Annotated in this window: 59 protein-coding genes and 1 pseudogene (2 of these 60 cut by a window edge); 29 read left to right on the plus strand and 31 right to left on the minus strand. The window is 65.5% G+C overall.

Annotation, left to right across the window (positions count from 1 at the left end; genetic code table 11):
* Positions 1-141, plus strand: the end of a protein-coding gene (locus tag HNO51_RS03155; RefSeq protein ID WP_209538445.1) for a TIGR01458 family HAD-type hydrolase. The gene continues 615 nt to the left of window position 1, outside the view; only the last 141 of its 756 coding nucleotides appear in the window; the start codon falls outside the window, past its left edge; the stop codon is at positions 139-141.
* 85 nt (positions 142-226) lie between these two features.
* Here the strand turns inward: HNO51_RS03155 and HNO51_RS03160 are convergent, their stop codons facing one another.
* The 5 genes from HNO51_RS03160 to HNO51_RS03180 all read right to left on the minus strand — a co-directional run bounded on the left by HNO51_RS03160 (position 227) and on the right by HNO51_RS03180 (position 3,327).
* On the minus strand, positions 227-1,489 hold the full coding sequence (locus tag HNO51_RS03160; RefSeq protein WP_209538446.1) for a type II toxin-antitoxin system HipA family toxin: 1,263 nt from the start codon (positions 1,487-1,489) through the stop codon (positions 227-229).
* The gene (locus HNO51_RS03165) at positions 1,479-1,748 is read right to left on the minus strand and encodes a helix-turn-helix transcriptional regulator (RefSeq protein WP_209538447.1); all 270 of its coding nucleotides are present in this window, start codon (positions 1,746-1,748) and stop codon (positions 1,479-1,481) included. The genes HNO51_RS03160 and HNO51_RS03165 overlap by 11 nt, the downstream gene beginning before the upstream one ends.
* A gap of 169 nt (positions 1,749-1,917) precedes the next feature.
* Positions 1,918-2,451: an HD domain-containing protein gene (locus HNO51_RS03170; RefSeq protein WP_242597189.1), complete on the minus strand. Its 534-nt coding sequence runs from the start codon at positions 2,449-2,451 to the stop codon at positions 1,918-1,920.
* A gap of 82 nt (positions 2,452-2,533) precedes the next feature.
* Entirely contained in the window at positions 2,534-2,707 is a 174-nt protein-coding gene (locus tag HNO51_RS03175; protein ID WP_209538449.1) for a DUF1289 domain-containing protein, read from the minus strand.
* A 41-nt stretch (positions 2,708-2,748) separates the two neighbouring features.
* On the minus strand, positions 2,749-3,327 hold the full coding sequence (locus tag HNO51_RS03180) for a tetratricopeptide repeat protein (RefSeq protein WP_209538450.1): 579 nt from the start codon (positions 3,325-3,327) through the stop codon (positions 2,749-2,751).
* A gap of 207 nt (positions 3,328-3,534) precedes the next feature.
* Here HNO51_RS03180 and HNO51_RS03185 point away from each other — a divergent pair, with 207 nt between their 5' ends.
* The gene (locus HNO51_RS03185) at positions 3,535-4,056 is read left to right on the plus strand and encodes a helix-turn-helix transcriptional regulator (RefSeq protein ID WP_111413010.1); all 522 of its coding nucleotides are present in this window, start codon (positions 3,535-3,537) and stop codon (positions 4,054-4,056) included.
* A gap of 13 nt (positions 4,057-4,069) precedes the next feature.
* Here HNO51_RS03185 and HNO51_RS03190 read toward each other — a convergent pair whose 3' ends face one another.
* Positions 4,070-5,008: an AraC family transcriptional regulator gene (locus HNO51_RS03190; RefSeq protein WP_209538451.1), complete on the minus strand. Its 939-nt coding sequence runs from the start codon at positions 5,006-5,008 to the stop codon at positions 4,070-4,072.
* Positions 5,009-5,185: 177 nt separating this feature from the next.
* On the opposite strand from HNO51_RS03190, the gene HNO51_RS03195 reads away from it, so the two are divergent.
* From HNO51_RS03195 to HNO51_RS03205, 3 genes are all read left to right on the plus strand, one after another.
* Positions 5,186-5,635 carry a (2Fe-2S)-binding protein gene (locus HNO51_RS03195; protein ID WP_209538452.1) on the plus strand — a complete coding sequence of 150 codons (450 nt, stop codon included), beginning with the start codon at positions 5,186-5,188 and terminating at the stop codon, positions 5,633-5,635.
* Positions 5,636-5,710: 75 nt separating this feature from the next.
* Positions 5,711-7,870 carry a xanthine dehydrogenase family protein molybdopterin-binding subunit gene (locus HNO51_RS03200; protein ID WP_209538453.1) on the plus strand — a complete coding sequence of 720 codons (2,160 nt, stop codon included), beginning with the start codon at positions 5,711-5,713 and terminating at the stop codon, positions 7,868-7,870.
* Positions 7,871-7,903: 33 nt separating this feature from the next.
* A complete protein-coding gene (locus HNO51_RS03205; RefSeq protein ID WP_209538454.1) occupies positions 7,904-9,463 on the plus strand; it encodes an NTP transferase domain-containing protein in 1,560 nt (519 codons plus the stop codon).
* 109 nt (positions 9,464-9,572) lie between these two features.
* Here the strand turns inward: HNO51_RS03205 and HNO51_RS03210 are convergent, their stop codons facing one another.
* Positions 9,573-9,779, minus strand: a complete 207-nt coding sequence (locus HNO51_RS03210; RefSeq protein ID WP_209538455.1) for a cold-shock protein — start codon at positions 9,777-9,779, stop codon at positions 9,573-9,575.
* 300 nt (positions 9,780-10,079) lie between these two features.
* Here HNO51_RS03210 and HNO51_RS03215 point away from each other — a divergent pair, with 300 nt between their 5' ends.
* The gene (locus tag HNO51_RS03215) at positions 10,080-11,798 is read left to right on the plus strand and encodes a mechanosensitive ion channel family protein (protein ID WP_209538456.1); all 1,719 of its coding nucleotides are present in this window, start codon (positions 10,080-10,082) and stop codon (positions 11,796-11,798) included.
* Positions 11,799-11,923: 125 nt separating this feature from the next.
* On the opposite strand, the gene HNO51_RS03220 is transcribed toward HNO51_RS03215, so the two are convergent.
* From HNO51_RS03220 to HNO51_RS03240, 5 genes are all read right to left on the minus strand, one after another.
* Positions 11,924-12,304: a hypothetical protein gene (locus tag HNO51_RS03220; RefSeq protein WP_209538457.1), complete on the minus strand. Its 381-nt coding sequence runs from the start codon at positions 12,302-12,304 to the stop codon at positions 11,924-11,926.
* 154 nt (positions 12,305-12,458) lie between these two features.
* Positions 12,459-13,502 carry an aldo/keto reductase gene (locus HNO51_RS03225; protein WP_209538458.1) on the minus strand — a complete coding sequence of 348 codons (1,044 nt, stop codon included), beginning with the start codon at positions 13,500-13,502 and terminating at the stop codon, positions 12,459-12,461.
* Between the two features lie 347 nt (positions 13,503-13,849).
* Positions 13,850-14,479, minus strand: a complete 630-nt coding sequence (locus HNO51_RS03230) for a Vgb family protein (RefSeq protein ID WP_209538459.1) — start codon at positions 14,477-14,479, stop codon at positions 13,850-13,852.
* A 33-nt stretch (positions 14,480-14,512) separates the two neighbouring features.
* Complete coding sequence (locus tag HNO51_RS03235; RefSeq protein ID WP_209538460.1) at positions 14,513-15,733, minus strand: ATP-binding protein; 1,221 nt, start codon at positions 15,731-15,733, stop codon at positions 14,513-14,515.
* 19 nt (positions 15,734-15,752) lie between these two features.
* The gene (locus HNO51_RS03240) at positions 15,753-16,127 is read right to left on the minus strand and encodes a winged helix-turn-helix transcriptional regulator (protein ID WP_209538461.1); all 375 of its coding nucleotides are present in this window, start codon (positions 16,125-16,127) and stop codon (positions 15,753-15,755) included.
* Positions 16,128-16,276: 149 nt separating this feature from the next.
* Between HNO51_RS03240 and HNO51_RS03245 the strand changes: the two genes are divergently transcribed.
* The 5 genes from HNO51_RS03245 to HNO51_RS03265 all read left to right on the plus strand — a co-directional run bounded on the left by HNO51_RS03245 (position 16,277) and on the right by HNO51_RS03265 (position 20,199).
* A complete protein-coding gene (locus HNO51_RS03245; RefSeq protein ID WP_197449604.1) occupies positions 16,277-16,888 on the plus strand; it encodes an NAD(P)-dependent oxidoreductase in 612 nt (203 codons plus the stop codon).
* Between the two features lie 128 nt (positions 16,889-17,016).
* Positions 17,017-17,502 (plus strand): 2-thiouracil desulfurase family protein, encoded by a 486-nt coding sequence (locus HNO51_RS03250; protein ID WP_209538462.1) that lies wholly within the window; start codon positions 17,017-17,019, stop codon positions 17,500-17,502.
* An 83-nt stretch (positions 17,503-17,585) separates the two neighbouring features.
* Positions 17,586-18,584 (plus strand): DUF2157 domain-containing protein, encoded by a 999-nt coding sequence (locus HNO51_RS03255; RefSeq protein ID WP_209538463.1) that lies wholly within the window; start codon positions 17,586-17,588, stop codon positions 18,582-18,584.
* Positions 18,581-19,666 carry a DUF4401 domain-containing protein gene (locus HNO51_RS03260; RefSeq protein ID WP_209538464.1) on the plus strand — a complete coding sequence of 362 codons (1,086 nt, stop codon included), beginning with the start codon at positions 18,581-18,583 and terminating at the stop codon, positions 19,664-19,666. Before HNO51_RS03255 ends, HNO51_RS03260 begins: the two co-directional genes overlap by 4 nt.
* Entirely contained in the window at positions 19,663-20,199 is a 537-nt protein-coding gene (locus HNO51_RS03265; RefSeq protein WP_209538465.1) for a GDYXXLXY domain-containing protein, read from the plus strand. The genes HNO51_RS03260 and HNO51_RS03265 overlap by 4 nt, the downstream gene beginning before the upstream one ends.
* Positions 20,200-20,374: 175 nt before the next feature.
* Here HNO51_RS03265 and HNO51_RS03270 read toward each other — a convergent pair whose 3' ends face one another.
* Positions 20,375-21,127, minus strand: a complete 753-nt coding sequence (locus HNO51_RS03270; RefSeq protein ID WP_197449609.1) for a VIT1/CCC1 transporter family protein — start codon at positions 21,125-21,127, stop codon at positions 20,375-20,377.
* Between the two features lie 246 nt (positions 21,128-21,373).
* Here HNO51_RS03270 and HNO51_RS03275 point away from each other — a divergent pair, with 246 nt between their 5' ends.
* The 4 genes from HNO51_RS03275 (at position 21,374) to HNO51_RS03290 (ending at position 23,929) form a co-directional block, all read left to right on the plus strand.
* Entirely contained in the window at positions 21,374-22,006 is a 633-nt protein-coding gene (locus HNO51_RS03275; protein ID WP_209538466.1) for a LysE family translocator, read from the plus strand.
* A 131-nt stretch (positions 22,007-22,137) separates the two neighbouring features.
* Positions 22,138-23,001, plus strand: coding sequence for a glutathione-dependent disulfide-bond oxidoreductase (yghU, locus tag HNO51_RS03280; protein ID WP_197449611.1), 864 nt, complete (start codon positions 22,138-22,140; stop codon positions 22,999-23,001).
* A gap of 90 nt (positions 23,002-23,091) precedes the next feature.
* Positions 23,092-23,433 carry a zinc ribbon domain-containing protein YjdM gene (locus HNO51_RS03285; RefSeq protein ID WP_197449612.1) on the plus strand — a complete coding sequence of 114 codons (342 nt, stop codon included), beginning with the start codon at positions 23,092-23,094 and terminating at the stop codon, positions 23,431-23,433.
* 40 nt (positions 23,434-23,473) lie between these two features.
* On the plus strand, positions 23,474-23,929 hold the full coding sequence (locus HNO51_RS03290; RefSeq protein WP_242597190.1) for a nucleoside deaminase: 456 nt from the start codon (positions 23,474-23,476) through the stop codon (positions 23,927-23,929).
* A 4-nt stretch (positions 23,930-23,933) separates the two neighbouring features.
* On the opposite strand, the gene HNO51_RS03295 is transcribed toward HNO51_RS03290, so the two are convergent.
* The 3 genes and pseudogenes from HNO51_RS03295 to HNO51_RS03305 form a co-directional block, all read right to left on the minus strand.
* Positions 23,934-24,155: a hypothetical protein gene (locus tag HNO51_RS03295; protein WP_197449613.1), complete on the minus strand. Its 222-nt coding sequence runs from the start codon at positions 24,153-24,155 to the stop codon at positions 23,934-23,936.
* A gap of 160 nt (positions 24,156-24,315) precedes the next feature.
* Positions 24,316-24,694, minus strand: a pseudogene (locus HNO51_RS03300) (septal ring lytic transglycosylase RlpA family protein).
* 299 nt (positions 24,695-24,993) lie between these two features.
* A complete protein-coding gene (locus tag HNO51_RS03305; protein WP_209538467.1) occupies positions 24,994-25,887 on the minus strand; it encodes a diguanylate cyclase in 894 nt (297 codons plus the stop codon).
* Between the two features lie 677 nt (positions 25,888-26,564).
* On the opposite strand from HNO51_RS03305, the gene HNO51_RS03310 reads away from it, so the two are divergent.
* Complete coding sequence (locus tag HNO51_RS03310; RefSeq protein ID WP_209538468.1) at positions 26,565-26,954, plus strand: HIT family protein; 390 nt, start codon at positions 26,565-26,567, stop codon at positions 26,952-26,954.
* Between the two features lie 166 nt (positions 26,955-27,120).
* Positions 27,121-27,549 carry a nuclear transport factor 2 family protein gene (locus HNO51_RS03315; protein WP_209538469.1) on the plus strand — a complete coding sequence of 143 codons (429 nt, stop codon included), beginning with the start codon at positions 27,121-27,123 and terminating at the stop codon, positions 27,547-27,549.
* 21 nt (positions 27,550-27,570) lie between these two features.
* Here HNO51_RS03315 and HNO51_RS03320 read toward each other — a convergent pair whose 3' ends face one another.
* From HNO51_RS03320 to HNO51_RS03360, 9 genes are all read right to left on the minus strand, one after another.
* A complete protein-coding gene (locus HNO51_RS03320; protein ID WP_209538470.1) occupies positions 27,571-28,887 on the minus strand; it encodes a glycerophosphodiester phosphodiesterase family protein in 1,317 nt (438 codons plus the stop codon).
* 88 nt (positions 28,888-28,975) lie between these two features.
* Complete coding sequence (locus HNO51_RS03325; protein WP_209538471.1) at positions 28,976-29,584, minus strand: LysE family translocator; 609 nt, start codon at positions 29,582-29,584, stop codon at positions 28,976-28,978.
* 74 nt (positions 29,585-29,658) lie between these two features.
* Positions 29,659-30,462, minus strand: coding sequence for a helix-turn-helix transcriptional regulator (locus HNO51_RS03330; RefSeq protein WP_242597191.1), 804 nt, complete (start codon positions 30,460-30,462; stop codon positions 29,659-29,661).
* Positions 30,463-30,542: 80 nt separating this feature from the next.
* On the minus strand, positions 30,543-32,255 hold the full coding sequence (locus tag HNO51_RS03335) for a methyl-accepting chemotaxis protein (protein WP_209538472.1): 1,713 nt from the start codon (positions 32,253-32,255) through the stop codon (positions 30,543-30,545).
* A gap of 171 nt (positions 32,256-32,426) precedes the next feature.
* On the minus strand, positions 32,427-32,612 hold the full coding sequence (locus tag HNO51_RS03340; protein ID WP_209538473.1) for a hypothetical protein: 186 nt from the start codon (positions 32,610-32,612) through the stop codon (positions 32,427-32,429).
* A gap of 157 nt (positions 32,613-32,769) precedes the next feature.
* Positions 32,770-33,081 (minus strand): hypothetical protein, encoded by a 312-nt coding sequence (locus HNO51_RS03345; RefSeq protein ID WP_197449621.1) that lies wholly within the window; start codon positions 33,079-33,081, stop codon positions 32,770-32,772.
* Positions 33,082-33,411: 330 nt separating this feature from the next.
* Complete coding sequence (locus HNO51_RS03350; RefSeq protein ID WP_209538474.1) at positions 33,412-33,837, minus strand: DUF2267 domain-containing protein; 426 nt, start codon at positions 33,835-33,837, stop codon at positions 33,412-33,414.
* 156 nt (positions 33,838-33,993) lie between these two features.
* On the minus strand, positions 33,994-34,992 hold the full coding sequence (locus tag HNO51_RS03355) for an NADP-dependent oxidoreductase (RefSeq protein ID WP_197449623.1): 999 nt from the start codon (positions 34,990-34,992) through the stop codon (positions 33,994-33,996).
* 43 nt (positions 34,993-35,035) lie between these two features.
* Positions 35,036-35,347 (minus strand): hypothetical protein, encoded by a 312-nt coding sequence (locus HNO51_RS03360; protein ID WP_197449624.1) that lies wholly within the window; start codon positions 35,345-35,347, stop codon positions 35,036-35,038.
* A 282-nt stretch (positions 35,348-35,629) separates the two neighbouring features.
* Here HNO51_RS03360 and HNO51_RS03365 point away from each other — a divergent pair, with 282 nt between their 5' ends.
* Entirely contained in the window at positions 35,630-38,299 is a 2,670-nt protein-coding gene (locus HNO51_RS03365; protein WP_209538475.1) for an AsmA family protein, read from the plus strand.
* A 10-nt stretch (positions 38,300-38,309) separates the two neighbouring features.
* Here HNO51_RS03365 and HNO51_RS03370 read toward each other — a convergent pair whose 3' ends face one another.
* Positions 38,310-39,779 carry a dihydrolipoyl dehydrogenase gene (locus tag HNO51_RS03370; protein ID WP_197449626.1) on the minus strand — a complete coding sequence of 490 codons (1,470 nt, stop codon included), beginning with the start codon at positions 39,777-39,779 and terminating at the stop codon, positions 38,310-38,312.
* A 99-nt stretch (positions 39,780-39,878) separates the two neighbouring features.
* Positions 39,879-40,067: a DUF3008 family protein gene (locus HNO51_RS03375; protein WP_159549396.1), complete on the minus strand. Its 189-nt coding sequence runs from the start codon at positions 40,065-40,067 to the stop codon at positions 39,879-39,881.
* A gap of 350 nt (positions 40,068-40,417) precedes the next feature.
* Here HNO51_RS03375 and HNO51_RS03380 point away from each other — a divergent pair, with 350 nt between their 5' ends.
* The 7 genes from HNO51_RS03380 (at position 40,418) to HNO51_RS03410 (ending at position 46,054) form a co-directional block, all read left to right on the plus strand.
* Positions 40,418-41,728 (plus strand): putative bifunctional diguanylate cyclase/phosphodiesterase, encoded by a 1,311-nt coding sequence (locus HNO51_RS03380; RefSeq protein ID WP_209538476.1) that lies wholly within the window; start codon positions 40,418-40,420, stop codon positions 41,726-41,728.
* A 95-nt stretch (positions 41,729-41,823) separates the two neighbouring features.
* Complete coding sequence (locus HNO51_RS03385; protein ID WP_197449628.1) at positions 41,824-42,027, plus strand: tautomerase family protein; 204 nt, start codon at positions 41,824-41,826, stop codon at positions 42,025-42,027.
* 9 nt (positions 42,028-42,036) lie between these two features.
* The gene (locus HNO51_RS03390; RefSeq protein ID WP_197449629.1) at positions 42,037-42,789 is read left to right on the plus strand and encodes a creatininase family protein; all 753 of its coding nucleotides are present in this window, start codon (positions 42,037-42,039) and stop codon (positions 42,787-42,789) included.
* 25 nt (positions 42,790-42,814) lie between these two features.
* Positions 42,815-43,645 carry an alpha/beta hydrolase gene (locus tag HNO51_RS03395; RefSeq protein WP_209538477.1) on the plus strand — a complete coding sequence of 277 codons (831 nt, stop codon included), beginning with the start codon at positions 42,815-42,817 and terminating at the stop codon, positions 43,643-43,645.
* Between the two features lie 263 nt (positions 43,646-43,908).
* Entirely contained in the window at positions 43,909-44,364 is a 456-nt protein-coding gene (locus HNO51_RS03400) for a hypothetical protein (RefSeq protein ID WP_197449631.1), read from the plus strand.
* Positions 44,365-44,441: 77 nt separating this feature from the next.
* The gene (locus HNO51_RS03405) at positions 44,442-44,879 is read left to right on the plus strand and encodes a phage holin family protein (protein WP_197449632.1); all 438 of its coding nucleotides are present in this window, start codon (positions 44,442-44,444) and stop codon (positions 44,877-44,879) included.
* Positions 44,876-46,054 carry a DUF3618 domain-containing protein gene (locus HNO51_RS03410; RefSeq protein WP_209538478.1) on the plus strand — a complete coding sequence of 393 codons (1,179 nt, stop codon included), beginning with the start codon at positions 44,876-44,878 and terminating at the stop codon, positions 46,052-46,054. Before HNO51_RS03405 ends, HNO51_RS03410 begins: the two co-directional genes overlap by 4 nt.
* Positions 46,055-46,121: 67 nt before the next feature.
* Here HNO51_RS03410 and HNO51_RS03415 read toward each other — a convergent pair whose 3' ends face one another.
* Complete coding sequence (locus HNO51_RS03415; RefSeq protein WP_197449634.1) at positions 46,122-46,844, minus strand: YebC/PmpR family DNA-binding transcriptional regulator; 723 nt, start codon at positions 46,842-46,844, stop codon at positions 46,122-46,124.
* A 146-nt stretch (positions 46,845-46,990) separates the two neighbouring features.
* On the opposite strand from HNO51_RS03415, the gene HNO51_RS03420 reads away from it, so the two are divergent.
* A complete protein-coding gene (locus tag HNO51_RS03420) occupies positions 46,991-48,184 on the plus strand; it encodes a M24 family metallopeptidase (RefSeq protein WP_209538479.1) in 1,194 nt (397 codons plus the stop codon).
* Between the two features lie 101 nt (positions 48,185-48,285).
* On the plus strand, positions 48,286-48,507 hold the full coding sequence (locus HNO51_RS03425) for a hypothetical protein (RefSeq protein ID WP_209538480.1): 222 nt from the start codon (positions 48,286-48,288) through the stop codon (positions 48,505-48,507).
* 28 nt (positions 48,508-48,535) lie between these two features.
* Here the strand turns inward: HNO51_RS03425 and HNO51_RS03430 are convergent, their stop codons facing one another.
* Entirely contained in the window at positions 48,536-49,171 is a 636-nt protein-coding gene (locus HNO51_RS03430; RefSeq protein WP_197449637.1) for a glutathione S-transferase family protein, read from the minus strand.
* Between the two features lie 76 nt (positions 49,172-49,247).
* Positions 49,248-49,697: a redox-sensitive transcriptional activator SoxR gene (soxR, locus tag HNO51_RS03435; protein ID WP_197449638.1), complete on the minus strand. Its 450-nt coding sequence runs from the start codon at positions 49,695-49,697 to the stop codon at positions 49,248-49,250.
* 313 nt (positions 49,698-50,010) lie between these two features.
* Here soxR and HNO51_RS03440 point away from each other — a divergent pair, with 313 nt between their 5' ends.
* The gene (locus HNO51_RS03440) at positions 50,011-51,903 is read left to right on the plus strand and encodes an ABC transporter ATP-binding protein (protein WP_197449639.1); all 1,893 of its coding nucleotides are present in this window, start codon (positions 50,011-50,013) and stop codon (positions 51,901-51,903) included.
* Positions 51,904-51,921: 18 nt separating this feature from the next.
* Here the strand turns inward: HNO51_RS03440 and HNO51_RS03445 are convergent, their stop codons facing one another.
* Positions 51,922-52,899 carry a LysR family transcriptional regulator gene (locus HNO51_RS03445; protein ID WP_209538481.1) on the minus strand — a complete coding sequence of 326 codons (978 nt, stop codon included), beginning with the start codon at positions 52,897-52,899 and terminating at the stop codon, positions 51,922-51,924.
* 313 nt (positions 52,900-53,212) lie between these two features.
* On the opposite strand from HNO51_RS03445, the gene HNO51_RS03450 reads away from it, so the two are divergent.
* Positions 53,213-53,453: the 5' end (the start) of an efflux RND transporter periplasmic adaptor subunit gene (locus tag HNO51_RS03450; protein ID WP_209538482.1), read on the plus strand. 971 nt of this gene lie beyond the right edge of the window; only the first 241 of its 1,212 coding nucleotides appear in the window; its start codon is at positions 53,213-53,215; the stop codon falls past the right edge of the window.

Here is a 53,453-nt window from a genome sequence, read left to right on the forward strand (position 1 = left end):
GTCGCCGCCATGGAGCTAGGCCTGCAGGCCTGCCTGATTCGCTCAGGCAAGTATCGCCCTGGGGACGAGGCGCGGGCGCCGCAGGCACGCTGCGAGGCGAGCCTGGCCGAGCTGGTCGATGCGTTGCTGGAGGCGCGTTAGGCGTGCGCCATACCGAAGCGGATGCTCGCCATGGCCTGGCTATGTCTGATCAAGGAAGGTATGGCATATGCTTGCGTTGGTGGGGTCACCTCCCAACGACCCACCGCTCCGGCAGCTTGCGGCAGTTGCTCAACAGGCGCTGCTGCAGCCTCTCCAGCAGCGTTTGCTCAGTGCCTTGCTGGGCCTCGGCGCTTAGGGTGGCGAGGGTAGCGTCGATGGCTGCCGGCATGCGTTCGGCGAGTTCGAGCCCTTGGCGCAGGAAGTAGCGCGGCTGGAATCGCATCGAGCGTGCCAGGGCTTCGAGGTGTGAGCGTTCGATGCTGCCGGGGCGGTCTTCGCCATTAATGCGAAACGCAAAGCGGCGCGCGAGGCCGCTGTAGAGCGTGGTGCTCATCAGGTCATAGAACGGCGCCAGCCGGGGACCTTCCTCGGTGTAGAGGATGGCGAGGTTCTTGGCATGGCTGTCGTTGTTGCCGATCAGCAGGTTGAAGAAGCACCAGGCGATCAGGCGCTGCAGGTCCTTTGCCGGTGCTCCCACCTGCTGCATGAGTTCACGACAGCGCGCCAGGCCGGGGCCGCCGTCGCTTTCGTACTTGATCAGCGAGGGGGTACCGGCAAGCTGGCAGAAGTCGAGCTGGTGCAGGCGACGCAGCCGGCCCTGTTCGTCGGGCGCCCGGTCGTACCGGCGCACGAGGCAGGCGTGGGTATCGGGCTGGTAGCTGGCTTCGGCGACTTCGAGCCCGAGTTCGGCGGCCAGCTGCATGCAGAAGGTTTCGTTGATGGCGCTGGCCCATACACCTCTCAAGCCCTGGATATCCGGCTTGAGGATATGGCTGGAAGGGGCCGACCCTTCCGGGATGGCGGGGCTTCCGTCTGCCTGCACCATTAGCAGCAACTTGTCCTGGGCGCCGGCCAGCGAGATCCGCGCCTCTTCGCTCTGCTGCGAGAGCAGAGGCCCTCGTTCTCTGTGCCGTAGGTGTTCCGCCAGCGCTTCCCAACTGATGGGCCGATAGTGCGGCGGAGCGGGTGTTTCTCCTGGCGGCAGCAGAGTGAAGCCGCTGGCCGTGTCTCCGCCGATGGCCTTCAGCAGGCCGAAAACGGTCGTGGTGTGGTGGCGAAGCTCGAGGTGGCGGCGCAGGTCGCCTTCCGGCAGCAGGTTTTCGAAATAGGCCAGCACCGCATCGCCTACATGCACCTGCTGCGAGAGGGGTAGGGAAGGAGAAAGGCTCACCGCTTCAGGGTGCTCCAACCAAGCGGAGGCATACTCGAAGCGCAGCGGTTGTGCGTCATGCAGCCGGCCGACATGCCTGTCGCCGTGGTAAAGCACCAGGGTATCGTCACTCGCCATGGCGGTTGCCACCCTTGCGCCGCACCACCACCTCGAGCCCCATCAGGTCGAGTACATCCAGCACCTTCTGCAATTGCAGTGTCGGCTTGCCGCGCTCCAGGTCGACGATGAAGCGATTGCCGGTGCCGGCGAGGCCGGCCAGGTCGATCTGCAACAGCCCCTGTTCGGCGCGCAGCTGGCGCACCAGCTTGCCGAGGTCTTCGCTGTGACGAATAGGAGCGGTCAAGGAAGGCGAAGCAGTGAACTCGTAAGTCGGCATGGCAAATCCGCTTGTAATTACCGTTCGGTAATTCTAGGCAGGGATTGTCTGATTCGCAATGAGGAAATTACCGACCGGTAATTTTCGTGGGAATCAAGGTTCGATTTACAGAAAAATTACCGATCGGTAACTACTGGCCATATCCATGGGATCGGTCGACTGTCGCCAGCTATCGCGCAGCGCCGCGAATCCTTGCCTCGCCTTCCACTAATACGCTCCATGCCTGGCGCTTCAGCGCCTCGTCACCCCTTGTCATCACTTCCAGCAATTGGCGTTTCTCGGCCAGGTAGACCCGGGCGAAGCCGGGGGCCCGCGCGACGATGCTGCCGGTGTTGTCGATCAGGTCGGCGTACTTGATGGTCTGCGCCTCGGGGGAGATCAGTGCCAGCCTGTCGCGCTCCAGCGCCTTGCGGTGAGCGCGGTTGCCGATTTCGGGGTCGACGAATTGATCCGTCAGCTCCAGGACCAGAACGGCCACCCGCTCGCCGAAGCACGCCTCGATGTCCAGCGCCGTCACGGCGGTATCCTCGAGCACGTCGTGCAGGTGGGCGGCGGCGATCATCTCCGCTGTCGCCGACTCCACGGCCGACACCCTCTCTGCCACGGCCGCCGGGTGCCGCCAGTAGGGCTCGTCGGTGTACTTGCGCCGCTGCCCCACGGCCTGGTGGGCGGCGCGGCTGAACAGCGCCGCGCGTTCGATCATGTCGTCCATCCTGGTCGCTCTCTTCGTAACTCTTTCCGTAACGCTCCCCGCTTCACCTTCTTCCGCTCCACCTTCACCTGCCTCAATCGCGCGGGAGTTTCTTCAGGCGCTCATCGGCGCGCTTCACCGTTTTCATCTTCTCCGGCCGCTTCATGGCTTTCCAATGGCGTATCTCTTCCATGGTGCGGCCGCAGCCGATGCAGAGATCGCCTTTCAGTTGGCATATCGAGACGCACGGGCTTTCGATCTTCGCCATTCAATGCCTCGTTGGCTTGGTGAGACCCTGTACCGCGTAGCTTACGGCAAAAACACCCGGATCAACGCTTCGCGCTCCATCTCCAGCATCTCTCCCGACATCGGGTTCTGCCCGGCTTCCTCACTAGCCTGCCATTCCAGCAGCAGCGCTTCGGCTTCGGGCGAGCCGGCCAGGCGGGCCGCGAGGATGTGGTTGGCGTTCGGCGTGTCAGCTGGCTCGCCGGCCATGACGTAGGCGGCCTCCACCTTGGCATAGCACGCCACGGCATCGTCCGTGGCTCCCTCCAGGCGCTCGTGCAGCATGCAGCGCAGCAGCATTCCCTCCTTGTGCAATCCCTCTTCGTCGAGCGCATCCAGGTCGCGCTTGGCTGCCTCGTAACGGCCCAGACTGGCAAGCAGGCTGACGCGGTTGGTGCGCAGTTCGGTGTGGTCGGGGTGGCGCGCCAGCCCCTCGTCGTAGATCGCCAGCGCCTTCTCGTAGTGCTGCGTATCGCCCCGGGCTTCCATCAGCACAGCACCGGCGCGCTCCAGGTAGTGCGCCGGCGGTTCGCCGCTGGCCGGCGAACCGCTGGCCAGCAGCAGGGTGGCAAACAGGTATTTGTCGATCTTCGGTGAGTGCATCCCAATCCCTCGGTCTTTCTCCATGTTGAAACTCATTATTGTTCGCCTGGAGCGGCGGGTCATGACTGAGCGAGGGGTTGAGATATGGCTTACAGATATTTCGGCGATTTCTTACGCCAGTCGTGGCTGTCATCGTTTTGTCAGGTCGGCATAAGGTTGTCACCTGACAACCTATCGTGATACACCTCCCAGGGAGGACGACAAACCATGACCCATTACGACTTCACTCTCAAATTCGCCGTCCCTGATGCGCTCGACATGGAGACGCTGGAAACCCGCCTCTTTGAGACGGGCTGTGACGATGCGCTGGTCGGGCTGGGGCAGAAAGGTCGCCTGGCTCTGGAGTTTTCACGTGAAGCGGTCTCGGCCCATGAGGCGATCATCAGCGCCATGGCGGATGTGAAGCGTGCCGTACCAGAGGCGCGTCTGATCGAAGCCGGCCCCGACTTGGTAGGGGTGACGGATATCGCGGAGTTATTTGCGTTCAGCCGCCAGAATATGCGCAAGCTGCTGCAGTCTCACCTGGCGACCTTTCCGCTGCCGCTGCACGAAGGGCGCGCCGCACTCTGGCACCTGGCCGAGGTGCTGGAGTGGTTCCGTACACACCAGCACAAGGCCGTCGATGAGGCCCTGCGCGAAGTGGCCCGGGTCAGCATGCAGGCCAACGTCGCTCGTGAGACCCGTCGTTTACCTGCGGAGGAGATCCAGCGCTTCGAGGCGCTGGCCTGATGACCAGGCGCTATCACGCCGGCGAGCCGATGCCGACGGCAGCGCTAGTGGAGGGATCGGCGACCTTGGCGGGCTTGCGCGCACTCAGCGCGTCGCGCTTCGGCGGCGCCTGGAACAGGCGGCCGTATTCCCGCGTGAACTGCGAGACGCTCTCGTAGCCCACCTCGAAGGCGGCATTGCTGGCCGAGAAACCTTCGTCGAGCATCAGCCGGCGTGCTTCGACCAGGCGCAGGCGCTTGTGGTACTGCCCCGGCGTCAGCGTGGTCATGTGCTTGAAGTGCTTGTGAAACGAGGTGAGGCTCATGCCGGCTTGCGCCGCCAGTCGCTCCACGGGCACGCGCGAGCGGTATTCCGCCCGGAGGATCGCAATGGCGGCGGCGAGGCGGCCGGCGTGGCTGTCCGGATCCGCCAGTGTGCGCAAGACGGTGCTGTGAGGCCCCGACAGCAGCCAGTAGTGCAGCTCGCGCATGATGCCCGGGCTCAGCAGCGGCGCCGCTTCGGGGCGGTCCAGCAGTTGCATCAGTCGTGCTGCGCAGTCGAGCAGCGCGGCTTCGGTGTCTACGGCGAACAGCGTCGGCATCTCGGAGGGGCGCTGCGGGCGGGGGCTGCCGAGGTGGGCGGTGAGCTCGCGCAGGATCGCCATGTCCAGCTCGACGGCGATCGCCAGGTAGGGCTCGCTGTGGCTCGCTTGCACGACCCGTCCGATGACCGGCATGTCGGCGCTCACCATCGCGGATTGCCCGGCAGAGAGTACACGCTCCTCCTTTCCCACGATCAGGCGCTTCGCGCCCTGAAGCACCAGGCATACCAGCGGCTTGTAGACCGTGTGCAGGTCGCCGGTGGGCGCTTCGAGACACATCATGCGCAGCCCCGGCACCGGCGTCAGCGCCATGCCGCGGCGGTTGGCGTGGCGGCGGGTATAAGCCCGCACGGCCTGTCTGAGCGATTCCATGGGTTCCCTCCTGCAGTTCGGTTAAAACCTAGCACGGCAATGAAGGGGCAGCACCAATCCGGCAGGATCAGGCAAGTTTTACGCAGGCGTTGGCAAGCCCTCTCCCGGACGAATGGTTAAAAGTAGTTGGCGAGGCGCAAGCGCCATGAACCAGTAGCCAGCCGAGGAGAAGCCTTCATGACAGCTTTCACGCTCAACGGGCGCGAGGTGAACGTCACCGCCGAGCCGGACACGCCGCTGCTGTGGGTGATCCGCGAGCAACTGAAACTCACCGGGACCAAGTACGGTTGCGGCATTGCGCAGTGCGGTGCCTGCACGGTGCATGTCGATGGCGAGCCGGTGCGTTCCTGCGTCTTTGCGCTATCGGGTGCCGAGGGCCGGTCCGTCACGACCATCGAGGGGCTGTCCGAGGATGGCTCGCACCCCGTCCAGCAGGCCTGGGTGGCGCTGGACGTGCCGCAGTGCGGCTACTGCCAGTCGGGGCAGATCATGAGCGCGGCCGCGCTGCTGGCGCGCCACCCGAACCCCTCCGACGAGCAGATCGACGAGGCGATGGCCGGCAACCTGTGCCGCTGCGGCACCTACGTGCGCATCCGGGCGGCCATTCATCGCGCCGCCGAGGCGTGACGAGGTTCGACTTCCGCCGATCCCTCTTCATCCCGCTCGACTCTCCATCACCTTGACCGAGGCGCAGGTAGCACGATGAAACTCCAAGAGCTTTCCCTTACCCGTCGCTCGTTTCTCGCCGGCGCCGTCGCGGCCGGCGTCGCCCTCGTCGTTCCCCTCCGGTTGCCGGCCTGGGCGGGGCAGGGCGAGGCGGCGGGCCTCTCGCAGGCCTACATCCGCATCGACGCGAGCGGCCGGGTGACCTTTCTGCTGCCCACCAGCGAAATGGGCCAGGGCACCCACACCGGCCAGGCCCAGATCCTTGCCGATGAGCTGGGCGCCGACTGGTCGAGCATCGAAGTGGGCATGCCGAACCAGCCGACCTCCGACTACCGGATTCCGTTCATCGGCCAGATGCGCTCCGTGGGCTCGTTCGGCATCCGCTTCTGGCACGACCCGTTGCGCCTCGCGGCCGCCCAGGCGCGAGAGATGCTGACCCAGGCCGCGGCCGAGCGTCTCGGGGTAGCGCCTGAGGCCCTGCATGCCGAGAGCGGCTTCATCGTCCATGCCGAGAGCGGCCGGAGGGTCCCCTTCGGCGAGCTGGTGGCAGAGGCCTCGTCGCTGCCGGTGCCGGAGGCGCCGACCCTGCGCCCCGATGGCGAGCGAACCCTGAGCGGGCGCGCGGTGCCGCGCCTCGATACGCTGGAGAAGGTGACAGGCAGGGCCCAGTACGGGGTGGACGTCGAGCGCGAGGGCCAGCTGTATGGCGCCGTCCGCCTCGCCCCGGTCTATTCCGCCGAGGTCGAGTCGATCGATGAGAGCAGCGTCGCCGACATGCCGGGCGTGGTGGCGGTGGCTCGCGTGCCGCGCGGCGCGGTGGTGGTCGCCGACTCCTGGTGGCAGGCCAGGCAGGCCGCCGAGGCGCTCGATATCACCTTCACCGCCACTGACGCCGACGAGCTCTCCAGCGAGGCGATCGACACGATGCTGCGCGAGGCGCTGGAGCGGCCAGACGTGCCCGTCTCCACCCTGCGCGGCGAGGCGGAGGCGACGCTCGCGAGCGACGGCCGGGTCGTCGAGGCCGAATACTCGGTGCCGTTGCTCGCCCATGCGTGCATGGAGCCGATCAACTGCACCGCCGAATCCACCGAGGAGCGCACGGAGCTGTGGATCGGTACCCAGGGCCAGGACGTCGTGCGCATGACGCTCGAGAACGCGCTGCAGGTGCCGGCCAACCAGTTCTTCATCAATACCACCTACCTGGGCGGCGGCTTCGGCCGCAAGACACACGGTGAGATCGCCCTGCAGGCCGCGCTGGCCAGTCGTGCCGCTGGCGGCCGGCCGGTCAAGGTGCTGTGGGCGCGCGAGGACGACGTGCGGCAGGGCCAGTACCGCCAGACGATGCGCTGCCGCTTCCGGGCGGTGCTGGACGAAGCCGGGGATATCGCCGGCATGCGCATTCGCGTTGCCGGGCCGCAGATGGGCCGCGAGTACGGCATCGACCCGGAGCAGCGGGCGCGGGAAACGGGAAATCTCGCCAACTTCGATCCCTTCTCGCTCGGCGGGCTGTCGGACATGCACTACGTCATCCCCAACTTTGTCGTGGAGCACGCCGTGGTCGACCTGCCGATCCCGCTCTGCCCCTGGCGTTCCATCGCCTACTCCTTCAACGGCTTCTTCCTGGAGAGCTTCATGGACGAATGCGCGGCGGCCGCGGGCCTCGACCCACTGGCGTTTCGCCGCCGCCACTGCGAGGGGCAGGAGAGGATGCTCGCCGTCCTCGACCGGGTGGCCGAGATGTCGCGCTGGAGCGAGCCGGCGCCCGAGGGCATGGCGCGCGGCCTGGCGGTGGTCGAGAGCTACGGCTCCTACGTTGCCCAGGTGGTCGAGACGCGGGCCGACGACGAGGGGTTCCAGGTGGCGCGGGTCCATGCGGCCATCGACTGCGGGCGCGCCATCAACCCCGGCCAGGTGGAGGCGCAGATACAGGGTTCCGTCATCGATGCGCTCGGTGCGGCGCTGCGGCAGAAGGTCACGATCCGCGACGGCCGCGCCGAGCAGTCGAACTTCCACGACTACCCGCTGCTGCGTATCGGCGAGGCGCCGCCCGTGGCGGTGGGCATCGTCGAGATCGGCTCGCCGCTGGGCGGCGTCGGGGAGCCGGGCGTTCCCCCGCTCGCGCCGGCGCTGGCCAACGCGCTGTTCGCCGCCACGCAGCAGCGAATCCGCCACCTGCCGTTCGCCGACCACGCCTAGGTGAGGGCGAGATCAGACCTGTCGAGGCCCGCCATGCAGTGGGAACATGCGTATCTGGAACATGCTCAGGACGTCCTTGGCCAATGGCTCGACTGGCGCCGGGCGGGGGAGGTCGCCCTCGTCATCGTGACGGCGACGGAGGGCGGCGCCGTGCGCCTGCCAGGGGCGCTGCTGGCCGTATCGGCGGCAGGGGAGAGCTGCGGCTATCTCTCCGGCGGCTGCATCGACGCGGATGTGGTGCATCATGCCCAGGCATCTCTCCGCTCGGGGCGCATCGAACGGCTGCGATACGGCAGCGGCTCGCCTTTCATCGACCTGCCGCTGCCCTGCGGCGGTGCCATCGAGGTGTGGGTGCTTCCCGATCCCGATGTCGAGGTGCTGCGCGGGTGCCATGACCGGCTCGCCTCGCGTCAGCCGGCGACGCTCACGCTGGCGCCATCCGGCGCGCTGCGGCTGGGGCACTCGGCCGAGGCCCGCGCGCGCTCCTTCCGCTACACGCCCAAGCTCCGCCTGCGTATCGCCGGGCGTGGGGCCGACAGCCTGGCGCTTGCCCGCCTGGCGACGGCAAGCGGTATCGAGACCGAACTGCAACTGCGCGACGGCGCCGACGTCCAGGCTGCCCGGCGGCTGGGAATCGCCGGGGTCACGCCGCTGACGGTCCCCTCGGCGCTGCCGGCCCTGGGCGACGATCCCTGGACGGCCTTTCTGCTCGCCTTCCACGACGTCGACTGGGAGGAGGCCCTGCTTGGCCAGGCCCTCGGCGGCCCCGCCCTCTACCTCGGCGCCGTGGGCAGCAGGGCGACCCATGCCCGGCGCTGCGAGCGACTGCGTGCGGCCGGCGCCACCGAGCGGCAGATCGAACGCCTGCGTGGCCCCGTCGGCCTGCTCCCCTCCATGCGCGAGGCGTCGACGCTGGCCGTTTCCGTCCTCGCGGAGATCGTCGAGGCCTACCAGCGCAAGGTGCGGTGCCCCTTCGCCTCGACGGCACTGGTGCTGCTGGCCGCGGGGCAGTCCCATCGCTTCGCGGAGGGCGACAAGCTCCTGGCGCGGCTGCGCGGGCAGCGCCTCATCCAGCGTGCCGCCGCCGCACTCCAGAGCCATGCGCTTGCCGCCCGCATCGCGGTCGTCGGCCCCGATCAGGCCGCGCGGGCGGTGGAGCTGCGCGCCGCGGGCTGGAGCGTCGTGGTCAATGCGCACGCGGCGCAGGGCTTGTCGACCTCGCTGGCCGCCGGCATTCGTCAGGCCGGCCAGTCGCACGCCGTCGAGGCCGCCCTGGTCATGCTGGCCGACATGCCGAACGTGCCCGACGCCCATCTCGTCGACCTGCGCGATGCCCTGACGCCGGAGCGCAGCGCGGTCATGTCATCAGCTGGAGCGGTGCATCTGCCGCCTGCTCTCTTCGATCGATCCGTCTTCGACGGCTTGACCGGCCTGGGGGGCGATGCCGGGGCCGGCCAGATATTCCGGTCGCTGGCGCATACGGCCACCGTGCCCATCCCCGCCGAGTGGGCGCTGGACATCGATACGCGTGAAGATCTGGCGCAGGCCCGGGGGGCGCGTGGGGATACCGTGAGCCGCGTTGCGAGCTGCTGATGCCGCGGCAGGGGCCCGGCAGGGTCGCCAAGGCGATGGCAGACACGACAAGGCCCGCCGGAGCGGGCCTTGATTTTCGAACCGTAGGGCTCTCTCGCGTGACAGTGGGTCAGGCGAGCTGTTTGATGTTGGAGGCCTGAAGGCCCTTCTTGCCCTGGGTCACGTCGAATTCGACGGTCTGACCTTCCTGCAGGGACTTGAAGCCGTCAGCCTTAATTTCGGAGAAGTGAGCGAATACGTCGTCACCACCATCGGCCGGTGAAATGAAGCCGAAGCCTTTGGAATCGTTGAACCACTTGACTGTACCAGTCGTCATAACTTTCCTTTCGCGCCGTAGCGCCTTGCTACATTCTTGGGGTTACCCCCGTTGGCTAGCAGGTTATTGGCTTACCCGCTGAACCCACCGTGTCATGCTCGAGCGGCTTGGGTCAAAGCCTTTCGCGTTTATTTTCGGTATCCGCCGCCGGTTCCCTCCCAAGCTGGACGAGGCGGCGTGCGCTGAGCTGTACTGCGATAACCCCGGGCAGGGCGGCCCGCGGGGAAGGAGGGGCCGGCGAGCCTGAACGGAGCTGTCGGAGGGAGGCGACAGCGGCATGGAACGAACAGGATGAGAAGTATGAAAGCGAAAGGTTGTTGGCGTCTGTGGATCGTGCTGTTACTGGCGTTGCTCGTTTCCGGCCTGGGCATGGCGCAGGAGGAAGAGAGCGAGGAGAGGGAGCAGTGGTTCTCTGTCGATTCACTCAACGCCGGGCTGGGCGAGGTGCCCGAGGAGGCCAAGCGGCAGACGCCTCGCGAGGCGATCCGCAGTTTCCTGAAGCTTGCCGAGGAGAAGAACTTCACCGCCGCCGCCCACATGCTCAACCTCTCCGAGCTCGACGAGGCGGAGCAGGAGCGTCGCGGCCCCGAGCTGGCCAGGCAACTGGCCGAGGTGCTGCGGCGTGGCGAGTGGCTCAACGTATCCAACCTCTCCGGACGCCAGGATGCCGCCATCGAGGACCCCTCGGGCCAGCACCCCCGCACCGGCGAGCCGCGACGGGACATCGAACTGGCCTCGCTCACGCTCGATGGCGAGGCCTACGACATTCGCCTGGGGCGGTACCGGCTGGACGACGAGGATCCGGTCTGGCTGGTGACACCGGACAGCGTCTCGACCATTCCCACGCTCTACGAGGCTTATGGCCCCTCGCTGCTGGAGGAGTACATCCCGGAGCGCTTCAAGACATCGCTCGGTTGGCTCGAGCTCTGGGAGTGGATCGCCATTCCGCTGTTTGTGTTGGCCATCGGCCTGGTGGGCTGGGGCGTGCACGGCCTGGTCGGGTGGCTGGCGCACTGGTTCCCCTCCGGCTGGCCGAGCATCTTCGCCAGCCGGATCGGCAGCCCCATGGCGCTGCTGGTCATGGCGTTCACGGCCCAGGCCCTGCTCGACTACGTGGTCTCGTTCACCGCCGTGGCGACCACCTTCATCCGCGTGCTGCTGACGATCCTGATCGCCTGGGGGGCAGGCACGATTGCGCTGCGCCTGGTGGATACCATCCTGCTCAAGGTGACGCGGCGCATCGTCGGCGAGATCGACGACACCAAGCCCAAGGACGAGCGCAAGCTGCTGACGACACTGTATGCGCTGCGCCGGGTCATCATCCTGGTCACGGTGACCGCGGTTTCGGTCTACGTGCTGAGCCAGATCCAGCTCTTCGAGACCCTGGGCATGTCGCTGCTGGCCTCGGCCAGCGTGCTGGCGGTGCTGGTGGGTATCGCCGGGCAGGCGGTGCTGGGCAACATCCTCTCCTCGTTCCAGCTGTCGCTGGCCAAGCCCATCCGTATCGGCGACCTGGTGATGTTCGAAGGGCAGTGGTGCTATGTGGAAGGCATCTTCTACACCTTCATCCGGTTGAGGAGCTGGGATGAACGGCGCCTGATCGTGCCGGTGACCTACTTCGTCTCGAAACCCTTCGAGAACCTCTCGGTGAAGAGCGCCAAGATGTATCGGACGCTGGAGCTGGTCGTCCACCTGAGCGCCGACATCCAGCTCATTCGGGAGAAATTCATGGAATTCGCCAAGGAGGAGGACAACGTCGTCGAGCACCACAAGCTGTGCTGCTACGTGACGGGGCAGACCGAACGGGCCCAGACCGTCAGCTGCTACCTCATGGCCTCCGACCCCTTCGCCGGCTGGGTCGCGGAGATGCAGATCCGCGAGAAGCTGATGAATTTCATCCGCGACGAGCACCCCGAGTGGTGGCCGCGCGAGGTGGTGGTGCTGAGCCAGGCGGATATCGCCAAGGGGGAACGCAAGGACGCCCCGCCGCCCTCCGCATCAGGCAACGCCGGGAGGTGATGGGTCAGGCGGATGGCTCCGGGTTCGTGCCCGGAGGTATCGTACGGTTCACGTCGACACACTTTGGTGGCAGTCAAGATAGGGCCCGGCATTGCCGGGCCCATCGGAACCGCATTCATTTCCTATCAGGTCTCATCCTCTTCTGTGTCTAGTGTGTCGGTATCGCTCGGGTCGGGTTCCTCGCCGCCCTGCGTGCCTTCACCTCCGTCTACGCCTGGGGCGCCCGGGTCGCTGCTCACTTCGTCGGAGCGGTCACCGGCGCCTTCCGGCTCCATCTCGCCGTCTTTTTCCTTTTCCCACTCGGGCTTTTTCTCGGCATCGGTTCCAGCGGACCCGGAAGCGCCCATCGTGCCGGAGGCATCATCCGTCATGGTGGAGGTCCCGCTCTGCTCGCCAGCGGCATCCGTTTCCTTGTCAGTACCGGCCGACCAGGCGAAGGGGCTGGCAACCAGGCCTATCGTCACTCCCAACACACCGATTCGCTTGAGGATATCGCGAGGTAACATGGCATGACTCCTTGGACATCGTGTCCTCATGCAAGCGGCCCCTGTCGTGGCGGCCGCTCTGCTCCTTGTGATGCCGTGGGCTTTGCATGGCAGCGCCACGGCCCCTTAAGCATAGTTCGATAGCGAGAGTTTTGGTGGGGTGGCTCCTGCAATTTCAGCGTCCCTGCGCACCGAGCTGCTGGCGGCGAAACTCGCCCTGGCGCTCGATCATCCAGCCGGGATATTCGGCCGGCAGTGCACTGACGCGGTCGAGCTCGGCGAGTTCGTCTGCGCTGAGCGTGACCTGCGCGGCGGCGATGTTGTCGTCGAGCTGGTCGATGCGCTTGGCGCCGAGGATCACGCTGGTGACCGCCGGCTGGTGCAGCAGCCAGGCCAGCGCAATCTGGGCGACGCTGACGCCCTTGGCCTCGGCGATGCCGCGCATGACGTCGACGCAGCCATGGGCGCGCGCCTCGTCCACCGGCGGGAAATCGAGGTTGACGCGGCGCCCCTCGCCACTGGCCCGGTCGCCGCGGCCGTACTTGCCGCTGAGCAGGCCGCCGGCGAGCGGGCTCCACACCATCAGGCCGAGGCCCTCGCTCTCCAGCATCGGCACGATCTCGCGCTCCAGGTCGCGTCCGGCCAGGGTGTAGTAGGCCTGCAGCGACTGGAAGCGGTTCAGCCCCTTGCGTTCGGCGATGCCGAGCGCCTTGACGATCTGCCAGGCGGCCCAGTTGGAGACGCCGACATAACGCACGTGGCCGTGCTGGACCAGGGTATCCAGCGCGCACAGGGTCTCCTCGATGGGCGTGGCGGGGTCGAAGCCGTGCACCTGGTAGAGGTCGATGTGGTCGAGCTGCAGGCGCTTCAGGCTCGCCTTCACGCCCTCCATGATGTGGTAGCGCGACAGCCCCCTGGCATTGATGCCGGCGCCGGTCTCGCCGAATACCTTGGTGGCGACGACCACCTCGTCGCGGGGTATGCCGAGGTTCTTCAGCGCCTGGCCGGTGATGCGTTCCGAGAGCCCCTCGGAGTAGACGTCGGCGGTATCGATGAAGTTAATGCCGGCCTCCAGGGCGCGGGCGACCAGCCGCTCGGCGTCGCTCTGCTGGAGATTGCCGATCTTGCTCCAGAGTTCGCCCTCGCCGCCGAAGGTCATGGTGCCCAGGCAGAACTGGGAAACGAACAGGCCGGTGTTGCCGAGTTTGCGATATTGCATGGGGTACTCCTTTCCTCTTGCCGGGGTGTAGTGTGGCAGGTTTGCAGCGCCCTGCCGGGTCGATTCATCGTCCTGCCGAAGGGCTGCGGCACCGCTGCCGCTTGCGGTGGGCGGCGGTGTAGGATGAGACGATACGTCGGTCGTGAGCGGCCGTTCAGGAGCGCGCTATTCCGGTATTCGCCCTTCCCCCCAAGGAAACGCACCGTGCTCAGCAACCCCAGGAGAAGATGGAGGCCCTGATGGGGCGCTCCACGCTGGCGCCCTCCGCCTGACCAGGTCTCCGATGGAGCCGGCGGAGGAAGCGCGTCGTGTGGCGTGACGGTGCGCCGCCGTCACGCCGTATCGCCTTACCGCGGGCGACGTACGACCCTTAGCTTGCCGCTCGCGCCACCGCCGCAGAAGAAGCGCTCGGCGCCATCCGACTCGAGCCCGGAGACGCCCATTCCCTGGGGCATCTCGAGCTGCTGCAGCACCTCGCCCGAATCAGGGTCGATTCGCCTCAGGTCGCTGCCGTCCTCCTCCCAGGTGCCATGCCAGAGTTCGCCGTCGACCCAGGTGACGCCGGTGACGAAGCGGTTGGATTCGATGGTGCGCAGAATTGCCCCGCTGTCGGGATCGATCTGGTGGATCTTGCGGTCCCGATACTGGCCTAGCCAGAGCGAACCCTCGGCCCAGGCCAGCCCCGAGTTGCCCCCCGGCGGGGCGGGAATGGTGGAGAGGATGTGGCCGCTGGCAGGCTCGATCTTGAGGATGCGATCCTCGGCGACCTGGAACAGATGCCGGCCGTCGAAGGCCGTGCCGGCATCGGCGGCGGTCTCGATCGAGCGCTGCGGCTCGCCGGTATCGGGGTCGATGGCATTGAGTCTGTCGCCGGTAGCCAGCCAGACGTGCCGGCCGTCATAGGTGACGCCGTGGACGCTGTCCATGCCGGGGAAGGGGCCGAATTCCTCGAGGAGTTCTGCTGCTGAACGGTTCATGTCGTTGACCTCGTTGGTAGGGACCTCTTCAGCCTATGCGCCGGGCAGTGGGCCTGGGAGTAACAAGGTTGTCGTGAAACCCGGCACCGAAGGGGCGATCCAGCGCCGTGCCCTGCCGCGTCCGAAGGACTGCACCTTGCCCGCATCGGCGAGCGCTTCGAGCGCTCGCTGCGTGTTGCGTTGGCTGGCGCCGAGGGCCATGGCCAGGGCCGAGCTCGACCATGGCTCGCCGTCGCTGAGCAGGGCCAGCACCTCGCCATGCTTGCCTTCGATGGGGCGCGCCAGCACTGCGACCTCCGACGCGGCTCCTGGCTCCAGCAGGTAGCCCCGGGGTGTCGCGCGCACTCCGGCCAGGGGGGCGAGGGCCGCGCGCAGCCGGCCGAGTTCGACCCGCAGCCGGATCCGGTGCGAGTCGTCGGCGAAGCGGGTGCGAAACGCCCGGGCGATGAGCGCATCCCGCGATACGTCTGCGGGCCAGGCTTCGCCCAGCAAGCGGGCCAGGGCGAACAGCACCGGGCGCGTGGCGAGCGAGACCACGGCATCGCCATCGCGAACGGCATGACGGCAGGCATCGATGACGAGCGCCTTGGATTGCAGTAGCGCCTCGACCTCATGCAGCTGCAGCAGGTGCTCCTGGCCATGGCTCACCAGGCGTGCGGCGGGGGCATTCAGGGCAAGGCAGGCGCTCTCCACTTCCGCCAGCAGCGCGGGGACGCCGGCGAGGCGTGCGCTCCGTTCGGCTCGCTCCAGCGCGGCGCGTGCTGTCTCGGTGTGCAGCCGGCGCAGGGCGATGCCCGCCACGGTCAGCGCGTGAACGGCGCCCAGGGCCGGAGGAAGAGCGGAGGGCTCGAGCTGGGCCAGGGCATGCTCCGCCTGGCCCAGGCGGCCGAGCAGGAGCAGGCGGCGGGCCACGAGGGACCGCGCGTGGGCGGCGTTCGTCAGGTCGCCGTGCGCCTCGAGCGTGGCCCGCGCCGAGTCGAGCCGCTTCGTGGGCCAGCCCAGGTCGCGCGACGCCAGGGCAATCTCGGCCTCGGCGACGATGCACCGCGCACGAGCCGTCTCTTCCCTGGCACCGAAGGCGCGTGAGGCACGCTGCAACAGCAGCCTGGCTCGCGTGAAATCGCCAAGCTGGGCCATCGCGATCCCCCGCAGCGCCAGCGCCGGCGCATCGTCACGCAGGGCGACCCGGTTCAAGGCCCCGAGAGGATCGCCCGCCGAGAGTGCACGGCCCGCGGCCGTGATCAGCGCATCCATCTCAATCCCGCCACACTTGTTACTCCCAGCGATCGCGATAACGTTCCCTTGCCGCGACGATGGTGCGGTGGTGGGTGTCGGCCCAGGTCACTAGGGCCTGCATCGGTTCGAGGAAGGAGTGGCCGAGTTCAGTGAGGTCGTACTCCACGCGGGGAGGCACTTCCGGATAAACCGTGCGGGTGATGAAGCCGTCCTGTTCCAAGTGCTTCAGCGTGCGCGAGAGCATCTGCTTGGAGATGTCGCCGATCTCGCGCATCAGCTCGTTGAAGCGCTTGGTGCCGGGCTGAAGGGTCAGCAGAACGAGGACGCTCCATTGATCGCCGATGCGGTCGAGTACGTCGCGAATGGGGCAGGGATTGTCGAATTCGGCAACCTCGGATTGTAGTTGAGTCATGGCGGGCTCCTTGGGCGCTCATGAGTCATCACGGTGTGACCGGGTCGCACCGCGGTGACTTCTTGCGGATGGATGAGAAGTACCATAGTTTGCCGCTTAGGTCTATTTGGTAGACCAGGTCTCTATTTAAAACCTAGGAGGACTTAGTCATGGCAAACGTCGCTCTCATCGGTGCTTCCGGCAACGCCGGCTCTCGTATCCTTGCGGAACTCTCCGAGCGCAGTCATATGGTGACTGCCATCGCCAGGCACCCCGAACGAATCGACAAGCTACCGGGTGTCATGGCCCGCCATGGGGACGTTCACGACCGCGCGGGACTGGCCGATCTGCTGAGCGGCCACGATGCGGTGATCAGTTCGGTGCATTTCACGGCCACCGATATCGATGAGCTGATTGGCGCGGTACGCGACTCCGGTGTGAAGCGTTATCTGGTGGTGGGCGGCGCCGGCAGCCTCGAAGTCGCGCCGGGCCAGCGATTGATCGACCAGCCGGAGTTTCCGGCCGAGTACAAGGCGGAGGCGAGCGCAGGTGCGGCCTTCCTGGAGCGTCTGCGCACCGTCGATGACCTCGACTGGACCTTTCTGTCGCCTTCGGCGCTGTTCATCGCGGGGGAGCGGACCGGTAATTTCCGCCTCGGCAAGGATGCGCTGCTGAGTAACGAAAACGGTTCCAGCATTTCATTCGAAGACTACGCCATTGCCCTGGTCGATGAGCTCGAACGTCCTGCTCACGTGCGCCAGCGCTTTACCGTGGGCTATTGAGCCGAGGCCAGCCCGGGGCTGCCAATGAACGTCTTGCGTGACCCGCCCAGGAGGCGGGTTTTTTCTCTGCAGGATCCGCTAAAGTAGACGGGCGGGAGGCAGCGAGGCGTCACGAAACGGGAGGGCCAATGGAAAAGGTGCTGGTCAGCGCCTGCCTGCTGGGCAGGCGGGTACGCTACGACGGCGGGGCCAAGAGCCTGGCCTCGGAGATCCTCGCGCAGTGGCAGGCCGAGGGTCGGGTGATTTCGGTTTGTCCCGAGGTCGATGCCGGCCTGCCCACGCCCCGGGCACCCGCCGAAATCATCGCCGGCGATGGGGGTGGGGTACTCGCCGGTTCGGCGCAGGTCGTCGATCGCGACGGTGTCGATCTCACCGAGGTGTTTCGGCAGGGAGCCTCGCTGGCGCTCCAGCTGTGCCGGGAGCATGCCATCAAGGTGGCGGTCCTTACCGAGTACAGCCCCTCCTGCGGCAGCACGCAGGTTTACGACGGCAGCTTCTCGGGAGAGAAACGGGCCGGTGCCGGTGTTACCGCGGCGCTGCTTCGCCAGCACGGAGTGCAAGTCTTCGGCCAGCAGGACATCGCCGAGGCATGGCGGGTCATAGCGGCGCTCTAGCAAGCCTGGCTATCCAGACGGCTCTCGCGATGCGCTGTACTCTGCTATAAGCCAGGTGACAGAAAGGCAATCAAGGACACGACATGGCCTCCATTCGCCGTGAGCTGGTGGGGTTGATCGAGCGCGGCGCGATTCCGCGTGACCAGGTGCCAAGGGCGGTCGCGCTTTCCGGGTTGCACCCATCCGGGCAGGCCTGGGCGGTGTTCCTGGACCGGCTGCTGCTATGGCTGGGCACGCTGGCGCTGACCTGTGGGCTGCTGTTTCTTATCGCCTACAACTGGACCGAGATGGGACGCTGGCTGCGCTTCGGGCTGGTGCAGGCGGCGCTGTTGGCAGCCATCGGCGTCTATTGGTGGGCCGAAGGGCGCGGCGGAGCGGGTGGCGGCATAAAAGCAGCCATGGTGGCGCGGGCGGCACTCATGGCGGCCTCGCTGCTGCTGGGCGCGCTGCTGGCGCTGTTCGGCCAGGTGTACCAGACCGGGGCCGACCCTTGGCAGCTGTTCTTCTTCTGGGCCGTGCTGATGCTGCCCTGGACCCTGGTGGCGCGATTCGATGCGCTCTGGGTGCTGTGGCTGGGGCTGCTCAATCTTGCGCTGGCGCTCTACTTCCGCACCTGGGGAGGGGCGTTCGATCTCTTTTTCGATAGCGACACCGCCGCGCTGTGGGGGCTGTTCGCCCTCAATACCGCGGCGTTGGCACTGTGGGAGCTGGGCGCGCGACGCTGGCGCTGGTTGGCGGCCGGATGGGCCACCCGCCTGCTGGCGCTGGGCAGCGGCATTCCCCTGACCCTGCTGGTGATCATCTTGATCTTCGATGAGCGGGCCGATGTCTCGCCTGCCATCCTGGCCTATCCGCTCTGGCTGGCGGCGCTTTATGCCGTCTACCGCCACTGGCGGCCGGATCTGTTCATGCTGGCGGGCGGCTGTTTGTCGGTGATCGCCGTTGTCACCCTGTTCCTGGCCCGCCACCTGCTGTGGCAGGCCGAGGCGGGCGGCTTCCTGCTGCTGGCCGTGGTGGTACTGGCGCTGGGGGCCGCGGCGGCGGTCTGGCTCAAGCGGCTGCATGTGGAGATGTCGTCGTGACGCTCAGGGACAGACTCGCCCAGGCCGGTATCGAGGTTACGCCAGACGAAGGTTCGCCAGCCCTCGAGACGCCCTGGTTCGTGCGGGCATTGCAGGCGTTCTCGGGCTGGTTGGCCGCCCTGTTCCTGCTCGGCTTCCTCGCCATGGGGGCGGTGTTCGTGCTCGAAAGCAGCGCTGCCGCCGCCACCCTGGGGCTGGTCATGATCGCCGGCGCCTGTATCGCGCTGCAGAAGGCCAAGGGCGACTTTCTGGAACACCTGGCGCTGGCCGCGAGCCTGGCGGGGCAATTGCTGGTGGCCTGGGCGGTGGGTAATGCGCTGGGTGACATGACCGCCGGCTTCTGGTGGTCGCTGCTGGTGCTCCAGGTCATCCTTGCCATGGTCATGCCGAGCCTGACCCACCGTAGTTTCTCAGCCTTCGCGGCGAGCCTGGCACTCTATCTGGCGTTGGCCGAAGGGGTATCGGCGCCCTCCCTGGCTGGCGGCCTGGTGCTGCTGGCGCTGGTCGTCCTCTTTCTCAACGAGTTTCGCTGGCCGACCCGAGTGCGGGCAGTGGAGGCGCTGGGCCTCGGCCTGCTGCTTGGCCTGGTGGCTCTCCAGGTCATGGCGTACCTTGGCCAGCCGCAGCTCGGCTGGCATGACGATTCCGGCGTCAGCCTGACCTGGCTGGAACCCTGGGCCGGAAATGTCCTGGGTGCGCTGGCGCTCTTGCTGCTGCTCAGGCAGCTCTTCATGCGCCATGCCCAGGTCATGGTGCCGAGCGTTCGCCTGGCCGCCTATGGGGCCGTGGTGCTCTTGCTGCTCCTTTCGCTGCGGGCCCATGGCTTGATCCAGGGCGGCGCGGTGATGATGTTGGGCTTTGCCATTGGCCACCGGCTGGTGATGGGGAGCGGCGTGCTGCTGTTGCTGCTCTCCATCGCCAATTATTACTACTGGCTCGAGGCGACCCTGCTGGCCAAGGCACTGACGTTGTTCGCCATCGGCGTAGTGCTGCTGGCGGTACGCTGGGCGCTGCGCCGCGGGTGGCCAATCGAAGGAAACGACGAGGACAGGGCCGATGCGGGGAAGGGAGCAAGCCAATGATCGCGACAGCCAAGCGCGACAGGGTCGTGGTGGCGGCGGCACTGGTGCTGATCCTGGCGCTGGTCAACTGGAGCATCTGGGCCAAGGAGCGCCACCTGGCCGAGGGTGAAGTGGTGTATCTGGAGCTGGCGCCGGTGGACCCGCGCTCGCTGATCCAGGGCGACTACATGGCGTTGAACTTCGAGATCGGCAACCAGATCCAGGATGCGCTGTATGAAAGGCTCTGGCAGAGCGGTGCACTGCATGCCGCCGATGGGCATGTCGTCGTCCGCCTGGATGCGCAGCGCGTGGCGCATTTCCAGCGCCTAGGCGGTGAGGAGAAGGCGCTGGGCACCGACGAGCTGCGCCTGCGCTACCGGGTGCGCAATGGCCGCGTGCGGTTCGCCACCGACGCCTTCTTCTTCCAGGAAGGCCACGCCGAGCGCTACGAACCCGCACGCTACGGGCAGTTCCGCGTCAACGAGCGCGGCGAGCCGCTGCTCGTCTCCATGCACGATGCGGAGTTGGAGCTGCTCGGGAAGATGGAGCGGTAGCGTCTTCCCTATCCCTCACCGTCGTGTGTCGTACCGACGTCGGCGGATAGCGCGCTGGCGTTCGCGGCGGCGCTGACGGGCCAGGGCGTTGCCGTTGGCCAACTGGACCGGGAGCTCGATTACTGACGAGTTGGAACGGCTCGGGAAATGGCAGCCTTGGCTGCTCTGCGTGCCTTTAACCCAGGCCGAATAGCGCATGTGCCAGGTGCCCGCTGAGGAAGGCGAGGCCGGCAGCGGCGCCGCCCATCAGCAGGGTTCGGATGCCGGAACGCAGCACCGGCCCCTCATGGACCAGGCTCTTGAGCATCCCGATGCCGAAGAACATCGCACCGGCAATGACAAGGCTTGCCAGGAACTGTGTGGTCGTATCCAGGCCTGGCAACGCATAGGGCAGCAGGGGCATGGCGCCGACGACGATGAAAGCGAAGAAGGTGGTCAACGCGGCGCGCAGGGGGTTCAATCCGACGGGTGGCAGGAAATGTTCCTCCTTGAGCATGGTGTCCACCCAGACATCATGATCGTTGGTCAGCGTCTCGACCACTGTCTCCAGCAGCTCCCCCTCGAAGCCTTTTGCCCGGAAGATCTGGCGAATTTCTTCTCGCTCCCCATCGGGGATGAGCTGGATATGGTGACGTTCGCGGCGGGCGACACTGTCGATATGCTCCTGTTGCGCCTGGGAAGCCTCGTAGTTGCTGACTGCCATGCTGAAGCCGTCGGCGAGTAGGTTGGCGAAACCGAGAACCAAGGCAACCGTGGGTGAGAAGCCCGCGCCGAAAGCGCCTGAAACGACGGCAAATGTCGTGACGCAACCATCGATACCGCCCAGTACCGCATCGGGCATACTGCTCGCTGAAGGCGCCTGAGACAGGCGTGCCTTGACTGCCTCGGGGCGATGTTCGGGTTCGAGATCTTCATGGCCGTGTCGCATGGGAGCATCCGCAGAATGGGAATACCGGTATCGGCTTATTCCAAAGGTAGAAGAAGAGGGCAAGTAGTAAGGTAGAAGGGAGGGGATTCTGCGGATGAGTAGCCACACTCCCTTTGCCAAGTATCAGCCGCGCAGGCCGATCAGCTCTTGCAGCCCAGCGGATCGGGGAACCAGCACTACGAACAGTCCCAGTGCCTGCGAACGGCCTGCAGCTAACGAAATAGCGAATCTACAAGGAGATGACGCGTGGAGTGGTGGACCTGGATGACCTTCGTCGGGGTGATAACGGCCCTGATCATTTTCCCCGGGCCGGTGGCGCTGCTATGCACCACGCATGGCCTGCGCTTTGGGCGGCACCGCGCCTTCGCCACGGTGCTGGGCGGCGGTGTGGCGTCACTGGTGTTGATGACGCTTTCCGCCTTGGGGCTTGGTGCCGTGCTCGCCACCTCGGAAACGGCTTTCTTCGTGCTGAAACTGCTGGGCGGCGCCTACCTGATCTATCTGGGCTTGCAGGCCTGGTTGGCTAAGCCCCAGTCGCCGCTGGCCGATGCGCCAGCGGCGGTGAAGGGGCAGTCCGTAACCGCCCTGTTCCGCCAGGGATTCCTGGTGGGTATCGGCAACCCCAAGGACCTGCTGTTCTTCGCTGCCCTGTTTCCCAACTTCATCTCCATCGGCGAACCGCAATTGATGCAGTTCGTCATCCTGGCGCTGACCTGGCTGGTCATCGACACGACCTTGATGACGCTCTACGCCACTCTGGGTTCGGGGCTGGGCCGCTGGTTCGATAGCCCCGGTAGGATGCGGGCGTTTCATCGCACTACCGGGGGCTTGTTCCTGGGCGCCGGCGGCACGCTGATCGTCTCGAGCGCCAACAAGTAGGCGGCGCGAAAATCGGTTCAGCATGCTTGGCTCGATGGAAAACCCTTAACACGCTATCTTTCCCCTACTGCACGCGTCCCTCTTTCCGCCGGGGAGCGGGGCGCTTCGACACTCTGTTATCTGGAGCACTCATGAGCCAAGGAAACGAGTACGTACCGCCGAAGGTGTGGAAATGGGAGAAGGCGAGCGGTGGGCAGTTTGCCAACATCAACCGGCCCATCGCCGGCCCCACCCACGACAAGGAGCGGCCGGTCGGCAAGCATCCATTCCAGCTCTATTCGCTGGCCACGCCCAACGGGGTCAAGGTCGGCATCATGCTCGAGGAACTGCTGGCGCTGGGCCACACTGGCGCCGAGTACGATGCCTGGCTGATCCGAATTGGTGAGGGCGAACAGTTCAGCAGCGGCTTCGTCGAGGTCAACCCGAACTCCAAGATCCCGGCGCTGATGGATCACAGCACCACGCCGCCCACCCGGGTGTTCGAGTCGGGTTCGATCCTGCTCTACCTGGCCGAGAAGTTCGGCGAGTTCCTGCCCCGCGATCATGCCGGGCGCACCGAGACGCTGAACTGGCTGTTCTGGCAGATGGGCAGCGCACCCTACCTGGGCGGCGGCTTCGGCCACTTCTACGCCTACGCGCCCACCAAGATCGAGTACGCCATCGATCGCTTCGCCATGGAGGCCAAGCGGCAGCTCGATGTGCTGGACCGGCGCCTGGCCGAGAGCCGCTACCTGGGTGGCGACGACTATACCATCGCCGATATCGCCAGCTGGGCCTGGTACGGGCAGCTGGCGCTGAACCGCGTCTACGATGCCGGCGAGTTCTTGCAGGTGCAGGAGTACGAGCACGTGCAGCGCTGGGCCAAGGAGATCGACGCCCGTCCGGCGGTGCAGCGCGGGCGCATGGTCAACCGGACCTTCGGCCCACAGGAGATGCAGCTGCACGAGCGCCACGATGCCAGCGACTTCGAGAACAACACTCAGGACAAGCGCTAGGGACGGCGGGCATGGCCGAGTGCTCCATTGGACAGCCTTGGGGCGCTCTGGCATGCTTCGCGCTTCGCGAAAACTGCCCAAGAGAAGCCCATGAGCGCGCTGCCGAACTGCCCCGCCTGCCATTCCGAGTACACCTACGAAGTCGCCGGCATGTACGCCTGCCCCGAGTGCGGTCACGAGTGGTCGAGCGTGGCGGGTGAGGGAGAGCCTGGCGACGAGAAGGTGGTGCACGATGCCAACGGCAACGTGCTGCAGGACGGCGACAGCGTCACCGTGATCAAGGATCTCAAGGTCAAGGGCACCTCGTCGGTGGTCAAGGTGGGCACCAAGGTGAAGGGCATTCGCCTGGTGGAGGGCGACCACGATATCGATTGCAAGATCGATGGCTTCGGGCCGATGAAGCTGAAATCGGAGTTCGTCAAGAAGGCGTAGGCGGCCATTCGGCTCGGTACTCGTCGATGGCGATGGGCGGATGCTGGCCGAAGGGCACAACCAGGTGGCTTCCGGTGACAGAACTCGCCACCCCGAATTCGAACTGGCGCGCTGGGCGGCGGCGAACATGAGCCCGGCTGCGCGTGCCGCGGCTACCGTTTATACCTCAGGGGAGCACTGTCCGATGTGCGCCGCGGCACATGGCTGGGTCGGGCTGGGGCGTATCGTTTATGCCAGTTCCTCCGAGCAGCTCTCCGGCTGGCTCGCTGAGCTGGGTGCTCCTGCAGCCCCGTGCGTTCCCTGCCGATTCAGGAAGTCGCGCCGGGCGTTATCGTGGAAGGGCCGGCGCCTGGGCTGGCAGAGCGGGTCCGTGAGCTGCACTACCGCTTCTATGGCAGCAATCGCGCCTGACGCCCTTGTCGTCGAAGTAGAGCCCAGCAGCACGACTCGCGGTGCCAATGTCGACCCGCCTGCCAGTAATAGGGCGCGAGGCTAGGTCGTCATTCCTCCTGCGCGATGAGAGCGTCGGCCAATGCCCGTGAAGCAAGGGCGAACTCCACGCGGGCCGCACTGAGGGCGCTCAGGTCCTTGCAGGATCCATCGCCCTCCAGGCGGTCGAGCTGTATCTTGGCCATGACCAAGCGCTTGCAGAGTGCTTCGTTGAGGCGTGGTTGCACCACCTCGCCGGGAGAAGTTCCCGTAATATTCAGCATGTTAGTCATCACGTTCCCCCCTGCGTCACTCGGACAGACAAGCGCCGCGATGCCCCTCGCCAAACGCTTATCTGCATTATCGGCCGAGGCTGAAGGAACTGAAGCGCGGGTGAAGGGGTGCGTGATCCGGCACCGCCGTCGAGGCGGTGCGGCGGTGCGGCACGAAGGTCTATCGCACGGTGACCATGACCGGGGCGGTGCCTCGCCTCAGCATGCCGAGCTCGCGGGCGGCACGTTTGGAGAGATCGATGATCCGCCCCTGGACATAGGGGCCGCGATCATTGATCAGCACTTCCACTTCCTGCCCCGTATCCGCCCGGGTAACGAGCACCTTGGTGCCCAAGGGTAGGCTGGGATGGGCGGCCGTCAGGGCCTGCTGATCGAAAGGGTCGCCGCTGGCGGTGGTGGCGCCCTGGAAGCGGTCGCTGTAGAAGGAGGGCGATGCCTTCTTCCTGGACTTCGGCCTCGTGGGCCAGGGCATTGGCGGCGGATACCGCGAACAATCCTGCCAGGCAACAAGCGAGCAACTTCTTGAGTCGAGCTCCCATGGTATTACCTCAGGTTATCGTGTGGCGGTTATCGCTTTCATCGATGAGGTGCCGGTGAGCGTTAGGGATAGTACCCGTGATGGTCGCGTAGGGCAACCCAAGCCGTGCGCTTTGCTTCCGTTCACAGGAGAAGCCGTCGCGTTGGGCGGCGTTGGGCGCTGATCGAATCGCATGTCGCGCCATGGGCGTGCCGTGGTCGTACGGTGGGTCGCCGCGGCACCTTGGACGAGCGGATCGTGCTGCGCGGTTTCATCAAGTTGGCCACAGTTTCGGCCGGTGCGGCTGGTTTGCGTCAGGTCTCAGGTACCCTGGGCGCGATGGAACCAGGCCCGCGACTCTTCCTCTGCGATGAGGCGCAGGTTCGGCACGACCGCCGTGCGGTTGCGCCCGCTCTCCTTTGCCGCATAGAGGCCTTCGTCGGCCTGTTGGACCAGCACCGAGCGGTCGGCATTGCGCACCGGCAGCATCGAGGAGACACCGATGCTGACGGTGACATGCTCCGCGACGGGAGAGGCGGCGAAGGGAAGTGGGTGTTCAGCCAGCATGGCATGGATGCGTTCGGCCATGCGTACGGCGCCCTCCAAGCTGGTATGCGGCATCAGTACTACCATCTCCTCGCCGCCATAGCGTGCCACCATGTCCCCCGGCCGGGCGGCGGCGTTGCGAAGCACGTCAGCTACGCCGCGCAGACAGGTATCGCCGGCCTGGTGGCCATAGCTGTCGTTGAAAAGCTTGAAGCAGTCGATGTCGATCATCAGCAGGCTGAGCGGCTGGCGCTCGCGTGCCGCACGGCGCCATTCCAGTTTCAGCACGCGCTCGAATTCGCGGCGGTTGGCGATGCCCAGCAGGCCGTCGCTGGCGGCCTGGCGAACGAGTTTCGCATTCTGCGCAGCGAGGCGCTCTCGCTCCTGCAGCAGTCGCGCTTCGCGGGAGCGGTATACCCGGTGCATCGGCAGCATGATCACGGCCAGCGCGAGGGCGATACCGCTGGCGAAGCCGGCAAGCACTCTTCCGGGAGGCAGCACGCTCCCCGCCAGAGCTTCCAGGGAGGCGGCGGCACTGGGAAAGAGAGCGGCCTGTTCGGGCACGAGGCCATTGAGGGAGAGTGCGGCGTCGAGCAGCAGGGCAACCGCCAGCGCGCTTCCGGCGAGAAGAGAGGTACCACTGCTTAATGACTTGGGCTTCGTATGCATGGCGTTCGTCTCGTTCCTGGGCCGTTCGGGTACTGTCCGAAGCAGGGTGGCGACTCTGGCCAGCTAGCGCTTTGGCGGCATCCTTGCGTTCTGCTGCGCATCTTGCGGCTAAAAAAAGGGCCGCAGAGCGGCCCAAGTACGCAGGGAACTAAAGGATAGTGCTAACTCATCGCAAGAGCGTGCCTTAGGCCGGTGGAAGCGAATGCCGCTTGCTTGCCGGGGTCCAACCCGTGCCGCGTCAGTCCGTGACGCTGCAAGCGCCTGAGTGACGAGCGGTGACCGTGATGCCGTGTCTGTCTCGTCATGCCTTGCCATTGCCTTATGGTAAGCGAGAACAGTGCCATGTTTACACGACTTGTTTAAAAAACAGTGTTTTAGTAATGCTTTGGTGCGACTCAGGGCGGGGGGCGAGGTCAATCGGGGCCGGAAAGAGGGGGCAGATTGTTGGCATTTGGAGACATCTATTGCGTGTTCTAGGAAAACGATAGAAAAACAGTATGTTGCGTGTCGCATTTTGGAGACATGGGGCGGGTGAATGGCTTCTGGCGAGCGGACCAGGCAGAAGGTCGCGTATTCCTGACCGGCGAAGCCCGATGCACAGGGAGGCTGGACCGCAGGCGTCGCTCGGGCGAGACTGCCAGCTTGACCCACCGCCTTTGCTGACAGGGAGAACTGAAATGGCGAGTGTCTTCAGCCGTATCATCCATGGCGAGCTGCCCGGCGAGTTCGTCTGGTCCGACGAGCAGTGCGTGGCGATCATGACCCTCAACCCCATGAAACCCGGCCACCTGCTGGTGATTCCGCGCGAGGAGATCGACCACTGGGACGACATGCCGGTCGAACTGGGCGCGCATCTCATGGCGGTGTCGCAGAAATTGGCGAAGGCGCTCAAGCGGGCCTTTCCCTGCGAGCGCGTGGGAATGATGATCGTCGGCCTCGAGGTCCCCCACGTGCACCTGCACCTGGTGCCGATCGACGCGATGCAGGACATTCGCCTCGAAGGGTTGCCCCAGGCGCAGCCGGAGGAGCTGGCGGAGAACGCCGAGCGTATTCGGGGAGCTCTCTAGTCGGTGCGCTTCGGTCATTCGAGGTAGCCATTTGCTTGATGTACGACATGGCTTACACACTTTGGCGCTGATGTCTGATGGTACATCCGTGGCTCTGGTCTAGTATGGGTATCTTCCTAAGCCTGCTGAATCCACGGTGGGCGGTACCCGTCCAAGAGCTGGGCTTATGGAGGACACGGTGCACGAAAGACTGCTAGAGACGCGGCGGCAGTGGTACGCCGCCTACATCGATGGAAACGTCGGTCAGCTGGACCATGTTCAGCTCGACGATTTCGTCCTGATCGACGAAGCCGGCCTGCGGGGCAAGCTCGATCAACTCGGCGGGATTGCCGAAGCCGTTGCGGCCGACCAGTGGTTTGCCCGTGGTAGCCGGGCGGAGGATCTCGTTTTGAAGCTGGTGCCGCTGGGCGAGGCCGTGGTGGTCTACGGTCAGGTGCGGATCCTCGATGAGGGTCGGGTCCGGTACCATCTCAACTTCAGTGAGTTGTGGCAGAAGGAGAACGGGGAGTGGCGGGTGCGCTCGTTGCATTTCACGCCGGCCGCCACTTCGGCGGATGGGCAGCGCAACGGGCAGAATGGCCAGCCGGCAGGTTGAACCGCCAGCTGGCCCCGACGTTCAGCCGCGCGGTGCGATGCAGTTGGCATAGAGGCTCACGGTGGCCGACCAGTCGCTGAACACGCCGATCACGCCGACATCCTGGACCAGCGCATCGAGGGTGATCAGCTTGTCGCCTTCGCGGCGAATCACATCTTCGGTGCTCTGGTGATACCACTGGCCACCGTCGGCCAGCGGACCCGAGCGCTCGAGGGTCCAGGTGATCAGCTCGAGTCCTGCCTCCCTGGCATGCCGGGCGTACTCGGAGGGCACGAGGCGGCTATCGTCTGCGTCGAAATCCGGATTGGCCTCGAGCAGCATCCACATCGGTGGCGCCAGGATACGCACGCCCTGTTCGGCCAACTCCTCCATGCTCGGCGACCAGGTGTCGGGGTCGGTATGATCGAAGCCCTCCTGGTCGTAACGCCCATCCAGGTAGACGGCCTGCTCGCCGAACTCGGGTTCGTTCTCGATCCAGTAGCGCACGTCGTCGAGATTGAACGACTGGGCGAAGACGGCACCCGGGGAGACGTCGGCGGCCTTGTATTCGTCAATCATCTTCTGCGCATAATCCTCCTGGCTCATGCCGTTGAAAGGCATCTCCACCTCCGGTGCCTTGAGCTCGGGCGTCATCTTTACGCCTAATTCACTGAATAGCGCGATGCTGTCGGCGTGGCTCATCAGGGTGCCGCGCGTGGCGTAGAGGTCGCTGCGCCAGGGCGGGTTGCCGTCCAGGTACGCCTCGAGGCTGCGTGCTTCCAGGTTGGCGCCTTCCATGGTGCCGCGCAGGGTACGGAACTCGGCCAGGGTGATGTCGCTGGTACAGCAGCGAATCTCGGCGGCGTTGGTCAACTCGCCGCTCTGCGGGTCGATTTCCGGCGGCACGCTGCACTTCTCGGCGAGTTCGGTTTCGACGATGTTGGTGGTGGTATGCAGGTCGCACTGGGAGTGGCGGCACACAAGCTCATTGTCGCTGGTGAAGGTCACGTCGCACTCCATGATTCCCGCACCGCCCTGAGCGCCCGCCAGGTAGGATTCCAGCGTGTGCTCGGGAAATTGCAGCGGTGCGCCGCGGTGGGCGATGACGAGATCCGAGGGCTGCCAGTCGGTAGCCCGGGCGGCGCACTCCAGCAGTTTGGTCTTGAGTTCGCGCTCGCGCTCGGTCTCGTCGCTCATGTCGTTGGCCAGAAACAGCGGGCGCGGGCCGAACGTGACCTGGCGTGCCGCCTTCAGCAGGGCATCGTTCCACTCGGGAGCGTTGTCGATCGCTTCCTGGGCCGACGCCGAGCCGGCGGCCAGCAGCCCCAGGCAGGCCAGGGTGGAGAGAGTCTTGTGCATGGCGTAGTCTCGCTTCTTCCTTGTTGGCGTGGGCTCCACGGTACAGCCAGGAGCCAGACTTGAGCGTAGCCATGCGAGGCGGCTCGGGCTAGCGCTCCGTCATCGCCAGGCGCACCGCCAGGGCGAGGAAACTCGCCGCAAAAGCGCGCCGCAGCCAGGCCAGCGCCCGAGGGCGTGCCAGGACCCGCTGACGTGCGGCAGCCGCGCTGACGCCGTAGACCATAAACACCGTAAATGTCAGCAGCATGAACGCGAGGCTCAATTCGAGCATTTGCGCGAGCGGCGGACGCCCGGTATCGACGAACTGCGGCAGGAAGGCGAAAAAGAACAGGGTGAGCTTGGGGTTGAGCAGGTTGATCAGCACGCCGTTGCCGATCAGGCGCTTGGCCGGCAGGGGCGCCAGATTGGCGGTGGCAGGGGGGATCCCGTTCTCTCTCAGCACGCTCCAGGCGAGGTGGAGCAGGTAGACGACGCCAAGAAGCTTGAGCCAGTGGAACGCCGTGGCGCTGGCATGCAGCAGCGAGGCTAGCCCGGTGGTGGCGGCGAGCATGTGCGGCACGATACCGAGAGTGCAGCCGAAGGCGGCCAGCGTGCTGGCACGCCTGCCATGCGCAAGTCCACTGGCGAGGGTGTAGAGCACCCCGGTGCCGGGTGAGGCGACGACGACGAGTGAGGTCAACAGATACTCGAGGGACATGGGGCAGGCTCCGATGACGATGTCTCGCCAGCGTGGCACTGCCGCCCGGTCGGGTCTTGAACGGAATTGCAGCCTCAGGGCTGACGGAGGGCGTGGCGGTAGCGCCCCGGGGAGAGCCCGAACTGGCGGCTGAAGGCCCGGCTCATGTGGCTCTGGTCGGAGAACCCCGCCTCCAGGGCAGCCTGGCTCAGTGCCTGGCCGGTGGCGATCAAGCGCCTGGCGAGCAGGACTCGCCGCTGCAGCAGGTAGGCGTGCGGCGTGATGCCCAGCGCTCGCGAGAAGCCGCGCAGTAGCTGAAAGCGGCTCAGGCCCGCCAGCTCGGCCAGCTCGCTCAGGGTGACGGCCTGCTGCGGGGCGTCGTCGAGACGTTCGCGCACCCTGGCGATATTGTCCGGAAAACCGGGGTCGAAGCGACGGGAACCATGGCGAGAGAAAGCCGCGCCGATCAGTTGGCAGCAGCTCTCCTCCAGGCCGAGCTCGTCCCCCGGCACCGCGTCAAGCCGGCGGAACAGTTGATGCATCAGCCCGAGGAGCAGGGGATCGTTGAGCGTGGGGCGGGTCATTTCCATCGGCGAGTCGGGGCCTCCGACGAGCTGCCGAACCAGCGGCGGGTCGAAGTAGAGCATGTGCCAGGCCCGCCGGGTTCCCCCGAGCGGTACACCGTCGTGCATCTCGCCAGGGTTGACCGTGATGAGGTCGCCGGCCAAGGCCTCCACCTGCCCGACACCGCTCCAGGAGCGCTGTCCGCCAGTGGCGATGACGCCGATGCCGTATTGATCGTGGGAGTGGCGGGGAAAGGCCCGGTCCGATGCCAGGCTCATCGCCACCAGGCCCTCGATTCCCGTGGCGTGAGCGATGACGTTATAGCCCTGTTTCAACCTATGTCCTCCCGCCGAGGCGGCCGGGGCCCAGGCCCGGCCGCAGTCGAGTCAGCCCCTCTCCTGGGGCGACTCAGCGATCAGAATGTCTCCCAGGGAGAGGCTTCATTCTCTTTTCGCTCTTCTTTGTGCGCATGGTCACTCTTGGGCTTGGGATCAACAGGAAGTTTTTGCCGAGCCGCAGAGTTGGTCAAGCTGGCGGCTGTGGCTGTCGCGCTCGATGTTGAGCCTTGACCGACATCGAAAGTCTCGACAGAGCGCTTCAGCTCGTTTGCCTGCTCTTCCAGTGAGGCAGAGGCATTGGCGGTCTGTTCCACCAAGGCTGCATTCTGCTGGGTGACCTCATCCATTTGCGTCACGGCGATGCTTACCTGACTCACGGCGGCGTTCTGCTGTTCCGAGCCTAGGGCAACATCTTCCATGAGTGCAGAAACCTTCTGTACGCGATCGAGAATTTCTCGCATGGCAGCGCCAGCTTCATCCACGTACTGGCTTCCCTCCTGGACGATATCCGCATTCAGGCTGATCAGCTGCTGGATCTCCTTGGCGGCATCGGCGGAATGCTGGGCGAGCTTGCGGACCTCTTGGGCCACCACGGCGAAACCGCGCCCCTGCTCACCGGCTCGAGCGGCTTCAACCGAGGCATTGAGCGCCAGTATGTTGGTCTGGAAGGAGATACTATCGATGACCGAGATAATGCCGTTGATCTTTTCTGAGCTCTCGCTCAGTTCGCGCATCTTTGCGACCGCCAACCCCGTCTTCTCACCCCCGGCAGTGGCGGAATCGCTCGTCAACTGGGCCAGTTCGTTGGCTTGGGCGGTATGTTCGGTGTTTCCTTTCACCGACTTGGCGACCTGCTCCATGCTGGTGGCTGTCTCCTGCAGACTGGAGGCCTGCTCTTCCGTGCGCTGGGATAGATCGGTATTGCCGGCCGCTATCTGTGCGGCACCGGTAGCGATGCTGTCCGATGACTGCTGGATCGACAGGATCAGCTGACGCAACTTGGCCTGCATGCGGTCCAGCATCTGCAGCGTCTGACCAATCTCGTCACGTGAATCTACTCGGATCTCATTATCGAGCTTGCCCTCCGCCATGCGAGAGAAGTAGCCCATCATGCGTTTGAGCGGACGGTCGATGGAGCGTGTGATCCACCAGCTCAGCCCAGCGGCTGTGAGCAGGGCGAGCAGCATCGCCACGAGGCTGATGTTACGGCTCATGACGCCGGTTGCCTGCGCCTCGGAGAAGAGCTCATCGGCGACCCTGTCCTGCATCTCGATCAGGGCGCGAAGCGGCTCGTTGGCGGCGTAGAACTGAGGAGTTGCCGTCCGATACATCGCCAGGTTCGCACGGCGATACTCGCCTTGTTCATAAAGGCTCATGGCCTGTCCGAGACCCTCGGTAACGAAGCGCGAGCGTAATTCATCGAACTGTGCTGAAAGTTCAAGTTCCTCCGGTGTTAAGTTGGATTGCTTGTATTCATTCCATATGGAACTGATATTTGCAGAGTTTTCTTGAATGCGATCAAGAAAAGTGGAGGTGGCATCTTCGTATTGGTCGCTCTCCTCCAAGCGCGGATCATGGCTTGACAGCATGCCGAGAAGCATCTGATTGTCTCGCATCAGCGCATTAATATGCCCCAGTTGACGCGTCGGAATCAGGCTTTCTTCATAGAGCGTTGCCATGGAGCGTTCCATGCTGTTCATGGCGTGCAGGCCGAGGCCGCCGATAGCAACCAGGAGGCCGACGAGGAGGATGCAAAGCAGAGTCAGCCTTGCTTTGATGGTCAAAGACATTCTTTTTCCTGCTATTGAGCCGATAAAAGGATACGTAGCCAAGCCTGGGCTAAGTCGGCTTGGCTCGAGTGCGCGAGTAGCATCGGCCAGGAAACGAATTTCTTGATGGAGCGAGCGACGCCAATCCTGTTTGTGCATAGGAACAGGAAAAAACTCGCTCTATCTGGTTTTTTACTCTAGCGGTTCATGGTTATTCTCGGCACCAGAGCCTGGGTATGGGGTGGCCTGCTGGGCCTTGTCACACAAGTATCGGCGAATTGCTTCCTCGGCCTTCTGCTGTTGGAGAGCAAGGGCGGCCCAGAAGTGGAGCACTTCGTCGTCGTGGCGAGCGGAAACGGGATGGTGGATCTGTGTCATGGGTTGGTCCTCCTGAGGGACGACACCCACAGCGTAGATGGTTTTTGCTGCGACGCAGCATGAAAATTTGTAACGGAACCTGTCACCGCTGCCGCCTTACGCAAAGACGCCCCGTCCGGCGGTGGCCGAAAGGGGCGTGGTGCCGTGCTGTAGGAGTTCAGCGCTGCGGATGCTCCTCGAACAGTTCGGCCTTGGCCTGGCGCATGACGTCCTCGCAGGCGGCCTGGTGGGCGAGCTGGGTCAGCAGGCTCTGGGTCACGGCGAAGCCCTTGCCGAGACAGATGTCCACCTCTTCGCGACTCAAGTGGGGTATCACGTTGTAGTCGATCTTGATCGTTCTGCCACGTCCGTCCAGCTTGTCGGCGAGGCTGCGAATCAGCCAGGCGAGGCGCTCGCGCCAGCCGCTCGTCTCTTCCCTGCCTTCGTTCACGCTGAACGTGCATCGCCACTCAGGTTTGTAGACTCGCATGAGTACCTCCTGTACTGGCTTGGTTATGAATGATCGATCGTGGTGTATGACTCCGTTTCCTTCGACAAGACTACGTTTCTAAGAATACCAAACTTATACTGGACTTTCACGAGCTGTGCCGCTTCGCTACGTCTGCCAGATGCAACCCGGCAGCTTCGTGACCATGCGAACCGGAGCGCGTTCCTTGCTTATCGGCGCTGATGGAAGAACCTTGAGAGGCTAGGGAGGCATGGGAGGGCGAAAGTAGCCGTTGGTTGGGTCTCAACCTCGGCTCAATGGCACCCGGGATGCAGAGCCCGGGTGCTGGGGCTCACGCGAGTCGGCTCTGGCTCAGGCGGCCCAGAGCGAGCGAGTCTCTTCCGACAGTGCCTGGCGCAGCTTATCGGTCAGGCCCGGGTCGACCTGGCGCGACACGACGCGTAGCACTGCGGAAACCGTATCGGCATCGACTCGTTCGATCATCCCCGGCGTCGACTTCACTTGTTGGAGGAACTCCTCCTGGCTGCGCAGTGGCATGGGCTGCTGGGCCGGGTCGTACTGCTCGTAAAAGGCGCCGCGAAGCAGCAGCGGCAGTTGAGCCGCGAAATGGGCCGCCAAGTCGGCCGGCAGCTTGTCCCGCAGGGTGCGCAAGGTAGCGCAAAGCGTATGCCAGGCTTCCTGCTTGCTGCAGTTAGGGCGCTCTTGCATCAGCTCATCGAGCCAGATGTGAGTCTTCTGCAGTGTCTTGTCGAACACATCGAGGCCGGTATCGCTCATCCTTCACCTCCTCTGTCTTGGCGGGTAAGACGGGGTCGGGTTTTGCAGCCTAGGAAGAAGGCGAAGAATAAGCCAAGCGGATCAAGGTAACCCTTGGCTGGATTTTGGTAACGGCAGTGGGCGAAGTTGCAGCGCGTTTCTGCCTCCGCCGCCGGGTCAGAGCCGTATCAGCATCTTGCCTCGATTGGCGCCCTCGAAGAGCTTGAGGAAGGCGTCGGGGGTACGCTCCAGCCCCTCCTCGACGGTTTCTGCGTAGTCGATCTCGCCGCGAGCAACACGGGGGCCGACCTCCTCGAGGAAATGGGGATATTCGGTCCAGTGGTCGGCGACGATGAAGCCCTGCATGCGGGCGCGCTGGACCAGCAGGTTCGCCAGGTTGCTCGGGCCGCGGTCGGGGGCTTCGCTGTTGTAGCGCGAGATCAGCCCACAGATGGCGATACGCGCCCCGACCTTGAGGTGGTCCAGCGCTGCCTCCAGGCAGTCACCGCCGACATTCTCGAAGTAGACGTCGAAGCCCTCGGGGCAGGCGTCCTCCAGGTCGGCGCCGAGCTGCCGGGCATCCTTGCCCTTGTAGCTCACGGCGTGAATGTCGCGTTGTTCCAGCCATTCCAGCTTGTCCGCTGCGCCGGCGATGCCGACCACGGTGCCGCCCTTGGCCTTGGCCAGCTGTACCGCGAGCGAGCCGACGGCGCCGCTGGCCGCGCTGACCAGCACGTTGTCGCCCTCGCGCAGGTTGGCGATGCGGTTGAGCCCCGTCCAGGCGGTCATCCCCGGCATGCCGAGCACCCCCAGGTAGGCCTGGTCGGGCACGTCCATGTCGGGCAGGGACTCGAGCACGTCGCCCTTGAGCTGGGCGACGTCGCGCCAGCCTGCCATGTGGCGCACCTTGTCACCGGCCTTGAAGCGGGTATGGCGCGACTCGACCACCTCGCCGATGGCGGCGCCTTCCATGGGGGCGTTCAGCTCGAAAGGAGCGACATAGGTCCTGACGCCGCTCATGCGGCCGCGCATGTAGGGATCTACCGAGAGCCAGGTATTGCGAATGCGCACCTCACCTTCGTCCAGCGCGGGCAGCTCATGCTGACGAAGTTCGAACAGCTCTCTCGGCGGCGTACCTGTCGGATAGTCGCGCAGGGTAAAAAAACGTGACTGCATGTCGGCTCCTTGACTTGCCTGCATCCTGCCGTGTGCCTCGACGTCAGCGCGGCGGCCCCTGCTCGTAGAGCTCGGCCTTGGCATCCCGCATCACGTCCTCGCAGGCTGCCTGTTGTGCCAGCTGGTTGAGCAATGAGTGGGTGACCTCGAAGCCCTTGACCAGGCAGGTATCGATCTCCTCGGCGGTCACGGCGGGCTCGACGTTGCACTCGATCGTCACCGTGCGGCCCTTGCCGTCGACCCTGTCGGCCCAGCGCCGAATGCGCCAGGCAAGCTTCGTTCGCCAGTTGGCCGACGTTCCTGCGGCTTCGTTCACGGTGAAGGTGCAGTGCCATTCCGGCTTGTAGATTTTCATGTGAACCTCCCGTTCCGGCTGGGAACATCCCGCTGTCTCTCCTTGTTTACCGTGGGTAACACGGTCGAGACGTCCATGCTTCCAGCATAGAAGCTTTATTGGCCCGGGGCAGGTTAGCGAATGTGAAGGCTTGCTAAGGGATCGCTGCGTGCAGGCCGGCTGTGCGCCGCGATGCGCCGCCGGGTGGGGGCTGGCGGGCAGGCGAGAGGGAGGATTGGACCAAGGCCGCGTCTGTGTCCATGGTTAGAAAACATCTCAACTCACAACCCATGGAAGGTAGGGGTGAACAAGGTCGCTCGGCGAATCGCCATGACGATGGGGACGGTAGCGCTGCTGCTGGCGGCGGCAGTGCTACTGCTCGAATCCGCCTGGTTCCGCGGCTGGCTGGCAGACCAGGCCAGCACGCAGTTGGGGCGCGAGGTGACGATTGGCGATCACGCCATCGATTGGGGCTTGCCGCTGACCCTGCGGCTCGACGAAGTGGAAGTGGCCAACGCGCCGTGGGCCGACGACCCCATGGCTCGCCTCGATGAGCTGACGGTGACGCTGGACGTGGGTGCCTTGCTCCAGCGACGGATCGAGCTGGAGCGGGTCGGTGTGCGCCGGCCCCAGCTGCTCCTGCTGCGCCGCGAGGACGGCAGCACCAACATCGACGATCTGGTCGACGAGGAGCCGACCGAGGAGCAGGGCATTCCGCTCTGGCCCGAGACCTTCGTCGTCGACCGAGGCCGGCTGGTCTATCGCGATGCCGGGCGCGACATCGAGTTCGACGTCGCCTTCGAAACCCCGGGGGAGAGCGGTGACGAGCTGAGCCTGGACGTGCGCGGCGAGGGCCAAGTCCAGGACGACCCGGTCCAGTTCCAGGGGCGGCTGCACCTGGAACTGGAAGAGCGTCGCGGCGTCGTCGAGGCGTTCCAGGGGCAGATCGGCGACAGCCATCTCGAGGGCCGCCTGGCACTGGATCTCGGTCGCGATACCCCTTGGCTTGCCGCCGAGCTCGAGGCCGACGCACTCGACCTCGACCGCTGGGGCCTGCTCGAGGCCAGGGAGGGCGAGGCCACCTCGCCGCAGGACGAGCCGCGGCAGGAGTGGGACCGGCGCGCGGCCCGAGTGCTGGAGGCCTTGACGGCATACGAAGCCGATCTCGATCTAACGCTCGGGCGCCTGCACTACGCCGGCCAGACCCTGCATGATCTGGCCGTGAGCGCGACCCTGGAGGACGGCCGGCTCTCCATCGCGCGGCTGCAGGCGATGCAGCAGCTCGACGAGGAGACGCCGCGCTCGCTGGACGTCCAGGGTTGGCTCGAGGTGGAGGAACAGCGCCTGCTGGCCGACTTGCAGGCGCGGCTCGAGCGTATCGACCTGACTGCTGCGCTCGCACCGTTCGGGCTCGGTCAGCTGGGGACGCTGGATGGCGAGCTGAATACCCGCGTGGTCGACGGCGGGCTGCTGTTCGAGAACACCGCCCTGGATTACCGCGCCCCGCACTGGGGCCTGGCGCTCTCGTTCAGTGCCGACACGCGTACCGAGGGCGTGGAGGGACAGCGGGTCCATCTGGTGGGCGAGGGCAGCTACGAGCAGGAGCCCTTTGCCTTCGACCTCCTGATCGGTCCGCTGCTCGATCTCACCGATTCCGAAACGCCCTATCCGGTTTCCGGCGAGCTGGCCAGCGGCGATACCCGGTTGTGGATCGACGGTAGTGCGGTGCAGCCCTTCGTCCTCGAGGCGGTGGAGGGTCGCGTTCGCCTCGAAGGGCCGAGCCCGGCGGAACTCACCGAGCTGACGGGCATCGCCCTGCCCGAGCTGCCGCCGTACCGGGTTAGCGGCTACCTGCGCTACCGGGACGATTTGCTCAACATCGACGATCTCGAAGGAGGCTTCGGCGACAGTGATGTGGCCGGCGACGTGCGCATGCGCTTCGGCGACCGGCCCAAGCTCTGGTCGACACTGGAGTCGCAGCGGCTCGAGGCGGACGACCTGTTGCCACTGTTCGGCATGTCGCCGGGAACAGGCCCGGATGAGACGGAATCCGCCGAGCAGCAGCAGTGGGAAGCCGAGGAGCGGCGCACTGGGAAGCTGTTCCCCGATCGCGAATGGAACCTCGAGGCGCTGCGCAACACCGACATCGTGCTCGACTACGAGGCAGCCGATGTACAGGCGGAGCATGTACCGTTCGAAGACCTGACGCTCGCGCTGGAACTGGAGCAGGGCGTGATGACAGTCGATCCATTGCAGGTTGGGCTCGGCGGCGGCCGGGTTCGTGCCGCATGGGTCATGGATGCGCGCCAGGCAGGGCTGGAGGGCGACCTGCAGCTGGCCCTCGATCAGGTCAACCTCAGTGCCCTGCTGGACGAGGCCGGGCTGCCCGAGGTGGCACGCGATACCCTTGGGGTGATCGGTGGGCGCGGCGGCCTCCGCTATCACGGACGCTCCATGCACGAGGTGATGGCTGGGCTCGATGGCGAGCTGGAGCTGGCCATGTCCCAGGGCTGGCTGGACATCATCGCCGCCGAACTCCTGCCGCTCAACGTGGCCAATGCCCTGGTGGCGGCGCTCACCGGGGAGGACCAGGTGCAGCTGGAGTGTACCTACGTGCGTTTCGTGGCCAATGACGGCCTGGCCGACCTGGAAAATTTCTTCATGGCCACCGAGATCGCCCATTTCGAGGGGGCCGGGGCCATCAACTTGGCCACCGAGCGGATGGACATGGCCTTCCAGGGACACAATCTCGACCCCACCCTGTTCACCGGCAACTCGCCGGTGGAGCTGAAGGGGACCCTGCGCGATCCGGAGGTGAACGTCATCACCGAGGAGCTGATGGCGCGTGGTGCCCTGTCGCTGCTGGGTGCCATCGTCGCCCCGCCCCTGGCGATCCTGCCCTGGGTCGACCCGGGCGGTGGCGAGCAGGTGGGCATGGGCTGCGAGCGGGCGCTCTCGGCGTTCGAGGAGTGAAGTTCCGGGCCTATCCGCCGGGGCCATACTCGAGGCAGCGCTCGGTCATGGCCGGCCCCTGCAGCAGCACCCTGCTGAGGTCTCGCAGGGCGCTGCGCAGCCCTTCCTCCAGTACCGGATGGTAGTAGGGCATCTCCAGCATCCGCTCGACGCCCAACCTCTGCTCCAGCGCCCAGGCCAGCAGGTGAGCGATATGTTCCACCCGGGGGCCGAACAGCTCGGCGCCGAGGAACTGACCGGAGCCGTGCTCGGCGTAGAGGCGCATCAGGCCGCGATTCTGGCGCATCACCACCGCGCGGCCCTGGTCCTCGAAGGTGGCTTCCCCTTCGGCGACGCCATCGCAGCCGAAGCGGCTCGCTGCCTCATCGCGACTCAGGCCGACGGTGGCCATCTGCGGATCGGTGAAGGCGATCGACAGCGGCGTGCTGCGGCGACCGGCGCGGCGCTCGGGGTAGCGGCCGGCGTTGTGTCCGGCGATGCGCCCCTGCTGGTTCGCTTCGTGCAGCAGCGGCAGCTCCTGGCTGGCATCCCCGGCGATGAAGACATGGCTGCCGGCGCTCTCGTCGTCGGCGCTGCGGCACTGCATGGTGAAGCGGTTGTAGTGGGGCACGCCCTTGTCGTCCAGCGCCACGCCGGCGTTCTGCAAGTCGAGTTGGTCGAGGTTGGGACGGCGTCCGGTGGCGGCCAGCAGGTAGTCGAAGCGCTCGGTCAGGCGGCGTCCACTGCCGCGTTCGAGGAAGGTGATCGCGACTTGATCGCCGTCGCGCTCGATGGTCTCGACCTGGGCCGCCGGGTCGAGGTAGAACTCGTCGCCAAAGGTGCGCTCGGCATAGTCGCGTAGCGCCGGGTCCTGGAACGGGCCGAGCGAGCCGCTCTTGCCGAACATGCGCAGGCGTACTCCCAGGCGAGCGAGCGCCTGACCGAGTTCCAACCCGACGATGCCGGGGCCGAACACGGCCAGCGAGGCGGGCAGGTCGTTCCATTCGAAGACGGCATCGCTGTCGACCAGGCGATCGCCGGCGGGGGCGAACGCCTTGGGCCTGTGGGGACGTGAGCCGGTGGCGATGACGATGGCTCGTGCGCGCAGGCGCAGGTCGTCGCCGACGCGCAGCGTATGCGGATCCTCGAAGCGGGCGTGGCCCGAGAGGCGGTTCTCGGGCTCGATGCGTCGCATCGAGTCGAGCACGCTCTCGACGAAGGCGTCGCGCTGGCGCCTGACCCGCGCCATGACTTCCTGTCCGTCGACGTCGACCCGCCCGACCGCGATGCCGAAGCCCGCCGCCTCGCGGGCCTGATGGGCCGACTCGGCGGCGGCGATGAGCAGCTTGGACGGCATGCAGCCCACCCGGGCACAGGTAGTGCCGGGCTCGCCCCCTTCGATGAGCACGACCCGCTCATGGTACTGCCTGGCCACCTGCCAGGCGCTCAGACCGGCCGTGCCGGCCCCGATGACGGCAACCTCGACCTCGCGTTCCTGCATGGCTCGTCTCCCAGACAGACTCTCTGGCACAGGCTCGGATGGCCCGGCATGGCTAAAGCCTAGACGCCATGGGCAGGAAACGGCCACTCGTCAGCGAGGTCATGACTTGCGGTTGTGAGTGGGCTTGTCCTTCTGGCTGGTCGAGGCCATTTTCTCGAGCTCCTTTTCGTCCATCGATTCATACATCTGTTTGGACGCACCTTCGAGTTCGCTGACCTTCTTCTCGCCACGCTTGGCGGCAAGAGCGGCTCCGGCCGCCATTTGCTGGGCTTCGGATTTGGCGGGCATGGTCTGGCTCCTTCCTTTCCATACTGGGACGTTCGATGCTGGATGCTGCATGGTCCTGTTGGTCAGGCTAGCCACTGGGAAAGAAACCTGCTGTGTCATGGTGTTACGAATGACGTTGGTTGCGTAAATGGGACTGTGCCGCAATGGACATGCCGATGGCCGGCCTTTTACAAAAAGGACTAAAGTAGGTATTGACGGACTTACAAAACTCCTTTTGACGAGATGAGATTGGCATGATATCTGAAGCATACTGAGTATAACGACAACAACCCTGGCGTGAGTGCAGTCGGTTCAAGGGACCACGTAAATGTCTCGACAGGTCCGTTGCATCCCGTGGGGAAGGGAGTCTCATGCGCCAGCTCGCCATTCAGAGCCGATCCCAGGATTCGGCCCATCAGCCCAATCATGATGACGTCACCGGCCTGGCCACGCGCCGCCACGCCGAGCATCAGCTGGCCGCCTTGCTGGATCGCGCCGCCGCACAGGGCACGAAGGTCGCCATCCTGCACATCGACATCGATCGCCTGAAGGAGATCAACCATTCGCTGGGCAGGCCGATGGGCGATGCCTGCCTGCGCCTGGTGGCACAGCGGGTCAGCGAGGTCATCGATTTCAAGGGCAGTGTCAGCCGTCTCGACAGCGATGAGGTCATGGCCACACTGCCCGACGTGACCGGCTTGGAGGCGGTCGTTACCGTCGTCGAGCGGCTGCTGGAGCGCGCCCGACAGCCCATCGAGCTGTCCGGGCGTACCCTCTTTGCCAGCTGCTGCATCGGGCTGGCGCTGTACCCCGACCATGGCGATACGGTCGCCGAACTGATGCGACACGCCAACCTGGCCCGGCGCAAGGCCCAGGCCGGAGGCAGCAGACGCCACTGCGTCTTCTCGCCCGAGCTGCTCGACGAAGGTCCTGATCGCATGACGCTGCGCTGCGAGCTGCGCGATGCCTTGGCGCGCGGCGAGATGGCGCTGCGTTATCGCCCCGTGCTGTGCGCGCGCAGCGGCCAGGTGGTGGCGGTGTCGGCCCAGCCGCGCTGGTGTTCACCACGTTTCGGCGTGCTCGAAGCGGCCCGTTGGTGGCCTGCCGCGCGTGACAATGATCAGGTACACGACATCTGCTCCTGGGTACTGGCCAGGGCCTGCCGCCATGCCCGCTCCTGGTACGAGGCCGGCTCGGGGCTGCGCGTGGTGGTCGGCATGCCGGCCGAAGGCGTGGCCGGCGACCAACTGGCCGAGCGGGTTCGCGTGGTGCTCGCCGAGAGCGGCTTGCCCGCGGGGCTGCTCGAGATCGAGCTGAACGAGGGCGGGCTGATGCAGGATCCCGAGCACGCCTGCGCGACGCTCGAGCGGCTCCAGGCGTGCGGAGTGAGGCTCTCCCTCGACGGCTTCGGCAAGGGGCATTCCCTGCTGGGGCATCTGGGCCTGCTGCCCATCGACACGCTGAAGCTCGATGCGCTGTTCCTCGACGGCTGCCTCGACAACCCGCGCCGCCAGGCGGTCATTCGCTCGGTCATCAGGATGGCGCACGAGCTGGGAGTGCGCGTGGCGGCGAGCGGGGTCGAGTCTCGCCTGCAGGCCGATTTCCTGCGCGAGCAGGGGTGCGACCTGTTGCAGGGCAGCCTGTGGTCGCGCATGGAGTACAGCGACCCGTCGCCGGAGTAGCGAGGCCGAAGGGCAGGCGGGACACATGAGGTTGCGGGAAAGTGCCTTTGGGCCGACCATGGACCTTTCCACCACCCGCGCTGACAGGAGCCCGCATGCCCATCGTGACCATTCAGCAGTTCCCGCGTGAACTGGCGCAGAAGCGCGAGCTGGCGCGCCGCATCACCGAGGCCTTCGTCGAGATCTATGGGGTTCCCGAGCAGAGCGTCCAGGTGTTCTACCAGGAAGTGGATGGCGAGAACTGGGCCAAGGCGGGAGTGATGGGCTGCGACCGCAGCGGTGGGCAAGGCGGATCATAAGGAGACGACATGCGGCTGCAGCACGCTACCTGGCAGGAGGTCGAGGCCTACCTGCGGCGCGAGACCGGCATCATCGTGCCGATCGGCTCCACCGAGCAGCATGGCCCCAACGGCCTGGTGGGCACCGATGCCATCTGCCCCGAAACGATTGCCTGGGAGCTCGGCGAGCGTCACGGCGTGCTGGTGGCGCCGACCCAGAACCTGGGCATGGCCCAGCATCACCTGGCCTTTCCCGGCACCATAAGCCTGCGCCCCAGCACGCTGCTCGCCGTGCTGCGTGACACCGTGACCTCGTTGGCGCGTCACGGCTTCACCCATGTGTTCTTTCTCAACGGCCACGGCGGCAACATTGCGACCCTGAGTGCGGCTTTCGCCGAGATCTACGCCGAGCGCAGCCTGGGTTACGGCTCCCAGCCAGCCAGCCGGCTCAACCTCACCACCTGCAACTGGTTCGCCGGCCCGCGAGTCCGCGAGCTGGCCGAATCGCTCTACGGTGAGGCCGAGGGCACCCACGCCACCGCCTCGGAGGTGGCGCTCTCCTGGTTCGCGCGGCCCGAAGCGGTCAAGCAGGTGGAGATGTCGCCGCGCATCGCCCCTCGCGGTAGCGCCCAGTGCGATGCCGACGAGTTTCGCCGCCGCTTTCCCGACGGGCGCATGGGCTCCGATCCGACGCTCGCCAGCGTCGAGCATGGGCAACGTTTCCTCGAGGCCGGTGTGGATGATGCCTGGGAGACCTATCGGGCCTTTATCCAGGCCGGCTAGCGTGTGAGGAGGAAGGCGGAGGACCATGCTGCGCGTGATCGCCTCCCTGGTTGGCATCTACGGCCTCGTGGTGGTGCTGGCCTGGTTCTTTCAGGAGCGGCTGCTCTACCTGCCGCACATGGGACGTGAGCATGTCGCCACTCCCGCCGACCGCGGCCTGGCATGGCAGCAGATCGAGCTGGCGACCGCAGACGGCGTGACCCTGGATGCCTGGTGGATTCCCGTCGAGAGCGCCCGCGGCAGCCTGCTGTTCCTGCACGGCAATGCCGGCAACATCTCCCATCGTCTCGACTCTATCCGGCAGTTCCATCGTTTGGGCCTGTCGGTGCTGATCCTCGATTACCGCGGTTACGGCCGCAGCGAAGGCCGCCCCTCCGAAGCGGGAACGGCGCATGACGCCCGGGCCGGTTGGCGCTGGCTGATCGAGCAGGGGGTTCCTGCCGGCGAGATCGTGCTGTTCGGGCGCTCGCTGGGGGCGGCCGTTGCGGCGGAGCTGGCCGCCGCGCTGCCTCCCGAGGAGCAACCGGCGGCGATCATTCTCGAATCGCCTTTTCGCTCGGTACCGGCGCTGGGTCAGCGACTCTACCCCTTCCTGCCGGTGCGCTGGCTGGCGACGCTGGACTATCCCACCGAGCGCTACGTGAGACAGATCGAATCGCCGCTGTTGGTGATTCATAGCCGTGAGGACGAGATCATCCCCTATGCCGAGGGAGAGGCGGTCTTCGCCGCCGCCAACGAACCCAAGACGATGCTCGCCATTCGCGGCGGTCACAACACCGGCTTTATCGAAAGCGAGCCGGAGTATTCCGCCTCGATCGATGATTTCCTTGCTCGCCAGGCCGGCCTGACCCGGTAGCCTTGAGCCCAAGGGCGAGGACGTGCTTGCCAGGTAAGTGCCGTTTCTCCTCGGTGAGTTTCGGGTGCCAAAAGTAACGTTCATTATCCGCTCATTGCACCCCTGTGTTCCGTTTTTCCCCTCCCTCCTCCGGGAAATTGACAGGCCCCTCACGAGTACTATTTTGCGAGTGTCGACCACAGCTTTCGAGCCTTGGACGGAACAAGGTTGCATGGAGCCCTTCCGAGGGCGTAGTGACACTTGGCAAAACATGGAGGTGGCGAATGAGCGATACCGATAGCCGCGCGAGCCGGGAAGCTGGCGTTGGCAACGACAGTGATCGGCACGGCCTCGATCGCGAGGAGATCCGCCAGCAGGCGGAGGAGACCCGCGACGAACTGCGTGATGCCGCCCGTCAGCAGGCCGAAGGACTCCTCGACCGTCAGAAGGCGGCCGCGGCCGATCAGGCCGAAAGGGTGTCCACGGTGCTGCATAAGATGGCCGATGAATTCGAGCGTCAGGAGCAGCCGTACTTTTCCGGCTGTGTCAACGAGTTGGCCAGACGTTCCGACGCCTTTTCACGCAATCTACGCGAGCGCGACCTGGAGGCATTGATGGAGCAGACCCGTCACTATACCCGCCAGCACCCGGCGCTGTTCATGGGCGGGGCGATCGCCGCTGGCTTCATGCTGTCGCGCTTCATGCGCAGTTCCAGTCAGAGCGACGCGTCGACCCATTGAGTCGCAGCATGTGAGGCGAGAGCGTTGGCTTTCGTCGAACGATGCTTTGCCGTGAGATGCAAAGGAGGCGACACCTCATGGAAGCGGAAAACAGAGTACGTACGGGAGAGCCCTCGATAGGGTCTCTCTTCTCCAATCTGGCACGTGAAGTCACCTCGCTGGTGCGCAAGGAGACTGAGCTCGTCAAGGCCGAGATGGGCGAAAAGACCAGTCAGGCCATGGGTGCCCTGGCCTCGATCGCCATCGCCGGTGCGGTTCTCCTGTGTGGTTTCCTGGTGCTGCTTGCCGCGGCGGTCTTCGGTCTCAATACCGTGCTGCCTCCCGACACCACCCCTTGGCTCAGCGCCCTCATCGTCGGTGGGGTGGTAGTGGTGATCGGCTTCATCATGCTCCAAGCGGGGCGCAAGAAACTCAGGCAGGAAAACCTGATGCCGACGCGCACCATGGCCAGCCTGCGGCGCGACAAGGCGCTGACCCAGGAGCACGAGGCGGCGGTCAAGGAGGAGTTGAGATGAGTCAGCGTGACCGACGTACCTCGGACGAGATCGAACATGAGATTCACCAGACGCGCGCGCGTCTGGATGAGACCCTTCACGAAATCGAAGAGAGATTCTCTCCCCAAACGCTTATGAACACGACCTATGATTACCTCCGCCACGGCGGTGCAGAAAATGCGCTCTCCTCGCTGGGTAGAACGATTCGCGAGAACCCGCTCCCTGTCATGGTGACCGGCATTGGCCTGGGCTGGCTGCTGCTGGCGCAGCGCCGCTCCGGCCATGACCACGACTACCTCGACCGAGAGCCCTATGCGGGGGGCTACCCCGGCTCCACGCTGCCCGTCACGCGCATGCCCGATGGCGACACCGCCCCGGGGGGCGGCATCAGCGGCGCCGGCACCACGACCCTGGGGCATGACCCCGCGGCGCTGGGCGCCTCGCCGCAGCATGGCGAAGCAGAGCACGGCCATGGCGCTGGCATGACGCACAAGGCACAGCAGATGGCCGGCCACATGAGGGATCGCGCCCAGCACATGGGCGGCCAGGTACGGGACCGCGCCCAGCATGTCAGCGATCAGATGCGCGAGCGCGCCCAGCACATGGGCGGGCAGATGCGTGACCGCACCTCGCGGCTGCGTGATCGCCAGCACTCCACCATGCAGGCCGTCAGCCATCGCGCACGCGATGCGGGGGCACAGACCAGCCACTTCGTCCAGGATCATCCGCTGGTGGCCGGCGCCCTTGGTATCGCGATGGGAGCCGTGCTCGGCAGCCTGTTCTCGCCGACTCGTGCCGAAAACCGGCACCTGGGCGAGATGCGCGACCGGGCCCTGCAGCGCGCGGAGGACGCGGGGCGAGATCAGCTCGCGCGGGCCGAGGAGAAGATTCACGAGACCGCAGACAGGCTCAAGGAGGAGGCTCGCACGGCACAGCCGTCGAACTCGTCGAGCTACGTGGAAAACCCCTCGAGCGAAGCGCGCTATGCCAAGGCGGGCTCGGCTTCCACGTCGGGCAGCCCTGGCCCCGGGCGGGAAACGGCGGCAGGCAAAGGCGGTACCGGCACCAGCACTGCTTCTGCCGGCGGCCCCTCCGGGACCACCGCCTCGGGCTCCCGTTCGGCGAACCCGCAGCCCCCCGGCGCTTCCGGATCGAAGCCTGGCGATAGCGGTTCTACGCCGTCACGCGGGGCTTGACTGTCGGCTGAAAGCGCTTCGGCAAGAGGAACGCAACGCCGCGCCCAGCCGGGCGCGGCGTTGCGCGTCAGGCGCTGACTTCGGCGTTATGGAAGACGTTCTGCACGTCGTCGAGGTCGTTGAGGGCGTCGAGCAGCTTCTCGAACAGTGCCACATCGTCACCCTCGACCGGGGTGGTGGTCTGGGGCACGAACTGGATCTCGTCGACCTCGAACTCGAGCTCGCCGAAGGCATCGATCAGTGCCTGCTTGGCCTTGGCATACTCGGTGTGCGGGGCGAAGACGGTGATGCGACCCTCCTCGTTCTCGATGTCGGTGACGTCGACATCGGCCTCCATCAAGGCCTCCAGCGCCGCTTCCTCGTCGTCACCGGCGTAGGCGAGAATCGCGCAGTGGTCGAACATGTGGCTGACGCTGCCCGGGGTGCCGAGCTTGCTCTTGGCCTTGTTGAAGCAGGCGCGCACGTCGCCGAAGGTGCGGTTGGGGTTGTCGGTCAGGCAGTCGACGATGACCATGCAGTTGCCCGGGCCGAAGCCCTCGTAGCGCGCCGGTGAGTAGTCCTCGCCGCCCACGCCGCTGGCCTTGTCCAGTGCCTTGTCGATCACGTGGCTGGGCACCTGGTCCTTCTTGGCGCGCTCGATCAGCCCTCGCAGCGTCAGGTTGCCGTTGGGGTCGGTGCCGCCCTGCTTGGCGCAGACATAGATCTCGCGCCCGTACTTGCTGTACACCTTGGTCTTGGCGGCGGCCGTCTTGGCCATGGATTCCTTGCGGTTCTGAAAGGCCCTGCCCATAACGTTGTCCTGTTGCATCGGATACGAGGCTGGATTCTACGAAACCGGCCTGCCCTGGAACAGCCCTATTTCGCCTCGATGAGGGCTGACATGATGCCGGTCACGGCTACACTGCCTTGAGATTCCCCAAGTGTCGGAGCCGCACCATGGACCACCACCAGTACCGCCACGCCCTGGCGGCACGGCTAGAGGCCAGCGAGCTGGCCTTCCCCGAGAGCGAGTTCGATGCCCGCCTGGCCCGCGTGCGTGACGCCATGCAGCACGCCGGCCTGGATGCCCTGCTGCTGACCGACCCTGCCGACATCTACTACCTGACCGGCTACAACACCTTCGAGGTGTCGGTATATACCTGCCTCGTCTGCTCGTCCGCCCGGCTGGTGCTGCAGGTCCCTTCCATCGAGACCGGGCCGGCGGTGGTCACCGCGCGGGTCGACGAGCTGCTCGGCTACCGCTGGGAGGGCATCGGCGAGGTGATCGAGCCCTTGGCCGAGACCCTGGCTCCCTTTCGTGCCATCGGCCTGGATCTCTTCGGCGCGGGGCTGCGCCACGGCGTGTTGCGCGAGCTGCAGGCGCGCCTGGGCAGCGAGCGCTTCCGTGACGATGGGGGCGAGCTGCTCGACCGCATCCGCATTGTCAAGAGCGAAGCGGAGCTCGCCTGCCTGCGCGAGAGTGCCCGGATCACCTCGCTGGGGCTCAGGGCGGCAGCGCGGATCGTCGTCCCCGGCATGGCGGACGGCGACGTGGCGGCGGAGGGCGCGCGGGCGATGCTGGCGGCCGGCAGCGAGTTCATGAGCATGCAGCCCATCGTGACCACCGGCCGGCGCATCAGCGTGATCCACGTGAACCATCAGCGGCATCGCATTGCTCTCGATGAGCCGGTCTTCCTGGAGTTTGGCGCCGCCTACCGGCGCTACACCGCGCCGATGATGAAGACGGTCGTGGCCGGGCGTGCCACGCCGCCGATGCTGGTGCTGCGCGATGTGTGTCGTGACCTGTTCGAGGCCCTGGCCGCGACGATGCGTCCCGGCAACAGCTTCGACGATGCCGCCCGGGCCGCCGAGGCCGTGCTCGAGCCCCACGCCGAGCGAGTGTTCTTCTCGGGCGTGTTCGGCTATGCCGTGGGCGCGCAGTTTCCGCCCAGCTGGGTCGAGGGCAGCGGCTACATCGCCCGCGGCCAGCCGCGTCGGTTCGAGGCCGACATGGTCTTTCACCTGCCGCTGTGCCTGCGCGTGCCGGGAGCGTGGGGCATCGGGCTCAGCGATACCGTGCGGGTCACCCCCGAGGGGGCCGAGCCGCTGACCGACAACGACTGGACGCTGGCGGAGACCCTTGCCGGGTGAGACTGGACGACGAGAGCCTTTCACTATACTGAAGGAGGCAAAAGGACATCCCAACGGGGTGCCGTCGTGCTCGTAGAGACAACCAATGGAAGGAGAACGTCATGACTCTGACCGTAACGGCGACCTATCACGACCTCATGAAGGCGACCAACGCCTACGACGAGCTCATCTCCAAGAACTTTCCGCGCGAGAAGCTCCACTTCGACAAGGAGGCCAATCAGGTCAAAGTGATCGTGCCGGACGAATCGAAGCCGGAAGCGGAGGAGATTCTCAATCGTCACCAGCCTGACGATCTTTGGGCACGCCCCTTCGAGCAGCATTGATCTTCCGCCGTTGGCGTACTGCTGTGCTTCAGGCTCCCTGTGGGTTGGCCGCCTGGCGTGCGGCCTGCTCGTCGAGGGAGTTGGCACGCCGGTACGCCTCGCGGTCGCTGACCCGTGCCCAGTAGTCGGCAAAGGCGGGGCAGGACTCCAGGCTGCCGAACTGCAGCCCCCAGCCGATGTGGGAACCGAGGTAGACGTCGGCGGCGCTGAAGTGCGGGCCGGCAATGAACTCGTGAGCGCTGACGGCGACTTCGAGGGTCTCCAGGACGGCCTCGATGCTGCCGTAGCCGACCCTGCCCTGCTGTTCGATGTTGGGTTCCATGCCCAGGTCACGATCGGTGATGGCGGCCTCCAGCGGGCCGGCGGCGAAGAACAGCCAGCGGTAGTAGGCGCCGCGCTCGGCGAGAGGCGGCGCCAGGCCGGCTTCGGGAAAGGCATCCGCCAGGTAGGCGCAGATGGCGGCGCATTCGGTCACCACCGTATCGCCGTGACGTATTGCGGGTACCTTGCCCATGGGATTGATGGCAAGGTACCGGGGCGACTTCATGGCTGAGCCGAACGTCACGATCTCGGTATGGTAGGTCGTCCCGGTCTCCTCGAGCATCCAGCGGGCGATGCGACCGCGGGACATGGGGTGCGTGTAAAGCGTCAGTGGCTCAGTCATGGCGGGTCCCTCCAGGCGCGCTTAGCACAAGATAGCAGGTCCCGTCGCTAACGTAACAGAACGGTTAAACGGTAGTTCAGTCGGGGTCGAGCAATCGCGGTCCCGAGCCCTCGGCGGCCAGTTCGTCCTCGGGGTTGCGCAGCGGGCAGTCCTCCATCGACAGGCAACCGCAGCCGATGCAGTGGTCGAGCTGGTCGCGCAGCTGGGCAAGGCGGGCGATCCGTTCGTCCAGAGCATGCCGCCAGTTCGTCGAGAGCCGCTTCCAGTCGGCGGCGGTGGGGGCGCGGAAGTCGGGCAGGTCCTCGAAGGCGGTGCGGATCTCGGCGAGGGGGATACCGGTCCGCTGGGCGACCTTGATGATCGCCACGCGCCGCAGCACGTCGCGGGAGAAGCGGCGCTGATTGCCGGCGTTGCGGCGGCTCTTGATCAGCCCCTTGGCCTCGTAGAAGTGAATGGCGGAAACCGCCAGGCCGCTGCGCTTCGCGACTTCGCCAACACTGAGGTCGCGCTGGAGGTGGGCCGGCATCTTCCGTCTCCTTGGCTTCTGCTGGGGAGACGTTTTTAGCGCTTCGCCAAGCGTCTGGCAAGTCATTGCACGCATCCTCCAGACTTGGGCTTATATATATAAGGCTTCTTGATGGTTAAAATCACCAAGATTGATTTTGCATTCACACGGTAGGCTCGTATGGTTTTCAGCTCGCCTTTCTCTCATTTTTTCATTCTCCTTCTTGACCTCAATTTAAGTTTAGGTTTTAGCCTGCGAACTGTCAGTCGCTCTGGAGCCTCGGGAATCATTCCGGAAGCGCCGCCTGTTTCTTTTTCCTGACGATGGAGTTGTCATGTTCCGTTTCTTCGAGACACTGGTGGATCCCTACCCCTCGGGGCAGACCGGGACACCGCCGCGGGAGCTCGGCCCGTTCATCCTGCACTTCTCGCGCCCACTGCTGCCGCTGCTGGCGGCGCTGGCGCTGTTGACGGCGCTGGTCTCTGCCGCGGAGGTGGTGTTCTTCAGTTACATGGGCGAGGTGGTGGACTGGCTGGCGGACGCCGAGCGCGAGGGGTTCTTCGCCGAATATGGCTGGCGCCTGGCCGGCATGGCGGCACTGGTGGCGATCGGTCTGCCGCTGCTGACCCTGCTGCAGTCGCTGGTGATGCATCAGGGTATCTTCGGCAACTACCCGATGCTCGGCCGCTGGCTGGCGCACCGTCACATGCTCAGCCAGAGCCTGGCCTTCTACCAGGACGAGTTCGCCGGACGCGTCTCGCAGAAGGTAATGCAGACGGCCCTGGCGATCCGCGAGACGGTTACCAAACTGCTCGACCTGATGGTCTACGTACTGGTCTACTTTGCCGGCGCCATGCTGGTGATGGGGCAGGCCGAACCCTGGCTGATGTTGCCGCTGCTGGTGTGGCTGGCCGGCTACGTGGCGATCCTGCGCCACTACGTGCCGCGGCTACGGCGGGTCTCCATGCAGCAGGCCGACGCCCGCGCGGTCATGACCGGGCGCATCGTCGACAGCTACAGCAACATCCAGACCATCAAGCTGTTCGCCGACACCCGTCGCGAGCAGGCCTATGCCCGCGAAGCCATGGAGCAGTTCATGGTGACGGTACATCGCCAGATGCGCCTGGCCACGGGGCTCACCGTGAGCCTGACGCTGCTCAACTCGCTGCTGCTGGCCGGGGTGGCGGCGGTGGCCATCGGCGCCTGGTACCTCGAGGCCGTGTCGCTGGGCATCATCGCCGTGGCCATCGCGCTGGTGATGCGCATTCGCTTCATGTCCAACTGGATCCTGTGGGAGGTGGCGGCGCTGTTCGAGAACATCGGTACGGTGCAGGACGGGATCAATACCATCGCCCGCGAGCAGGCGGTCCAGGACGTGCCCGGTGCCGGTGAACTCGTGGTGCCGCGCGGCGAGATCCGCTTCGAAGCGCTGCGCTTCGGCTACGCGCGCCCGGACGGCGAGACGAACCGGGTCTTCGATGGCCTTACCCTGGACATCGCCCCGGGGGAGAAGGTCGGGCTGATCGGGCGCTCGGGGGCCGGCAAGTCGACCCTGGCCAACCTGCTGCTGCGCTTCTACGACCTGGAGGGCGGGCGCATCCTGATCGACGGCCAGGACATCGCCGGTGTCACCCAGGAGTCGCTGCGCCGCAAGATCGGCATGGTCACCCAGGACACCTCGCTGCTGCACCGCTCGGTGCGCGACAACATCCGCTACGGCAGTCCCGACGCCAGCGAGGAGGAGATCCGGGAGGCGGTGCGCCGCGCCCACGCCGATACCTTCATCGACGAGCTGGTGGATCTCGAAGGCCGCCGTGGCCTGGACGCCCATGTCGGTGAGCGCGGGGTCAAGCTCTCCGGCGGCCAGCGCCAGCGCATCGCCATCGCCCGGGTGCTGCTCAAGGATGCGCCTATCCTGGTGCTCGACGAGGCCACCTCGGCGCTCGACTCCGAAGTCGAGGCGGCGATCCAGGAGCAGCTCTACACCCTGATGGAGGGCAAGTCGGTGATCGCCATCGCCCACCGGCTCTCCACCATCGCCATGCTCGACCGCCTGGTGGTCATCGACGAGGGGGAAATCGTCGAGAGCGGCACTCACCGCGAGCTGCTGGCGCAGGGCGGCCTCTACGCCTCGCTGTGGCGCCGCCAGTCGGGCGGTTTCCTGGGACTGGATACCGAGGAGGAGGCCGAGCGCCGGCATGACAAGCCGCTGGACGTGGCGCCCTGAGTTGCGGCGCCCGGCGAATCATGCCGTTTCGTCGACGGCCTCGGCCGCTGCGCCGGTGGACACCGGCGGCCGCCACGGCTCGGGTGCCGATAGGCTCTCGATCCGCATGCTCTCGACCACGAAGTCGACGAAGGTGCGCACCTTGGGCGAGATGAGCTGGCCGCCCGGGAACACCGCGTTGAGCTCCACCTCGGGGCCTTCCCAGCCTTCGAGGATGCGCCGGGGCCGCGCGGTTTCCGCACCGAGGCAGACGACGAACTCGTTGGCGAGCATGATGCCCTGGCCATCCTCGAGCATGCCGCGCAGGGCGAAGGGGTCGTTGGCAATGGCCACCGGATCGACTTCCACCTCGACGCTTTCCCGGCTCGCGCTGTTGCGCAGCTGCCAGACGTAGCGCTGGCCGCGCTGGTCCAAGGCCTTGGCCAGCACCGCATGGGAGGCCAGGTCCGATGGCGTGCGCGGCTCGCCGTGGCGAGCGAGGTAGCTCTCGCTGGCATAGACGAACGAGCGGAAGCGGGCCAGGGGGCGCGCCACCAGGCTGGAGTCCGGCAGGGCGCCGACCCGCAGGGCGACGTCGATCTGGTTGGCGACCAGGTCCAGGCGCTCGTTGGAGAGCACCAGCTCGATGCGCACCTGGGGGTACAGCTGGCGGAAATCGCGTATCAGGACCGAGGTGAATTCGGTGCACATGGTGAAGGGGGCGGTGACCCTGAGCCAGCCGCGGGGGCTCTCCTCGAGGTGGTGCACGGCCTTTTCCGCCTCGCCGAGGTCGCGGGCGATGCGATTGCAGTAGTCGAAGTAGATGGCACCGGCTTCGGTGAGGCTCAGCCTGCGGGTGGTGCGGTTCAGCAGCCGGGCACCGAGGCGCCGCTCCAGGTCCTGCACCTTGCGACTGACGGTGGTCTTTCCAAGGCGAAGCTGCTTGGCAGCGGCAATGAAACTGCCCTGCTCCACGACCTTGGCAAAGATCAGGGCATCGTTGAGGTCTTGCAGCATGGTCGTTGTCCTGTGCCGTGCATGCAATGTCAGGGGAGAGCAACACTGCAGGGCGAGAGTCGACGAGAACGGCCGCACGGAAACTGTCCCGCCAATGGGACAGTATTTCCCTGTTGGCCCGACTAATCAAGTGACCGGTAACACTATATGGTGGCCTTCGGCAAAGTTTGCAGTTGTCGATTTATCGCGCCGACAAACGACATTAATAAATCAAGACACAGATATTAAGAATAATGAGGCAAGGGATGGGCGTCGCTGGCCGGAACGAATAACGACACTGCTAACTGCTACTTGTATCGGGAGAAAAGAAACAATGAACGTCCACAAGATGTTCGCGAATCGAGAAGGCCGGCGAGCGCTCATGGCTACCGCCGTGGTCGCCGGGTTGGTCATCCTGGCAGGATGCGAAAGCCAGGCCGATACCCAGGAGGCTGCGGAGCAGGGGCCGCCGCCGCCCCAGGTCAGCGTGGCCCAGGTGCTGGTCGAGGACGTGGAGCTGTGGGACGCCTTCACCGGCCGTATCGAGGCGGTGGAGACGGTCGACCTGCGCCCGC

It is taken from the genome of Billgrantia sulfidoxydans (assembly GCF_017868775.1).
GTDB lineage: Bacteria > Pseudomonadota > Gammaproteobacteria > Pseudomonadales > Halomonadaceae > Halomonas > Halomonas sulfidoxydans.

What these genes read in the sequence shown, in the direction of transcription:
- HNO51_RS03160 (WP_209538446.1), bottom strand. Translation starts at nt 1,489, where the DNA reads ATGGCGAGTGACGATACCCTGGTGCTTTACCACGGCGACAGGCATGTC.
- HNO51_RS03165 (WP_209538447.1), bottom strand. Translation starts at nt 1,748, where the DNA reads ATGCCGACTTACGAGTTCACTGCTTCGCCTTCCTTGACCGCTCCTATT.
- HNO51_RS03170 (WP_242597189.1), bottom strand. Translation starts at nt 2,451, where the DNA reads ATGATCGAACGCGCGGCGCTGTTCAGCCGCGCCGCCCACCAGGCCGTG.
- HNO51_RS03175 (WP_209538449.1), bottom strand. Translation starts at nt 2,707, where the DNA reads ATGGCGAAGATCGAAAGCCCGTGCGTCTCGATATGCCAACTGAAAGGC.
- HNO51_RS03180 (WP_209538450.1), bottom strand. Translation starts at nt 3,327, where the DNA reads ATGCACTCACCGAAGATCGACAAATACCTGTTTGCCACCCTGCTGCTG.
- HNO51_RS03185 (WP_111413010.1), top strand. Translation starts at nt 3,535, where the DNA reads ATGACCCATTACGACTTCACTCTCAAATTCGCCGTCCCTGATGCGCTC.
- HNO51_RS03190 (WP_209538451.1), bottom strand. Translation starts at nt 5,008, where the DNA reads ATGGAATCGCTCAGACAGGCCGTGCGGGCTTATACCCGCCGCCACGCC.
- HNO51_RS03195 (WP_209538452.1), top strand. Translation starts at nt 5,186, where the DNA reads ATGACAGCTTTCACGCTCAACGGGCGCGAGGTGAACGTCACCGCCGAG.
- HNO51_RS03200 (WP_209538453.1), top strand. Translation starts at nt 5,711, where the DNA reads ATGAAACTCCAAGAGCTTTCCCTTACCCGTCGCTCGTTTCTCGCCGGC.
- HNO51_RS03205 (WP_209538454.1), top strand. Translation starts at nt 7,904, where the DNA reads ATGCAGTGGGAACATGCGTATCTGGAACATGCTCAGGACGTCCTTGGC.
- HNO51_RS03210 (WP_209538455.1), bottom strand. Translation starts at nt 9,779, where the DNA reads ATGACGACTGGTACAGTCAAGTGGTTCAACGATTCCAAAGGCTTCGGC.
- HNO51_RS03215 (WP_209538456.1), top strand. Translation starts at nt 10,080, where the DNA reads ATGAAAGCGAAAGGTTGTTGGCGTCTGTGGATCGTGCTGTTACTGGCG.
- HNO51_RS03220 (WP_209538457.1), bottom strand. Translation starts at nt 12,304, where the DNA reads ATGTTACCTCGCGATATCCTCAAGCGAATCGGTGTGTTGGGAGTGACG.
- HNO51_RS03225 (WP_209538458.1), bottom strand. Translation starts at nt 13,502, where the DNA reads ATGCAATATCGCAAACTCGGCAACACCGGCCTGTTCGTTTCCCAGTTC.
- HNO51_RS03230 (WP_209538459.1), bottom strand. Translation starts at nt 14,479, where the DNA reads ATGAACCGTTCAGCAGCAGAACTCCTCGAGGAATTCGGCCCCTTCCCC.
- HNO51_RS03235 (WP_209538460.1), bottom strand. Translation starts at nt 15,733, where the DNA reads ATGGATGCGCTGATCACGGCCGCGGGCCGTGCACTCTCGGCGGGCGAT.
- HNO51_RS03240 (WP_209538461.1), bottom strand. Translation starts at nt 16,127, where the DNA reads ATGACTCAACTACAATCCGAGGTTGCCGAATTCGACAATCCCTGCCCC.
- HNO51_RS03245 (WP_197449604.1), top strand. Translation starts at nt 16,277, where the DNA reads ATGGCAAACGTCGCTCTCATCGGTGCTTCCGGCAACGCCGGCTCTCGT.
- HNO51_RS03250 (WP_209538462.1), top strand. Translation starts at nt 17,017, where the DNA reads ATGGAAAAGGTGCTGGTCAGCGCCTGCCTGCTGGGCAGGCGGGTACGC.
- HNO51_RS03255 (WP_209538463.1), top strand. Translation starts at nt 17,586, where the DNA reads ATGGCCTCCATTCGCCGTGAGCTGGTGGGGTTGATCGAGCGCGGCGCG.
- HNO51_RS03265 (WP_209538465.1), top strand. Translation starts at nt 19,663, where the DNA reads ATGATCGCGACAGCCAAGCGCGACAGGGTCGTGGTGGCGGCGGCACTG.
- HNO51_RS03270 (WP_197449609.1), bottom strand. Translation starts at nt 21,127, where the DNA reads ATGCGACACGGCCATGAAGATCTCGAACCCGAACATCGCCCCGAGGCA.
- yghU (WP_197449611.1), top strand. Translation starts at nt 22,138, where the DNA reads ATGAGCCAAGGAAACGAGTACGTACCGCCGAAGGTGTGGAAATGGGAG.
- HNO51_RS03285 (WP_197449612.1), top strand. Translation starts at nt 23,092, where the DNA reads ATGAGCGCGCTGCCGAACTGCCCCGCCTGCCATTCCGAGTACACCTAC.
- HNO51_RS03290 (WP_242597190.1), top strand. Translation starts at nt 23,474, where the DNA reads ATGCTGGCCGAAGGGCACAACCAGGTGGCTTCCGGTGACAGAACTCGC.
- HNO51_RS03295 (WP_197449613.1), bottom strand. Translation starts at nt 24,155, where the DNA reads ATGACTAACATGCTGAATATTACGGGAACTTCTCCCGGCGAGGTGGTG.
- HNO51_RS03305 (WP_209538467.1), bottom strand. Translation starts at nt 25,887, where the DNA reads ATGCATACGAAGCCCAAGTCATTAAGCAGTGGTACCTCTCTTCTCGCC.
- HNO51_RS03310 (WP_209538468.1), top strand. Translation starts at nt 26,565, where the DNA reads ATGGCGAGTGTCTTCAGCCGTATCATCCATGGCGAGCTGCCCGGCGAG.
- HNO51_RS03315 (WP_209538469.1), top strand. Translation starts at nt 27,121, where the DNA reads ATGGAGGACACGGTGCACGAAAGACTGCTAGAGACGCGGCGGCAGTGG.
- HNO51_RS03320 (WP_209538470.1), bottom strand. Translation starts at nt 28,887, where the DNA reads ATGCACAAGACTCTCTCCACCCTGGCCTGCCTGGGGCTGCTGGCCGCC.
- HNO51_RS03325 (WP_209538471.1), bottom strand. Translation starts at nt 29,584, where the DNA reads ATGTCCCTCGAGTATCTGTTGACCTCACTCGTCGTCGTCGCCTCACCC.
- HNO51_RS03335 (WP_209538472.1), bottom strand. Translation starts at nt 32,255, where the DNA reads ATGTCTTTGACCATCAAAGCAAGGCTGACTCTGCTTTGCATCCTCCTC.
- HNO51_RS03340 (WP_209538473.1), bottom strand. Translation starts at nt 32,612, where the DNA reads ATGACACAGATCCACCATCCCGTTTCCGCTCGCCACGACGACGAAGTG.
- HNO51_RS03345 (WP_197449621.1), bottom strand. Translation starts at nt 33,081, where the DNA reads ATGCGAGTCTACAAACCTGAGTGGCGATGCACGTTCAGCGTGAACGAA.
- HNO51_RS03350 (WP_209538474.1), bottom strand. Translation starts at nt 33,837, where the DNA reads ATGAGCGATACCGGCCTCGATGTGTTCGACAAGACACTGCAGAAGACT.
- HNO51_RS03355 (WP_197449623.1), bottom strand. Translation starts at nt 34,992, where the DNA reads ATGCAGTCACGTTTTTTTACCCTGCGCGACTATCCGACAGGTACGCCG.
- HNO51_RS03360 (WP_197449624.1), bottom strand. Translation starts at nt 35,347, where the DNA reads ATGAAAATCTACAAGCCGGAATGGCACTGCACCTTCACCGTGAACGAA.
- HNO51_RS03370 (WP_197449626.1), bottom strand. Translation starts at nt 39,779, where the DNA reads ATGCAGGAACGCGAGGTCGAGGTTGCCGTCATCGGGGCCGGCACGGCC.
- HNO51_RS03375 (WP_159549396.1), bottom strand. Translation starts at nt 40,067, where the DNA reads ATGCCCGCCAAATCCGAAGCCCAGCAAATGGCGGCCGGAGCCGCTCTT.
- HNO51_RS03380 (WP_209538476.1), top strand. Translation starts at nt 40,418, where the DNA reads ATGCGCCAGCTCGCCATTCAGAGCCGATCCCAGGATTCGGCCCATCAG.
- HNO51_RS03385 (WP_197449628.1), top strand. Translation starts at nt 41,824, where the DNA reads ATGCCCATCGTGACCATTCAGCAGTTCCCGCGTGAACTGGCGCAGAAG.
- HNO51_RS03390 (WP_197449629.1), top strand. Translation starts at nt 42,037, where the DNA reads ATGCGGCTGCAGCACGCTACCTGGCAGGAGGTCGAGGCCTACCTGCGG.
- HNO51_RS03395 (WP_209538477.1), top strand. Translation starts at nt 42,815, where the DNA reads ATGCTGCGCGTGATCGCCTCCCTGGTTGGCATCTACGGCCTCGTGGTG.
- HNO51_RS03400 (WP_197449631.1), top strand. Translation starts at nt 43,909, where the DNA reads ATGAGCGATACCGATAGCCGCGCGAGCCGGGAAGCTGGCGTTGGCAAC.
- HNO51_RS03405 (WP_197449632.1), top strand. Translation starts at nt 44,442, where the DNA reads ATGGAAGCGGAAAACAGAGTACGTACGGGAGAGCCCTCGATAGGGTCT.
- HNO51_RS03410 (WP_209538478.1), top strand. Translation starts at nt 44,876, where the DNA reads ATGAGTCAGCGTGACCGACGTACCTCGGACGAGATCGAACATGAGATT.
- HNO51_RS03415 (WP_197449634.1), bottom strand. Translation starts at nt 46,844, where the DNA reads ATGGGCAGGGCCTTTCAGAACCGCAAGGAATCCATGGCCAAGACGGCC.
- HNO51_RS03420 (WP_209538479.1), top strand. Translation starts at nt 46,991, where the DNA reads ATGGACCACCACCAGTACCGCCACGCCCTGGCGGCACGGCTAGAGGCC.
- HNO51_RS03425 (WP_209538480.1), top strand. Translation starts at nt 48,286, where the DNA reads ATGACTCTGACCGTAACGGCGACCTATCACGACCTCATGAAGGCGACC.
- HNO51_RS03430 (WP_197449637.1), bottom strand. Translation starts at nt 49,171, where the DNA reads ATGACTGAGCCACTGACGCTTTACACGCACCCCATGTCCCGCGGTCGC.
- soxR (WP_197449638.1), bottom strand. Translation starts at nt 49,697, where the DNA reads ATGCCGGCCCACCTCCAGCGCGACCTCAGTGTTGGCGAAGTCGCGAAG.
- HNO51_RS03440 (WP_197449639.1), top strand. Translation starts at nt 50,011, where the DNA reads ATGTTCCGTTTCTTCGAGACACTGGTGGATCCCTACCCCTCGGGGCAG.
- HNO51_RS03445 (WP_209538481.1), bottom strand. Translation starts at nt 52,899, where the DNA reads ATGCTGCAAGACCTCAACGATGCCCTGATCTTTGCCAAGGTCGTGGAG.